General features: G+C 72.3%; 34 protein-coding genes (1 of these 34 only partly in view). 28 read left to right on the top strand and 6 right to left on the bottom strand.

What is annotated here, in order from left to right; genetic code table 11:
* The 6 genes from A6A29_RS08920 to A6A29_RS08950 all read left to right on the top strand — a co-directional run.
* Window positions 1–1108, top strand: the 3' portion of a protein-coding gene (locus A6A29_RS08920) for an acyl-CoA carboxylase subunit beta (RefSeq protein ID WP_073719462.1). The gene continues 440 nt to the left of window position 1, outside the view; the window shows 1108 of its 1548 coding nt (coding positions 441–1548); the start codon falls outside the window, past its left edge; its stop codon occupies window positions 1106–1108.
* Window positions 1105–1311: an acyl-CoA carboxylase epsilon subunit gene (locus tag A6A29_RS08925; RefSeq protein ID WP_073719463.1), complete on the top strand. Its 207-nt coding sequence runs from the start codon at window positions 1105–1107 to the stop codon at window positions 1309–1311. The genes A6A29_RS08920 and A6A29_RS08925 overlap by 4 nt, the downstream gene beginning before the upstream one ends.
* A 124-nt stretch (window positions 1312–1435) precedes the next feature.
* Entirely contained in the window at window positions 1436–3595 is a 2160-nt protein-coding gene (locus tag A6A29_RS08930) for an MMPL family transporter (RefSeq protein WP_073719464.1), read from the top strand.
* Between the two features lie 254 nt (window positions 3596–3849).
* Window positions 3850–4170: a LysR family transcriptional regulator gene (locus A6A29_RS08935; RefSeq protein WP_073719465.1), complete on the top strand. Its 321-nt coding sequence runs from the start codon at window positions 3850–3852 to the stop codon at window positions 4168–4170.
* 262 nt (window positions 4171–4432) lie between these two features.
* Window positions 4433–4651, top strand: coding sequence for an MbtH family protein (locus tag A6A29_RS08945; protein WP_073719651.1), 219 nt, complete (start codon window positions 4433–4435; stop codon window positions 4649–4651).
* 23 nt (window positions 4652–4674) lie between these two features.
* Window positions 4675–5436: a thioesterase II family protein gene (locus tag A6A29_RS08950; protein ID WP_073719466.1), complete on the top strand. Its 762-nt coding sequence runs from the start codon at window positions 4675–4677 to the stop codon at window positions 5434–5436.
* Window positions 5437–5550: 114 nt separating this feature from the next.
* Here the strand turns inward: A6A29_RS08950 and A6A29_RS08955 are convergent, their stop codons facing one another.
* The 3 genes from A6A29_RS08955 to A6A29_RS08965 form a co-directional block, all read right to left on the bottom strand.
* Window positions 5551–6423, bottom strand: coding sequence for a hypothetical protein (locus A6A29_RS08955; RefSeq protein WP_198953029.1), 873 nt, complete (start codon window positions 6421–6423; stop codon window positions 5551–5553).
* Window positions 6424–6562: 139 nt separating this feature from the next.
* Complete coding sequence (locus A6A29_RS08960; RefSeq protein WP_073719468.1) at window positions 6563–7576, bottom strand: beta-ketoacyl synthase N-terminal-like domain-containing protein; 1014 nt, start codon at window positions 7574–7576, stop codon at window positions 6563–6565.
* Window positions 7573–8736 (bottom strand): beta-ketoacyl-[acyl-carrier-protein] synthase family protein, encoded by a 1164-nt coding sequence (locus A6A29_RS08965; protein ID WP_073719469.1) that lies wholly within the window; start codon window positions 8734–8736, stop codon window positions 7573–7575. The genes A6A29_RS08960 and A6A29_RS08965 overlap by 4 nt, the downstream gene beginning before the upstream one ends.
* A gap of 238 nt (window positions 8737–8974) precedes the next feature.
* Here A6A29_RS08965 and A6A29_RS08970 point away from each other — a divergent pair, with 238 nt between their 5' ends.
* The 5 genes from A6A29_RS08970 to A6A29_RS42960 are packed head-to-tail and all read left to right on the top strand — an operon-like array spanning window position 8975 to window position 11391.
* Window positions 8975–9226: an acyl carrier protein gene (locus A6A29_RS08970; protein WP_241838396.1), complete on the top strand. Its 252-nt coding sequence runs from the start codon at window positions 8975–8977 to the stop codon at window positions 9224–9226.
* Window positions 9223–9594: a hypothetical protein gene (locus A6A29_RS08975; protein WP_385730781.1), complete on the top strand. Its 372-nt coding sequence runs from the start codon at window positions 9223–9225 to the stop codon at window positions 9592–9594. Before A6A29_RS08970 ends, A6A29_RS08975 begins: the two co-directional genes overlap by 4 nt.
* The gene (locus tag A6A29_RS08980) at window positions 9594–10007 is read left to right on the top strand and encodes a hypothetical protein (RefSeq protein ID WP_143196965.1); all 414 of its coding nucleotides are present in this window, start codon (window positions 9594–9596) and stop codon (window positions 10005–10007) included. The genes A6A29_RS08975 and A6A29_RS08980 overlap by 1 nt, the downstream gene beginning before the upstream one ends.
* The gene (locus A6A29_RS08985; protein ID WP_073719471.1) at window positions 10007–10420 is read left to right on the top strand and encodes a hypothetical protein; all 414 of its coding nucleotides are present in this window, start codon (window positions 10007–10009) and stop codon (window positions 10418–10420) included. Before A6A29_RS08980 ends, A6A29_RS08985 begins: the two co-directional genes overlap by 1 nt.
* Window positions 10417–11391, top strand: coding sequence for a 3-hydroxyacyl-ACP dehydratase FabZ family protein (locus tag A6A29_RS42960; RefSeq protein WP_079182659.1), 975 nt, complete (start codon window positions 10417–10419; stop codon window positions 11389–11391). Before A6A29_RS08985 ends, A6A29_RS42960 begins: the two co-directional genes overlap by 4 nt.
* A gap of 275 nt (window positions 11392–11666) precedes the next feature.
* On the opposite strand, the gene A6A29_RS09000 is transcribed toward A6A29_RS42960, so the two are convergent.
* The 3 genes from A6A29_RS09000 to A6A29_RS09010 form a co-directional block, all read right to left on the bottom strand.
* Window positions 11667–12464, bottom strand: coding sequence for a hypothetical protein (locus A6A29_RS09000; protein ID WP_073719472.1), 798 nt, complete (start codon window positions 12462–12464; stop codon window positions 11667–11669).
* A gap of 98 nt (window positions 12465–12562) precedes the next feature.
* Window positions 12563–12772, bottom strand: coding sequence for a ferredoxin (locus tag A6A29_RS09005; protein WP_385730776.1), 210 nt, complete (start codon window positions 12770–12772; stop codon window positions 12563–12565).
* Window positions 12769–13992: a cytochrome P450 gene (locus A6A29_RS09010; protein ID WP_158074377.1), complete on the bottom strand. Its 1224-nt coding sequence runs from the start codon at window positions 13990–13992 to the stop codon at window positions 12769–12771. The genes A6A29_RS09005 and A6A29_RS09010 overlap by 4 nt, the downstream gene beginning before the upstream one ends.
* Window positions 13993–14394: 402 nt before the next feature.
* Between A6A29_RS09010 and A6A29_RS09015 the strand changes: the two genes are divergently transcribed.
* The 17 genes from A6A29_RS09015 (at window position 14395) to A6A29_RS09095 (ending at window position 56598) form a co-directional block, all read left to right on the top strand.
* Entirely contained in the window at window positions 14395–22176 is a 7782-nt protein-coding gene (locus A6A29_RS09015) for a non-ribosomal peptide synthetase (RefSeq protein ID WP_073719474.1), read from the top strand.
* Complete coding sequence (locus tag A6A29_RS09020; protein ID WP_073719475.1) at window positions 22173–29972, top strand: non-ribosomal peptide synthetase; 7800 nt, start codon at window positions 22173–22175, stop codon at window positions 29970–29972. Before A6A29_RS09015 ends, A6A29_RS09020 begins: the two co-directional genes overlap by 4 nt.
* Window positions 29969–38851, top strand: a complete 8883-nt coding sequence (locus A6A29_RS09025; protein WP_143196966.1) for a non-ribosomal peptide synthetase — start codon at window positions 29969–29971, stop codon at window positions 38849–38851. Before A6A29_RS09020 ends, A6A29_RS09025 begins: the two co-directional genes overlap by 4 nt.
* Window positions 38852–38909: 58 nt before the next feature.
* The gene (locus A6A29_RS09030) at window positions 38910–39611 is read left to right on the top strand and encodes a thioesterase II family protein (RefSeq protein ID WP_073719477.1); all 702 of its coding nucleotides are present in this window, start codon (window positions 38910–38912) and stop codon (window positions 39609–39611) included.
* A 47-nt stretch (window positions 39612–39658) separates the two neighbouring features.
* On the top strand, window positions 39659–40483 hold the full coding sequence (locus A6A29_RS09035) for a mycofactocin-coupled SDR family oxidoreductase (RefSeq protein WP_073719478.1): 825 nt from the start codon (window positions 39659–39661) through the stop codon (window positions 40481–40483).
* A gap of 30 nt (window positions 40484–40513) precedes the next feature.
* Complete coding sequence (locus tag A6A29_RS09040; RefSeq protein ID WP_338012862.1) at window positions 40514–43678, top strand: amino acid adenylation domain-containing protein; 3165 nt, start codon at window positions 40514–40516, stop codon at window positions 43676–43678.
* Window positions 43679–43725: 47 nt separating this feature from the next.
* Window positions 43726–45561 carry a non-ribosomal peptide synthetase gene (locus tag A6A29_RS09045; RefSeq protein WP_073719479.1) on the top strand — a complete coding sequence of 612 codons (1836 nt, stop codon included), beginning with the start codon at window positions 43726–43728 and terminating at the stop codon, window positions 45559–45561.
* The gene (locus tag A6A29_RS09050) at window positions 45558–46760 is read left to right on the top strand and encodes an NAD(P)/FAD-dependent oxidoreductase (protein WP_073719480.1); all 1203 of its coding nucleotides are present in this window, start codon (window positions 45558–45560) and stop codon (window positions 46758–46760) included. The genes A6A29_RS09045 and A6A29_RS09050 overlap by 4 nt, the downstream gene beginning before the upstream one ends.
* A 333-nt stretch (window positions 46761–47093) precedes the next feature.
* Window positions 47094–47921 carry an alpha/beta fold hydrolase gene (locus A6A29_RS09055; protein WP_073719481.1) on the top strand — a complete coding sequence of 276 codons (828 nt, stop codon included), beginning with the start codon at window positions 47094–47096 and terminating at the stop codon, window positions 47919–47921.
* A gap of 15 nt (window positions 47922–47936) precedes the next feature.
* Window positions 47937–48938, top strand: coding sequence for a hypothetical protein (locus A6A29_RS09060; RefSeq protein ID WP_073719482.1), 1002 nt, complete (start codon window positions 47937–47939; stop codon window positions 48936–48938).
* Window positions 48939–48969: 31 nt separating this feature from the next.
* Complete coding sequence (locus tag A6A29_RS09065; RefSeq protein WP_073719483.1) at window positions 48970–49689, top strand: 2-hydroxychromene-2-carboxylate isomerase; 720 nt, start codon at window positions 48970–48972, stop codon at window positions 49687–49689.
* Window positions 49690–49847: 158 nt separating this feature from the next.
* Window positions 49848–51605 (top strand): phytoene desaturase family protein, encoded by a 1758-nt coding sequence (locus tag A6A29_RS09070; protein ID WP_079182664.1) that lies wholly within the window; start codon window positions 49848–49850, stop codon window positions 51603–51605.
* 87 nt (window positions 51606–51692) lie between these two features.
* Window positions 51693–51950 (top strand): acyl carrier protein, encoded by a 258-nt coding sequence (locus A6A29_RS09075; RefSeq protein WP_073719484.1) that lies wholly within the window; start codon window positions 51693–51695, stop codon window positions 51948–51950.
* A gap of 150 nt (window positions 51951–52100) precedes the next feature.
* Window positions 52101–53357: a beta-ketoacyl-[acyl-carrier-protein] synthase family protein gene (locus A6A29_RS09080; protein WP_079182665.1), complete on the top strand. Its 1257-nt coding sequence runs from the start codon at window positions 52101–52103 to the stop codon at window positions 53355–53357.
* Window positions 53354–54490, top strand: a complete 1137-nt coding sequence (locus A6A29_RS09085) for a beta-ketoacyl-[acyl-carrier-protein] synthase family protein (protein ID WP_073719486.1) — start codon at window positions 53354–53356, stop codon at window positions 54488–54490. Before A6A29_RS09080 ends, A6A29_RS09085 begins: the two co-directional genes overlap by 4 nt.
* Window positions 54487–55425, top strand: coding sequence for a beta-ketoacyl synthase N-terminal-like domain-containing protein (locus A6A29_RS09090; protein WP_073719487.1), 939 nt, complete (start codon window positions 54487–54489; stop codon window positions 55423–55425). The genes A6A29_RS09085 and A6A29_RS09090 overlap by 4 nt, the downstream gene beginning before the upstream one ends.
* 57 nt (window positions 55426–55482) lie before the next feature.
* A complete protein-coding gene (locus tag A6A29_RS09095) occupies window positions 55483–56598 on the top strand; it encodes a beta-ketoacyl synthase N-terminal-like domain-containing protein (RefSeq protein WP_073719488.1) in 1116 nt (371 codons plus the stop codon).
* Window positions 56599–56678: the final 80 nt, after the last annotated feature.

Here is a 56678-nt window from a genome sequence, read left to right on the forward strand (position 1 = left end):
CTTCCAGCGGAACACGCGGGCGTCGGGGGTGATCCCGCAGATCAGTGTGATGCTCGGTCCGTGTGCGGGCGGTGCGGCCTACAGTCCGGCGCTGACGGACTTCGTGTTCATGGTGCGTGAGACGTCGCAGATGTTCATCACGGGTCCGGACGTGGTGAAGGCGGTGACGGGCGAGGAGATCTCGCAGAACGGTCTGGGCGGTGCGGATGTGCACGCCGAGACGTCGGGCGTGGCGCATTTCGCGTACGACGACGAGGAGACCTGTATCGCGGAGGTCCGGTATCTGATCGGGATGCTGCCCTCGAACAACCGGGAGAACCCGCCGACGGTGGCGAGCGACGACCCGGCCGACCGGCGCGGTGACGTCCTGCTGGACCTGGTCCCCGCCGACGGCAACCGCCCGTACGACATGCACAAGGTCATCGAGGAGCTCGTCGACGACGGCGACTACCTGGAGATCCACGAACGCTGGGCCACCAACATCATCTGCGCGATGGCCCGGCTCGACGGCCATGTCGTGGGCGTCGTGGCCAGCCAGCCCCTGTCGTACGCCGGGGTGCTGGACATCCACTCCTCCGAGAAGGCCGCCCGCTTCGTACAGTTCTGCGACGCGTTCAACATCCCGCTGGTGACCCTGGTCGACGTACCCGGCTTCCTGCCCGGTGTCGATCAGGAGCACGGTGGGATCATCCGGCACGGCGCGAAGCTCCTGTACGCGTACTGCAACGCCACCGTGCCGAGGATCTCGCTGATCCTGCGCAAGGCCTACGGAGGCGCCTACATCGTCATGGACAGCCAGTCCATCGGCGCGGACCTCTGTTACGCCTGGCCCACCAACGAGATCGCGGTCATGGGCGCGGAGGGTGCGGCGAACGTCATCTTCCGTCGCCGGATCGCCGAGTCCGACGACCCCGAGGGGGTGCGCGGCCAGCTGGTCAAGGAGTACAAGGCCGAGCTGATGCACCCCTACTACGCGGCCGAACGCGGCCTGGTGGACGACGTCATCGACCCCGCCCAGACGCGGCACCTGCTGATCCGCTCGCTGGAGATGCTCCGTTCCAAGCACGCCGATCTGCCGTCGCGCAAGCACGGCAACCAGCCCGCGTGAGTACCGCGTCGGGCCCGGACGGGTCCCTGCTGCGAGTGGTCCACGGGTCGCCGACCCCGGAGGAGCTGGCGGCGGCGGTCGCGGTGGTGCTCACCGCCCTCCAGCACCGCGGTGCGGCCGGACCGCACGGACCGACGCCCGCCCCGTGGCGCCGGGCGGAGTCGCCCGCCTCCCCACGGGTCTCCTGGCGGGGTGGTCGCTGAGGGCTGAATGCAGGTAACTGCACGGCGCCTTGCCGACGTTCACCGCCTTGCGGAACGTGGCGGTCCAAGTACAGGTACCCGGCGGTGGGCCCAAGCCGCAGCTCAAATTCGTGGAGGAATTCCCATGTTCCAAGGAATCGGGCGGTTCTCGGTGAACCGCCCATGGCTGGTCATCGCTCTCTGGCTGGTGGCCACCGCTGCTCTGATCGCGCTGGCACCGCAGTTGAAGCCGACGAACGACCAGGCGGAATTCCTCCCGTCGAGCTACGAGTCGGTGCAGGCCGCGAAGATCCAGCAGAACTCCTTTCCGCAGAGCCGTCAGCCGATGGCCATCGGCGTCGTCCAGCGCGCGGACGGCGGCGAGCTGACCGACGCCGACAAGAAGACCGTCGGTGAGGTCGCGGCCGGACTGCAGGGCAAGAAGTTCGACAGGATCAGCGAGGTGGTGGCGGACCCGAAGGCGGTCTCGCCGGACGGCAGGATCAGCCTCATCCATGTGTTCGCCTCGACGAAGACGCCGCAGGACGAGAAGCTGGTCGAGTCCGTCGGGAAGCTGCGGACCGAGGCCGCCGACCGGCTCCCGGGCAAGGACCTGAAGCTGGGCTTCACGGGGCCGTCCGCCACGGTGCTGGACTCGCAGGAGGCATCGGACAGCACCGACGCCATGGTCATGATGTCCACCCTGCTGCTCATCATCGTGCTGCTGCTGGTCATCTTCCGCAGCCCCGTCATCGCGTTGATGCCGGTGCTGATCATCGGGCTCGTGTTCATGGTGACCATGGGGGTCATCGCGTTCGCCAGCGAGATGGCCGGACTTGAGGCACCTGCCTCCATCTCCGCCATCCTCATCGTGGTGCTCTTCGGCGTCGGCACCGACTACACGCTCTTCCTGCTGTTCCGCTACCGCGAGTACCTGCGGGACGGCCAACAGCCCAAGGAGGCGCTGGCCCTGGCCGCCGGGCGGGTCGGCGAGACCATCGCGTCCGCCGCGGGTGTCGTCATCGCCGCGTTCCTCTCGCTGCTGCTGTCCTCCATGGGCATGCTCAGCAGCATGGGCATGTCGCTCGCGATCGCCGTCGCCGTCACGCTGATCGCCGCGCTGACGCTCGTTCCCGCGGTCTTCTCCCTGCTGGGCACCAAGGCGTTCTGGCCGTCCAAGGCCTGGCGCAAGCAGCCCAAGAACGTGATCGCGGGCCGCGTGGGCGGCTTCGCCTCCCGCAAGCCGGCTCTCATCACCCTCGTGTCCGGCGGTGTGCTGGCGGCACTGGCCGTGGGCGTGTTCGGCTTCACGGCGGAGTACGACACCGAGAGCTCGCTCCCGGACAACCTGGAGTCCGTCCAGGCGATGGAGCACCTCCAGCGCGGCTTCTCGGCCGGGCAGTCCGACCCGACGTCCGTCTATGTGAAGGCCGACGGCGGGGCGGCGCTCGACAAGGATGCGCTGGCCGCGTACGGCAAGGAGCTGGCGGGGGTCAAGGGCGTGGACACGGTGTCCCCGGCCCTGGTCAACCCGAAGGGCGACGTCGCGCAGTACAGCGTCGTGCTCGACTTCCGCCCGAGCGGCGACGAGGCCCTGAGCCTGGTCGGCGGTGAGCTGCGGGACACGGTCCACCGGGCCGCGCCGAAGGGCACCGAGCAGTACGTCGGCGGCAGCACGGCCGTGCTCGCGGACGTCCGTACCGCCGTCAACCGCGACTACAAGCTGGTGTTCCCGGTGGCCGCGGTGGCGATCATGGTCATCCTGGGCCTGATGCTGCGCAGCTTCATCGCCCCGGTGTACCTGATGATCTCGGTCGGTCTCGGATTCGGCGGCACGCTCGGCGCCACCGTCTGGATCTTCCAGGACGGCTCGAACGGGCTGCTGTTCATGCTCCCGGTCATCGTCTATCTCTTCGTGGTGGCCATCGGGACGGACTACAACATCCTGATGGTGGCCCGGCTGCGCGAGGAGATCCGGAGCGGCAAGGAGCCGCGTGAGGCCGTCCGGCTGGCCGTCACCCAGTCCGCTCCCACCATCGGCGCCGCCGCGGTCATCCTCGCGGGCACCTTCGGGGTGCTGATGCTCGCCGACAACTCCATGCTGAAGCAGATGGGCTTCGCGGTCGCGTTCGGGATCATGCTGAGCGCGTCCCTGATGGCGATTCTCCTGGTCCCGGCGGTCACCATGCTGGTGGGGCCGCGCGCCTGGTGGCCGGGCAACCGGCACGACCGGTCCGGCGACGGCGATCAGGAGCCGGTGCGCGAGCCCGATGCCGATGCGCTCGTCACCACACCGAGCCGCTAGCCCGGCAGGCGCTTGAGAGCTGTCCCACGGCCGCCGGTCGTCCCCCTGGTCCGAGAGCGGCCCGGGGGACGACCGGCGGCTGCCTTTTTCCCGCGGTGGCAACACCCGTGAACGGCATGCCCCTTGGACCTCCGGAACCCTGTGCAGCTTCCTGAAAGCGGAGGGGAGCCGCGTGCGGCCTATCGGTAACCTGCTGATACGGCGTCCTTGGTCATCAGGATTTCTGCCGTGGTGCCGGCCAGATATGAGGTGTGATGCACGAGCGCGAGTTCAGAGCTTTCGTTTCGATCGCGGAAACCGGACGAATGGATGCCGCGGCCCGACAACTCGGTTATTCCCAGCCGGCGATCACCTATCAGATCAAGTGTCTGGAACGGTCCCTCGGCTTCAAGCTGTTCACCCGGCACCCCAGCGGTGCGCGGCTGACCCGTGACGGGCGGATGGTCCTGTCCTCGGCGCAGGCCGTACTCATGCTGATCGACAACATCCGCAACATGCGCGGGGGCGAGGACGCCGAGGCCACCGGGCCGTCCGTGCGGGCCGCCGTCCCGGTGGGCGGGCAGAACCCCGCCTGAGGCGGACGCCGTACGGCGCCGACAGACGCGGGCGGGAGACTCCGCACTTCGGGCGGGAGACTCCGCACTTCGGGCGGGAGACTCCGCGCTTCGGGCGGGAGACTCCGCACTTCGGGCGGGAGACTCCGCGCTTCGGGCGGGAGACTCCGCACTTCGGGCGGGAGACTCCGTACGGAGAGTCCTTCCTCGCTTCATGGACACCCGGCCGGCGATTCCGGCCGGGTTGATAATGACGAATGCCGAGCACGTGGGAGAGAAGACGATGAGCACCAATCCCTTCGAGGACAACGACGCCAGCTATTACGTACTGGCCAATGAGGAGGGCCAGCACTCGCTGTGGCCCGCGTTCGCCGAGATTCCCGCGGGCTGGACGGTGAAGCACGGCCAGGACAGCCGTCAGGCATGCCTGGACTACGTCAACGAGAACTGGACCGACATGCGCCCGCTGAGCCTGGTGCGCCAGATGGAAGCCGCCAAGTAGTCCGGCGGCCGGAGAGGACGACCATGCAGACGGGTTCCCGCGCCGCGATATACCGGCCCAGGCCGCGCCCGAGGGCCGACCGGGTGCTGGTGTGCCTGAGTTACTGCGGCGGAGGCACCGCCCCGTTCCGGCGGTGGGCCGAAACCGTGCCGGACGACGTGGAGTTGGCGCTCGTCTGCTATCCGGGCCGGGAGGCGCGCTTCAACACGCCGTTCGCCCGTGACTGGGTCGCCCTGCGCGACGACGTGGTGCACGCGGTCCGGGGTCTCGTGGACCGGCCCTACACACTGTTCGGCCACAGCATGGGGTCCTGGGTGGCGTTCGAGACCGCGGCGCAGCTCGACCGCCTCGGCGTCACCCCGCCCTCGGCGCTCGTCGTTTCCGGCGGGGTGGCTCCGCACAAGCGGGAGTCGCGCACCGATGTACCCCGCTCGGCCGACAGCGACGACGCACTCGTCACCTGGATGCGCGAGTTCGGGCAGATGAGCGCGGTGGTCGCCAACGAACCGGATCTGCGCAAACTCGCGGTGGAACTGCTCCGTGCGGACCTGGAGGTCACGGAGTCCTACCGCTTCGTGCCGGGCACCCGGGCGACGGCGCCGCTGCGGGTCCTCTACGGCACCGAGGACACCGGCGCCTTCAGCGAGGTGGAGCGCGACTGGAAGTCCCTGGCGGACGGCGGCTTCGAGGCGCTGGAGCTGCCGGGCGGGCACTTCTACGAGGCGGACGTATGGGCCGGTCTGCCGCGGTGGTGCACCGAAGCCGCCCCGGACGCGGGGCGTTGAAGGGCTGCCCGGCACACCGCGGTCCCTTCCCGCGTGCCGGGCAGTCATCAGCAGTGAGGAACGCCGCGTCGACGAGGTCGGCGCGGCGTTCCTCACTGGGTCGCGGGTGTGGGTTCAGGCCGCCTCGCGCAGAGCGCGCCTGCGGTCGTGCAGGACCAGCAGGAGGACCATGCCCATGGTCACTCCCAGGACGGTGCCGGCCTGTCCGGCCAGCAGGAGCGACAGCTCGTACTCGGGGGAGGGGCGCTTCGTGCCGACGCTCGTGAGAAGGCTGTAGACGCTGTACGAGAAGAGCATGCCCGACGCGATCCAGGTCGCCGCCATGGGCGGCAGGAACCTCCGCGATCCCCGGCGGTTGGTCAGCACCAGGATGCCCCAGGCCCCCACGAAGGCCCAGACGCCGGTGCTCGCCGACAGCAGGTGCCACCACATGTCACGGTGCACCAGCTTGACCGGGTCGAGGCCGAGGGTGCCGCCGACCGCCCAGAACAGCTTGACGGCGCCGAGCCCGGCGCAGCCCACGGCGAGCAGCCGGGCCGCGGTGGTCTGCAACGTCCGGCTGTTTCCGGGGGTGTCCGCGTGGTCGGTCGGCCCGCCCAGGGCCTCCGGCCACCGGCTCCTGGCGTAGCCCGCCAGGGCGAGCGGCAGGCCGATGCCGACGCCGACCAGCGAGATCATGACGAAGACCTGCTCGTAGACCCAGAAGTCGGTGGAGGAGTCCGCCTGTTCGTCGCGGGACATGGCGGCCGGGCCGAGCACCGGGGCCAGCACCAGCATGGGGACGAGCAGCCCGGTGCCCACCCAGACGGGCAGGATGATCAGCCAGGAGGGGAGCCGTTCGCCCCAGGGCCGGATGAACGCCATCGCCAGCAGAATGCCCACCGCGGCGAGAACCGCGGTGGTCGCATTGATGGCGCGCCAATCGGCTTCGCCCATTTCCTCGGTCGGGAGGAAGAGGCCGAACGCCCAGGCGATTTTGATCAGCATGTACGGCATAACCGCAATGGCGGTGCCATAGCCGCAGATTCTGCGTATCTTGAGCAATCGTGAGGTCGGTTGCGCCGCCATTACTGTCATGTGGGCACAATATCCGAGCCGTCATTGGGGGTCAAAGTTTTCTCCCCCCTTATACAGGTATGCGCTTTTCGGTGGTTCTGTGAAATCCGGGTCGGGCGGGGCCGGTAAGTGCTATGGCGGTGAGATGGCCGGATTCCGCTACGGACACCAGCAGCGCGGGCTCCGCCGCACGGGCCAGGGCGATCAGTTCCAGCAGGCCGGACACCGCGCAGTGCCGGGCCTCGGCCATCGCCGCGGCGGGGTCGCGCAGCGAGCCTCCCCCGGCGCCGAGCGCCGCCGCGACGGCGTCGCGGACCGCGCCGCCGAAGGGCGCGGCACCGGCCGGACCGCTGACGACGAGCCGCAGGCCGTTCGTGCCGTCGGCCAGGGCGGCGATCCGCCGTCCGGCCGCCGCGAGCGCCGCCGGGTCCCAGGCACCGTCGGCGCCCCGGGCGACGAACCGGGAGAGCCCGCCGGTGAGCGTGGCGAGCGCACCGGTCCGGTCGGCCGGGTCCGGTGCCGACAGGACGACGGCGGCGGCACCGTCGTACTGACCACCGCCGCTCCCCGTGCCGTCCCCGTCGGGCGCCCGGTCGGTCGCCGCGGCCACCACCCGGTCGGCACGGCCGGTACGCAGCGCGGTCATCGCGAAGTGCACCGCCTCCAGGCCCGCGGTGACGGGGTTGGTCAGCGTGACCGAGAAGGCGCGGGCGCCCACCGTGATGGCCAGCTGGCTGCCGGGGGTGCTCATCGAGAACGCGGGCACCTCGGCCGGGCTGATACCCCGGACGCCCTCGGTGCGCAGGATGTCGTCCATCCGCCGGTGCGCGCGGTCGATCGCGTACTGGGTGCCGGTGACCACACCGAGGCGGCTGCTCGGCCCGCCGGTGAGGGGTGGGTCGTCATGGCGTCTGCCGAGCGCCAGGTGTCCGGCCGCGAGCAGATAGCGGGTGGCCGGGCTGTAGTACTTCCACCCGCGCCGGCCGAGATGCCCGGCCGGGTCGAACCAGGCGGCGTCACCCGGCTCCCCGGCCGTCCGGGGCTCCTGCGCGACCGCGCCGGCGCTCGTGATCAGGACGTTCATCCGGTGGCCTCCCAGGCGAGCACCGCGTTGTTGCCGCCGAAACCGGTGCCGCTCACCAGCACCGACGGCCGGGACAGGGGGACCGGCCCGCCCAGGGGCACATCCATCGGACAGGTGGGATCGACGCTCGTCACATGGGCGTTCGGCGGAACCAGACCGTGCCGCAGGATGCGGGCCGCTATCACGCAGCCGAAGACACCCGCGGCGCCCGCGGTGTGGCCCATCACCGCCTTCGGCGCGTACCCGGCGACCTCGGCGGCGTCGCCGCCCGCGGCCGTCACGGCCCCGCTGACCGCGGTGCTCTCCACGGAGTCGTTGAGCGCCACCCCGGCCCGGTGCAGCACCACGGCACCGGGGGGCCCGGAGGTGGTGGCGAGGGCCTGGGCGACCGACCGGCCCAGCTGTTCGCCGGACGGCTCCGGGGCCATCGGGTGGTGGGCGTCGCAGCTCCAGCCCTGCCCGGCGAGCACCGCCTGCGCGCTCACACCCCGGCGCCGGGCGGACTCGGCCGACTCCAGCACCACGGCCGCCGCGCCCTCGCCGGTGACCATGCCCGCACGGCCGGTGTCGAAGGGGCGGCAGCACAGCGGGTCCAGCAGCCCGAACCGGTGCAGTGTGCCGACCGCGACCCGTGAGAAGGCGTCGCCGCCGCAGGCGATGACGACATCGGCCTGCCCGGTCTCGATCAGCTCGGCGGCCCAGCCCACCGCGTACGTCCCGGCGGAGCAGGCGGTGGACAGGGTGTGGCCGGGCCCGCCGATCCCGAACCGGCCGGCGACCACGGCGGCCACCCGGTGGGTGGCGGCCGGCCGGCCCGGCGCCTCGGGCCCCTCCGCCAGGTCGATGTCACCGAGCGACGTGCCGACGGTCAGCCCCGCGTCGAGCAGGTCCTCGCGCGTCAGCCCGGCCTCGGCGACCGCCTCCGCGACCGCCGAGAGCAGCAGCGCGCCGGTTCGCCCGGCACCTTCGCCGTCGGCGGCCGGGGACCCCGGCGCCGCCGGGTCCGGATCGGCCGCGTACAGAGGGGGGTGCTCCGGCAGCCCGCAGGCGTCCGGGGCGGGCACCGGCAGCCGGTCGGCACGCAGCAGACCGTCCCACAGCGCGTCGACTCCGGCGCCGAAGCAGGTCACCGCTCCCAGCCCCGTGACCACGACCGTCACCGGCGCACCTCACTCCTGTGGACCGTACAAAACAATTCTCGATACCGACCAGAGTGCCTTCGGTAAAGAGCCGCGGCCGTCGCGCCTGCAAGTACCTGCAGTATTCCCGTGCGCGTCTCCTCGCCCGTAAGACCCCTGCAATACCATCGGCGGCGATCAACGCGGCTCCGTACGGTCCGGAAAAGTGGGACCCGGAATGACGTGAAGCCGAATGAATGGCCAAAGGAAAGGGAATCCGGTGAGTGCCGAAATCACGCTGAATACGTCGGAACTCCGGGAGCTGGTGGCGGACACCCTGGATGTCGAATCCTCGGCGCTGACCGACGACGCGCTCTTCATCGAGGAGCTGGGGGTCGACTCGGTGGTGGCTCTGGAACTCGCGGTCACCCTGGAACAGCGTTACGGGATCAGGATTCCCGAGGAGGAGCTGGTCGAGCTCCGCACGTTTCCCGACATCCGCGACCTGCTCAGCCGGAAGCTGGGCGGTTGACGGGCGTGCGGCCGGCCGGTTCACCGGACACCGGCGGGAGTGCCGCCTCCTATTTCCTGATCGAGAGCAAGGGGAACTGGGCGGGCCCCAACGCGGGCACCTTTCTCCTGGACGCCGCGGCGCTCGCCGGAGCCGGCCACCGGGTGCGGGTCTATCTCGTCGAGGACGGGGTGCTCAGCGCCGTGGGCACCGAGGTGCCGGAGATCGAGCGCCTCGCCGGGGCCGGGGTCGAGATCCTCGTGGACGACTTCTCGGCGGCGCAGCGCGCGCTCGGCGCCATGACGCTGTCGCCGCACGTGAGACTCGCCGGGATGGAGACCGTCGCGGCGGCGCTGGCCGAGGACGACTGCAGAGGTGTGTGGCACTGATGGGTACCCCCATGAAGCGCCGGATGTGGGACCTGCTGCTCATCCTGACGGCGGCCCCGCACTCCAGCGATGTGGTGACCTCCGCGCTGCGGCTCTCGCACGCGGTGCTCGACAACGGCGGCTCGGTACGGATCTGGGCGTGCGGTTACGCCAACATGCTCACCCAGAACACGTTCGGTGACACCAAGCTGCCCAACACCCGTGACCCGGACGGGCATTACCCCTCGTCGTCGGCGATCGTGGCCCGGCTGACGGCCGACAGCGGTGGCCGCTTCGGCTGGATCACCTGCACTGCGTGCGCCGAGGAGCGCGGCGCGACCCACCACATCCCGCAGGTGCGGCACCGCTCGCCGCTCCGGCTGGCGGGGACCATGGCCGCGGCCAGGCAGACGCTCTACCTCGGGGGAGCCTGATGACCACCACCTCACAGGAACGGCCGCGTCAGCGGGTGCTCTGCGTGCTCGACCGCGCCTACCGGGGCGCCGTGGAGGTGCAGTTCTTCCACCCGCTGTACGGACTGCTCGACCTGCACGACCAGTTCGAGCAGGTGGATCTGGCGCTGCGCGGTGCGACGGTGACGATGGCCGTCGAGGAGAACGACTACGTACCGACCGTGCGGATCGGCTCGACGGTGCTGGACACGCTGCCCGACTACCGGGGTGCCGTGCGGGACCTGCTCGCCGAGGGGTTCAGCGTCTTCGTGGACGCGAGCGCCCTGGCCGGACTCGGCGTCACCCCGGAGCAGCTGGTGCCGGGTGTGACCACTCTCGCCCCGGCCGAACTGGCGGTCCGCTGGCCGGAGTACGACCAGGTGTGGTTCGTATGACCGGCGGCATTCCGCCCCGGTCCGGGGAGCGGGCAGAGGCGCGGCGCACGTTCGCGACCCCGTTGTGCGCGGTCGACCGGCTGGAGCCGGACGCGGGCGGACCGGACCTCCGGTTCCGCGCGTTCAAGACGGTCAGCGCCGACGACCCGTACATGGAGGGGCACTTCCCCGGACTCACGCTGCTGCCCGCCGTGTTCGTCCTCGAAGCGCTCCGGCAGGCGCTGTCCACCCTGGTGGGCGGCGACGAACCGCTGAACCTGGTGGAGGTCGTCTCCGGCCGGTGGCGGGCGCCCATGCGCGGCGGTGACGAGATCCGGCTGGACGTCACGGCGAGGAAGGACGACGGCGGGCGATGGCGGGTCACCGCCGACGGGGTGCGGCAGGACGGTACCCCGGTCGTGGCCGCGAAGGTGGTGCTCGGCGACCGGGACACCGCCCCGGCCGGCGGACCGCTCGTCCCCGCGGGCGCGCCGCCCCTCCCGGCCGCCACCGCGTGCGGACCGGACTACACCGCGATCCTGGACCGGCTGCCGGTACGGCACCCCATGCTCCTGGTGGACCGGGTGGAATCCTTCGACCCCGGCCGGGAGATCACGACCGTGAAGGCCGTCTCCGGCTCCGAGCCCTGCTACCGGTCGATGGCGGACGGGCTCCCGCTGTCGCGGTACATGTACCCCAGGGCGCTGATGCTGGAGTCCTTCGGACAGTCCTCGGTGCTCCTGTGGCTGTCCAGCGGCACCACCGAAGGCGTACAGGTCGCCGCCGCCTTCCGTGACTGCCGCTTCGCCGGGGAGGTGCGGCCGGGTGCCGTACTGCGCCATGTGGCCCGGATCGACCGGCTGATGGCCGACAACGTCTTCGTGTCCGGGGAGACCTGGGACGGAGACCGGTGCGTCATGACGGTCGGCGCACTCATCGGTGCGAACCGGCCGCGCGAGCAGATGGACGGGGCGATGAACACGGCGCCCTGAGGCGCGCGGGCGTGACGACGAACGCGGCCCCAATCCCAGCCCGTCCGGCGCTTGAGGGCATCCCTTCCCCGACCCCGGGGGCCGCCGCCCCCAACCCCAGGTCCGGCAACCCAGCCCGTCCGGCGTTTGAGGACAGCCCGACCCCGGGGGCCGGCGACCCCACTCCCAGCCCCTCCGGCGTTTGAGGAGCGGGGCCCGGGGCAGCGCCCCGGTTTCGGGAAGGGGCGGGTAGGGGACCAGCCCGCCGCAGGCGCCCCACCCGCACAGCCGCCCGTTCAGGACGCCGCGTAGCTACCGATGATCTCGCTGACGACCTCCGCCGTCCGAGCGCTGCGCAGGATGTCCACGTGGTCGACCGGGACCTCCACGGTCCGCGCCGCCAGCAGGGCCCCCTCGGTCGGCTGCCGGGAACTCACCGCGGTGGCGGTGCGCCAGGCGGCGGCCGGGTCGATCTGCCGGGCCGCGTCCAGGTACGACACGAACGACCGGAACACCGCCGCGAACTCCTCCAGCAGTTCCGTGTCGAGCTCCTCGCGTGCGAACGCCGCGCCCGCCTGCTCCCGGAAGATCCGGACCAGCTCGGCGCCGAAGGCGGCGAAGTCCGGGGCGCCCGCCCGCGCCGCCTGTGCGGCCTGCCGGGCGGCGGACACCTCGTCGGCGGACAGCACCGAGGCGAACTGGTTCATCATCGCGGCGAAGTCCCGGTCCAGACCGGCCGGGGACGGCACCTCCGGGTCGAACATCACGAACCGGGGCGGCCGTGCCTGCCACCCGGCGACCCGGGCGGCGATCTCACCGGCGAAGACGCTGCCCGCGCAGTAGCCGAGCACCGCCCGGACCGTACGGCCACTGTCCTCGGCCTCGCGGACCCACAGTTCGATGTAGTCCCGCGCGGACATGCCGTCGCCCGTGTCGGGCTGGCGGGTCTCCCACACGGCGAGGTGCGGGTCGAGCCGGGGGACGAGGTCGGTGAAACTGGAGTCGGAACGACCCGTGGTGGCGAAGTCGACGGCGAGTACGAGGTCGGTGCCCCGCCCCTCGTTGAGGACTTTCCATCCGGTGAGCCTGGTCATGTGTGCTGTCCACTCTGGTCGGCGCTGTGCGGGGAATGCGGGGCGGGCGGGCGTCGGGCCCGTCACCGCGCGGGCGGTGACGGGCCCCGGGCCGCCGCTCAGCCCTCGGTGATCCGGATGGCCTTCGACGGGCAGATGTGCTCGACGAGCTTGCGCGTGTGCGCGGCGTCGGCGTCCGAGGGGCTGTCGTCCAGCAGGATCACCAGGCCGTCGTCCTCACCCTGATCGAAGATGGCGGGGGCGCTCATCACGCACAGCCCGGCGCCGATACAGCGGTCGCGGTCCACATGCACCTTCACCGCGCTCACCAGCCGACCACGAGCTTGTGCACCGGCGGCAGCCCGTCGATGAGCTCGATCGGCTCGTCGGACTCGACCACGTGCAGGTCCGGGAACCGGGTGAACAGCGAGGTGAAGCACAGCTCCATCATCAGCCGGGCCACATGCTGGCCGAGGCACTGGTGGACGCCGTAGCCGAAGGCGAGGTGGTCCCGGGCGTCGCGGTGGATGTCGAAGGCGTCGGGGTCCGTGTACTTGGCCGGGTCGCGGTCGCCGAGACCCTTCAGTACGAGGATGCCCTCGCCCTCCTTGATGGTCACGCCGTCGATCTCCACGTCGGCGAGCGCCACCCGGGCCAGGACCTCGTCGACGAGGCTGAAGTAGCGCAGCACCTCGTTCACGGCCTTCGGCATGAGCCCCGCCGGGTCGCCCTGGAGCGCCTTGAGCTGTCCGGGGTGGTCCAGGAGCGTCTGGGTGCCGAGCGCGATGCGGTTCACGATGAACTCGTAACCCGCGAGCAGCAGCATCTTCGTCATCAGCGTCAGACCGTGGTGGTCGAACTCGTCGGTCCGGCCCGCCCGGGTGATGAAGCTGCCGAGCATGTCGTCGGCGGGGTTCTCCTGCTTCTCGGTGACGAGGGTGGCGAAGTACGTCATCAACTCGTTGTTGGCGGCCATCTTCTCGTCCATGGTGTACGAGTGCCGCGTACCCACCATGATCGCGGCGTTGCGCGTGAACACGTCGCGCTCGGCCTCGGGGATGCCGGCCAGTTCGCAGATCACCTGGGCCGGCAGCGGCAGGGCCAGCGCCTGGACGAGGTCGGTGGGGCCGCCGGCCGCCTCCATCCCGTCGAGGTAGTGGTCGATCAGCTCCTGCACCTTCGGGCGCAGCTTCTCGACGGCCTTGATGGTGAAGTCCGGCAGCGCCATCTGACGGACGCGGGTGTGCCGGGGCGGGTCCATGGTCACCAGCAGGTTCTTGGAGTCCCTGGCGATCATGTCCAGCAGTTCCTGCGGCGCGGGGAACCTGATGGGGAACGTGGGGTGCGGCTGCACGCTGAACCGGTCGTCCGCCAGCAGCCGTTGGATGTGGTCGTGCTGCGAGACCAGCCACGCCTTGCTGCCCGACGGCATGGTCACCTGGGTCAGCGGACGTCCCTCCGGCACCTGGTCGTACTCAGGCAGAAGGGGGTTGGGCCAGCCGCGTGGGGCGACGGGGCAGGTGGCCTGCTTCTCCATGGCGTCGGTCATAGGGGTATTCCCTGTCTTTGTCGTGGTCATGGGTCTGCTCGCCGTGATGCTACGGACGGAATTCCCGCCCGCCGGAGGCCCTTGCCACTTGCTGCAACAGGACCCGGTTCAAAGAATCTGAATTCCGTGCGCCCGGCCAGAAGATCCGTTTCCGGTAATTGCAGCGGCCTGCGACAGAGCTTGTCGGTACGTGTATTCGTTTACCGAACGTCGATTGACCGCCGTCAGCGGATCCGGTGCACGGACGAAGGGCGCTGCCGCGCCCGCCCCAGGGCTGTTCCGGCCCGGGGCCGCCTCGAACACGGCGCTGACAGCAGGCCCGCCGGAGCCGCCCGTGGCTGCCGACCCGTTGGATCACCGACCGACTCGCAGGTCGGCCTGGCCCGAAGAAACAGAGGACAGATGTCTGACTCGTCAGCCACGGTTCTGCCGCTGACCGCCGGCCAGGCCGGAATCTGGTACGCGCAAAGCCTCAGCGGTCCGAACGCGACGTTCAACGCGGCCCTCTACCTGGACATAGCGGGGGCCGTCGATCCCGTGCTGTTCGCCACCGCGATGCGCCGGATCGTCGTGGAGACCGAGGCGCTGCGTGCCCGGTTCACCGACGGGGGGTCCGGTCCGGCACAGGTGATCGAGCCGGTCACCGACTGGTCGGCGCAGCCGGTGCACGTCCTGGACTTCGCCGCCGAGGACCGGCCGGACGAGAAGGCCGACGCGTGGATGTGGGCGGACGCGAACACCCCGGTCGAGGTGATCGGGGGCACGCTGTACCGCTTCGCGCTCATCAAGGTCGCCGAGGACCGGTTCCTCTTCTACTACCGCTACCACCACCTGGTGATGGACAGCTTCGGCGCCAGCCTCATCGCCTCCCGTCTGGCCGACGTCTACACCCGGCTCACCGAGGGGCGGGACCCGGCCGACGGGGCGTTCCCGCCGCTGCGCGAGCTGATCGAGGACGAGCTGGTCTACCAGCGGTCCGCCGAGTTCGCCGAGGACCAGTCCTTCTGGACGGGGGAGTTCGCCGACAGGCCGGCCGCCGTGAGCCTCGGTGACCGTCCGACGGCGCTGCCCACCGGCCTGTTCCGGGACACCGCGTACGTATCGGCCGCGCAGGGCAACGAGATCCGCGACGCGGCCCGTGCCGGACGGGTCGGCTGGCCCGCCGCGGTGCTGGCGGCGCTCGCCGCGTACACCAGCCGGATCACCGGCAGCAGCGACGTGGTGATCGCCCTGTCCGTCGCCGCCCGCACCACGGCCGCGGGCCGCACCGTGCCCGGCATGGTGTCCAACGTGGTCGGCGTACGGATGACGGTGCGCCCCGACATGACGGCGACGGAACTCGTCCGCCACGCCCACCAGCGCATGCGCGCCGTCTCCCGGCACAAGCGCTACCGCTACGAGGACCTGCGGCGCGACCTCAGACTCCTGGGCTCCGACGGCCGGTTGCTCGGGCCGAGGCTCAACCTCCACGTCGTCGCCCCGGCCCTGCGCATCGCGGGTCTGCCTACGACCCTGCACCCCCTGATGGCCGGACACGACGACGACCTCTCGCTGATCGTGGTCGGCCGCCAGGACGGCGGCCTCCAGCTCGACCTCTCCGCCAACCCGGACGTCTACAGCCCCGACGCGGCGCGGCAGCACCACCGCCTGATCATCCGGCTGCTCGGCGAGCTGGCCGCGCATCCCGACCGCCCGATCGGCGCCCTGGACATCGTGGAGCCCGAGACGCTGGAGCGGTTGGTCGGCGAGTGGGGCGGCGCCGCCCGGACACCCGCGGCGGCCGAACGCGCCACCCTGACCGAGCGGTTCGCCGACACCGTGGCGGCCCATCCGGACCGCACGGCGGTGGTCTGCCCCGACGGCGCGGACCACCGGGCCCTGACCTACCGGGAACTGGACGAGCGGTCCAACCGGCTGGCCCGGCTGCTGATCGACCGCGGGGTGCGGCGCGGTCAGCTCGTCGCACTGGCGATGCCGCGCTCGGTGGACCTGCCCGTGGCGCTGCTGGCGACGCTGAAGGCCGGCGCGGCGTATCTCCCGGTCGACCCCGAGTACCCCGCGGACCGGGTCGCCTACATGCTGGCCGACGCCCGGCCCGCCGCCGTGATCACCGCACGGCGCGACACCTTCGCCCAACCGGTGGTGGACACACCGGAGATCGCGCTCGACCACCCGGACACGGCGGCCGAACTGGCCGCGCTGGCGCACACCCCGGTCCGGGACGCCGAGCGCGGCGGACCGGTCCTGCCCGACCAGGCCGCCTACGTCATCTACACCTCGGGGTCGACCGGCCGGCCCAAGGGCGTCGTGGTCGCCCACCGCAATGTGCTCCGGCTCTTCGAGTCGACCGCGTCCTGGTCCGGCTTCGGGCCGGACGACGTGTGGTCGCTGTTCCACTCCTACGCCTTCGACTTCTCGGTGTGGGAGATCTGGGGCGCCCTGCTGCACGGCGGGAAGCTCGTGGTGGTGCCGTTCGCGGTGAGCCGCTCGCCGGAGGAGTTCCTGCGGCTGCTGGTACGGGAGCGGGTCACCGTCCTCAACCAGACACCGTCGGCGTTCTACCAGCTGGTCCAGGCCGACCGGGACGACCCGGAGACCGGGAGCGCGCTCGCCCTGCGCCGGGTGATCTTCGGCGGTGCGGCGCTGGAGTTCGGCAGGCTGGCCGAGTGGTACGAGCGGCACGCCGAGGACGCCCCGCGGCTGGTCAACATGTACGGCATCACCGAGACCACCGTGCACACCACGGAGCTGATGCTCGACGCGTCCGTGGCGTCGGCCGGTACCGGCAGCATGATCGGCCGGGGCCTGGACGACCTGCGCGTCTACGTCCTGGACACCGCGCTGCGCCCGGTACCGCCCGGGGTGGCCGGTGAGCTGTACGTCGGCGGCCCCGCGGTGGCCGACGGCTATCTGGGGCGGCCGGACCTGAGCTGTACCCGGTTCGTCGCGGACCCCTTCGGCCCGGCGGGACAGCGTATGTACCGGTCCGGCGACCTGGCCCGCTGGGCCGCGGACGGCGGCGCGAACCTGGAGTACCTGGGGCGCGCCGACCAGCAGGTCAAGATCCGCGGCTTCCGGATCGAGCCGGGCGAGATCGAGGCCGCGGTCCTGCGGCACCCCGATGTCCGGCAGGCGGCCGTCGTCGTCCGTGAGGACACCCCCGACGACCAGCGGCTGGTGGCCTACGTCATCGGCGGCCACGGCGCCGGGGGCCGGGTCGCCCTGGACACCACCGACCTGCGCAAGCACACGGCCGCCGCCCTGCCCGAGCACATGGTGCCGAGCTGGTTCGTGCAGCTGGACGCGCTGCCCCTGACCGGGAACGGGAAGCTCGACACCGGGGCCCTGCCCGCCCCGGACCTGGCGGGCCTCGCCGGCGGCCGGCCGGCCCGTACCCCGGAGGAGGAGATCTTCTGCGGTCTCTTCGCGGAGATCCTGGGCGTGCCGTCGGTCTCCATGGACGACAACTTCTTCGATCTGGGCGGGCATTCGCTGCTCGCCACCAGGCTGGTCAGCCGGGTGCGCGCGGCGTTCGGCGTCGAACTCACCATCCGTACCGTCTTCGAGGCACCGTCCCCGGCCGAGCTGATCGCCTGGCTCGCGGGCAACGGTGACGTACCGAGCGCCCGGCGCCCGCTGACCCCCATGGACAAGCCGGAGGAGATCCCGCTCTCCTTCGCCCAGCTGCGGCTGTGGTTCATCGACAAGATCGACGGCGGCTCCGGCACCTACAACATCCCGCTCGTCGTGCGGCTGAACGGCGATCTGGACCGTACGGCGCTTCAGGCCGCGATCGGCGATGTCGTCGCCCGGCACGAGAGCCTGCGCACCGTCTTCCCCGACCGCGACGGCACCCCGCGCCAGCACATTCTGTCCGCCGAGGAGGCGACGCCGGTCATGGGCGTCACCGGCATCACCGCCGACCGGCTGGCCGAGGCGCTGACCGAGCGCGCCGCCGTCGGCTTCGACCTGGCCACCGAGGCGCCCATCCGCGCGCATCTGTTCGCCCTGTCGGACCGGGAACACGCGCTGCTCCTGCCGGTGCACCACATCGCGGGCGACGGCTGGTCCCTGGTGCCGCTCACCCGCGACCTCCAGACCGCCTATACCGCCCGCTGCCGGGGCGACCTCCCGGAGTGGCAGCCGCTGCCCGTCAGCTACGCGGACTACACCCTGTGGCAGCGCGAGATCCTGGGCGACGAGGACACCCCGGGCTCGGCGATCTCCGGCCAGCTCTCCTTCTGGACGGAGTACCTGCGGGGACTGCCCGAGGAAGTCACCCTGCCCACCGACCGGCCCCGGCCCGCCGTCGCCTCCTACCGGGGCGAGACGCTGCGCTTCGATCTGCCGGCCGCGCTGCACCGGCAGCTGACGCGGTGCTCGCGCGAGCACGACGTGAGCCCGTTCATGGTGGTGCAGACCGCGCTGGCGGTGCTGCTGAGCAAGCTCGGCGCCGGTGAGGACGTCCCGCTCGGCATCTCGATCGCGGGACGGACCGACGAGGCGCTGGACGACCTGGTCGGTTTCCTCGTCAACACCCTGGTGATGCGCACCGACCTCACCGGGGACCCCAGCTTCGCCGACCTGCTGGGCCGGGCCCGCACGGACGGCCTGGCCGCCTTCGCCAACCAGGACCTGCCCTTCGAGCGGCTGGTCGAGGCCGTCAACCCGGAGCGCTCGGCCGGCCGGCACCCGCTGGTCCAGATCGGCCTGGGCTTCCAGAACAACGCGGCACCGGGGCTGGACCTGCCCGGCCTCGACGCCTGGATCGAACCCGCCGTCACCCACACCGCCAAGCTGGACCTGCTCTTCGACTTCCGCGAGGTGCGGGGCGAGGGGGGCGACCCGGACCACACGACCTGTGCCGTCGAGTACGCCACCGACCTGTACGACGAGGCCACCGTCGAGCTGCTCATCAGCAGGCTGACGCGTCTGCTGGACCGGGCGACCGGACGGCCGCAGAGCCGGCTGAGCGAGCTGGAGGTGCTGGACGCCGACGAGCGCGAGCGCATCCTCGTCGAGTGGAACGACACCGCGTGCGAGGTCGCCGCGGGCACCCTGCCCGAGCTGTTCGCCGCACAGGTGCGGCGCACCCCCGGTGCCCTCGCGGTGGTGGCCGGTGAGCAGGAGCTGCGCTACGCGGAGCTGGGCGAGCGGGTCAACCGGCTCGCCCGGCATCTGATCGCACGCGGGATCGGCACCGAGGACCGTGTCCTGCTGGTGATGCCGAAGTCGCTGGACCTCCTCGTGGCGCAGCTCGCCGTGGTCACGGCGGGTGCCGCGTTCGTGCCGGTCGACCCCGGCTATCCGCGCGAGCGGGTCGCCTTCATGGCCGACGACGCCGCGCCCGCGCTGCTGCTGACCCTCAGGTCGGTGGCCCCGCAGGCCGATGAGGTGATCCCGGACCTGCCCAGGATCGTGCTCGACGGCCCGGGGACGGCCATCGTGGTCGCGGCACAGCCCGCCACCCCGCTGTCGGACGCGGAGCGGCGGGTGCCCGTCGCGCTCGACCAGGCCGCCTACGTCATCTACACCTCCGGCTCGACCGGCCGGCCCAAGGGCGTCGTGGTGACCCACCGGGGCATCGGCAACCTGGCCGCCGCGCAGGGCGAGCGGTTCGCGGTCCGGCCGGACAGCCGGGTCGTCCAGTACGCGGCACCGAGCTTCGACGCCGCGGTGTCCGAGACCTGCGTCGCCCTGCTCGGCGGCGCCACGCTGGTGCTCCCGGTCGAACAGGGCCTGCTGCTCGGTGACGAACTGGCCCGGTTCCTGACGGGCCGGCGGATCAGCCATGCGACGATCCCGCCGATCGCGCTGACCGGGCTCGACCCGGCCGCCGTGCCGGCCGGGATGGTGCTGACGGTCGCCGGTGAGCCGTGCTCGGCGGAGCTGGCCGGGACCTGGTCGGCCGGGCGCCGCATGATCAACGCGTACGGCCCGACGGAGACGACGGTGTGCGCCACGATGAGCGCGCCGCTGTCCGGGGCGCTCACCCCGCCGATCGGCACCCCGATCGCCAACGCCCGGGTGTACGTGCTCGACGCGAGGCTCAGCCCGGTCGCCCCCGGCGTCCTCGGCGAGCTGTACGTGTCCGGGGTCAACCTGGCCCGCGGCTACCTCGGCCGGCCGGGGCTCACCTCGGAACGCTTCGTCGCCTCCCCGTTCGGCACGGCCGGGGAGCGGATGTACCGCACCGGCGACGTGGTGCGCTGGCGGGCCGGGGGCGTGCTGGAGTTCGCGGGCCGGGCGGACGACCAGGTGAAGCTGCGCGGCTTCCGGGTGGAGCTGGGCGAGGTCACGAGCGCGCTGACCGATCAGCCGCAGGTGGAGACGGCCGCCGTCGTGGTCCGGGAGGACCGGCCCGGTGAGCGCAGGCTGGTCGGCTATGTGGTGCCCACCGGACGGGACGCCGGTTCCCGTGACACCGGGCTGGAGACCGATCAGGTCGGCAAGTGGCAGGTCATCAACGACGAGGTGTACGGCGCCCCGGACCGGGAAGACCCGCCGCTCGGCGAGAACTTCAGCGGCTGGCACAGCAGTTACGACGGATCCGAGCTGCCCGAGGCGGAGATGCGTGCCTGGCGGGCGGCGACCGTCGACCGGATTCTGGAGCTGCGGCCGCGCCGGGTGCTGGAGATCGGCGTCGGCGCCGGGCTGATCATGGCGCCGGTCGCGCCCCATGTGGAGCTGTACTGGGGCACCGACCTGTCCGGCGAGGTGATCGCCACCCTGCGCCGGCAGACCGCGCGGGATCCGGAACTGGCGGCACGCACCCGGTTCACCGCGACCCCGGCACACGCCCTGGACGACCTGCCCGCAGGAACGTTCGACACCGTCGTGATCAACTCGGTGGCGCAGTACTTCCCGAGCGTGGACTATCTGACCGACGTCATCGCGAAGGCGTTCGCGCTGCTCGGCGACACCGGCGCGGTCTTCCTCGGCGACATCCGCGACCTGCGGCTGCTGCGCTGCATGAGGACGGCCATCCACCGCCTGGCGGGCCCCGGCGACGGCGAGGACGCCACCCGGTACGCGGTGGACCGGGCCGTCGAGCGCGAGACCGAACTGCTGGTGGATCCCGCCCTGTTCGACAGTCTCTCCGGAGTGCTGGACGGCTTCGGCGGCGCGGACATCCGTATCAAGCGCGGGGAGTACGCCAACGAGCTCAGCCGCTACCGCTACGACGTGGTTCTGCACAAGCGGCCGACCGCCCCGGTCTCCCTCGCGGCGGTGCCCGCCGTCGCCTGGGAGCACGTCGGCGGTCTCGACGTACTGGCCGCCCGGCTGCGCGAGGCGCACCCGGCCGGACTGCGGGTCACCGGCATCCCCAACGGCAGGCTCGGCGCGGACCTGGCCGCGGTGGCCGGGACCGACGGCCCCGTGTCGGCGGACGTCGATGTCACGGAGCTGCACGAGGTGGGCTCGCCCTTCGGCTACCGGGCGCTGGTCACCTGGACGGCGGGGGCGGACGACGGCCGGCTGGACGCCGTGTTCGTACCGGAGCCCGCTGCGGACGGCACGGACGGCACGAGCAGCAGGGGCGGCGGGGGCGGCACGGACGGCCCCAACGGCGCTGCCAGCGAAGGCGGTTCGGATGGTGTCGCGGTGCTCGCCTACCGGGATCTGTACCTCCCGGGCGCGGCCCCGGCACGGTACGCGAACGACCCGCTCGTGGGCCGCAGGAGCGGCGCCCTGGTGGCCGAGCTGCGGGACGCGCTGGCCGAGCGGCTGCCCGACCACATGGTGCCCGCCGCGCTGGTCCTGCTGGACGCCCTGCCCGTCACGCTGAACGGCAAGCTCGACCACAAGGCGCTGCCCGCGCCCGACGCGGCGGAGCCCGCCTCCGGCGCCGCGCCCGTCACCCCCGGGGAGAAGACCCTCGCCCGGCTCTTCGCCGAGGTCCTGGGGATCTCCCGCGCCGGGGTGGACGACGACTTCTTCCGCCGGGGCGGCGACAGCATCGTCTCGATCCAACTCGTCAGCCGGGCCCGCGCCGAGGGGCTCCGGTTCACCCCGCAGGACGTGTTCGCCCACCGCACCGTGCGGGCCATCGCCGCGATCGCCGCGCCGGAGTCCGCCGAGGCCGCCACTCCGGGCCCGGCCGCCGGCAGCGAGTGGGACATGGACCTGGTCTCGCAGGACGAACTCGATCAGTTCGAGTCGAAATGGAGCGTTTCGGAATGAGCACGAAGGACAAGTCGTCGCTGGAAGCCGTACTGCCGCTCACCCCGCTGCAGGAGGGTCTGCTCTTCCACGCGCAGTACGACGACCGGTCGGGCCCGGACGTCTACGTCATGCAGCTCGGCATGGACATCGACGGCCCGCTCGACGTGCCGGCCCTGCGCTCCGCCGCGCACGCCCTGCTGGAACGGCACGGCAACCTGCGCGCCGGATTCCGGCACGACGGCCCGCGTGCGCTGCAGTTCATCCCGAAGGCGGTCGAACTGCCCTGGCACGAGAGGGATGTGTCCGGGCTGCCCGAGCAGGAGCGGGAAGCGGCCCTGCGCGAGATCACCGAACGCGACCGCGCGGCCCGCTTCGACCTGCGCACGCCCCCGCTGCTGCGGTTCACCGTGATCCGGGTCGCGGACGGCCGGCACCGGCTGCTGGTGACCAACCACCACATCCTGCTGGACGGCTGGTCGGCCCCGGTCCTGGTTCGCGAGCTCTTCGAGCTGTACGCCGCGGGCGGCGACGCCACCGCGCTGCCCGTGGTCACCCCGTACCGCTACCACCTGGCGTGGCTCGCCAAGCAGGACCGCGAGGGCGCCGTCAGCGCCTGGCGCGGGGCGCTGGACGGGCTCGCCGAGCCGACCCTGCTGGCCGCGATGCCCGACGACCGCTCCACATCGGTGCTGCCCAGCAGGGTCCGTCACCTGCTCCCGCCGGAGACGGCACGGCGGCTCACCGAGCGGGCCCGTGAGCACGGCATCACCCTCAACACCGTGGTCCAGGCCGCGTGGGGGCTGCTGCTGGGCAGGCTGACCGACCGCCGGGACGTCACCTTCGGCATGACGCTGGCCGGACGCTCGCCGGAGATCCCCGGTGTGCACACCATGGTCGGGCTCTTCCTCAACACCGTGCCCGTACGGGTCCGGATCCGGCGCGAGGAGTCGCTGCTCGCGCTCTGCGGGCGGCTCCAGGACGAGCAGCGGACGCTGATGGCCCACCAGCACCTCGGTCTGGCGGAGATCCAGCGGGCGGCCGGGCACGGCGACCTGTTCGACACCCTCACCGTGCTGGAGAACTTCCCGGTCGACCCGGCGACGCTCACCCTGCCCGGCGGGCTGTCGGTCGCGGACTTCTTCTCCACGGACGGCGCGCACTACCCGCTCGCCCTCATGGTCATCCCCGGCCCGTCCCTCGAACTGCGCTTCACCTACCGGTCCGACGCCTTCGGGGAGACCGAGATCGAGGGCTTCGCCACACGGCTGGCCGCCCTGCTCACGGCCTTCGCCGACGAGCCCTCCGCGCGGGCCGGCGCGGTCGAGCTGCTGGACGCCGACGAGCGGACACGGCTGCTCGACGGATGGAACCCGGCCCCCGTCCCGGCACCGGCGCGCACGGTGCCGGAACTGCTCGCGCTGCGCACCGCCGAGAACCCGGACCGGCAGGCGGTGGTCCGCGGCGACCGGTCGCTGACGTACGCGGAGCTGACCGCCCGGGTGGAGGAGATCGCCGCCTGGCTGCTGGAGCGCGGTGTGCGCCCCGAGGAGCCGGTCGGCATCGCCATGGACCGCTCCGTCGACTTCGTGCTGGCCGTGCTCGGTGTGCTCCGCGCGGGCGCCGTGTACGTACCCATCGACCACCGCTGGCCGCGCTCCCGGCGCGCGGACGTGCTGAGCGACAGCGGGACCTCGCTGGTCCTGGAGCAGGGCGACCTGCCCGCGAGCTACCCGGTCCCCGAGGGCGGCGTACCGATGCCGCCCGGCCCGGAGCGGATCGCCTACGTCATGTACACCTCCGGCTCGACGGGCCGGCCGAAGGGGGTCGCCGTCACCCATCGCGGCATCGGGGACCTGGTCGCCGACAGCCGGTTCGCGGGCGGCGCGCAGGAGCGGGTGCTGATGCACTCGGCCCACGCGTTCGACGCGTCGACGTACGAGATGTGGACCCCCCTGCTGAACGGCGGCACCCTGGTCATCGGCCCGCCCGGTGAGCTGGACATGGCCACCATCGCCAGGACCCTCACCGAGGGCCGGGTCACCGCGGCCCTGTTCACCACCGGCCTGTTCCGGCTGATCGCCGCCGAGGCACCGGAGACGTTCCGGCCGCTGCGCGAGGTGTGGGCGGGCGGTGAGGCGGTGCCCGCCGCGTCGGTGCGCCAGGTCCTGGAAGCCTGCCCGGACATCACGGTCGTGGACGCGTACGGACCGACCGAGGTTACCGTCATCGCCGCCGCGCACCCGCTGACCGCCGGGCGGCCCGTGCCGGACCCGGTGCCGATCGGCCGCCCCTTCGACGGCAAGCAGGTCTACGTCCTCGACGGCGACCTGCGGCTCTGCCCGGTGGGGGTGCCGGGGGAGCTGTACGTGTCCGGGGTGGGGCTGGCCCGCGGTTATCTGGGGCGTGCGGGGCTGACCTCGGAGCGGTTCGTGGCGAACCCGTTCGGCGCTGCGGGCACCCGGCTGTACCGCACCGGTGATGTGGTGCGGTGGCGCACCGACGGGGAGCTGGAGTTCGTCGGCCGCCGGGACAACCAGGTGAAGCTGCGGGGCTTCCGCATCGAGCTGGGCGAGATCGAATCCGTACTCGCGGGCCACGAGGCGGTCGGCCAGGTCGCCGTCATGGTCCGCGAGGACCGGCCCGGTGTCCGGCAGCTCGTCGGCTACGCGGTGCCCGCCGCGGGCACCCCGCTCGACCCGGACGAACTGCGCGCCTGGGCGGGCGAGCGGCTCCCGGAGTACATGGTCCCGCGCCCCGTCGTCGTCCTGGACGCGCTGCCGCTGACCACCAACGGAAAGCTCGACACGAAGGCGCTGCCGGTTCCCGAGCACACCGCGGAGGACACCCGCGGACCGCGGACCCCGCACGAGGAGCTGCTGTGCGGGCTGTTCGAGGAGGTGCTCGGGCTGCCCGCCGTGTCCGTCCACGACAACTTCTTCGAGCTGGGCGGCCACTCGCTGCTCGCCACCCGGCTCGTCAGCCGGGTGCGGGCGGTCCTGGGCGTCGAGCTGTCGATCCGGCGGGTCTTCGAGGAACCGACCGTGGCCCGGCTCGCCGTCCGGCTGACGGACACCCCGTCGACGGCCCGGCCGCCGTTGCGCCCGGCCGAGCGGCCGGAGCGGGTGCCGCTGTCGTTCGCCCAGCGCAGGCTGTGGTTCCTCAACCGGATGGAGGGGCCGAGCGCCACGTACAACATCCCGTTCGCCGTCCGGCTCTCCGGAGAGCTGCGGGTCGATGCGCTGAGAGCCGCGTTCGGCGATGTGCTGGGCCGGCACGAGGCGCTGCGCACCGTGTTCCCGGACATCGACGGTGAGCCGTGGCAGCGGGTCGTCCCGGCCGGATCGGCGACGGTGGCCATCGAGGTCTGCGACCTGCCCGAGGCGGAGCTGTCCGCCGCGCTGGACGCGGCCGGTGCGGTCGGCTTCGACCTCGCGCACGACCTGCCGGTACGGGCCCGGCTCTTCCGGACCGCCCCGGACGAGCATGTGCTGTGCGTCGTCGTCCATCACATCGCCGGGGACGGCTGGTCGCAGGCCCCGCTCGCCCGCGACCTCGGTGAGGCGTACCGGGCCCGGCTGGACGGCGCCGCACCGGACTGGCAGCCGCTGCCGGTGCAGTACGCGGACTACACGCTGTGGCAGCAGCGGCTGCTGGGCGACGAGCGGGACGAGAACAGCCTGGCCGCCTCGCAGCGGGCCTACTGGGCCGAACAACTCCTCGGCTCCCCGCAGGAACTGGAACTCCCGGCCGACCGGCCGCGCCCGCCGGTGGCCACCCACCGGGGCGCCGTCGTGCCGGTGACCATCGACCCCGGACTGGGCGCCGGTCTGCGCAAGCTCGCCGCCGGGACCGACACCACCCCCTTCATGGTCTTCCAGGCCGCGCTGGCCGCACTGCTGTCCCGCCTCGGGGCCGGAACGGACATCCCCATCGGTACGCCGGTCGCGGGCCGGACGGACGCGGCGACCGACGACCTCATCGGGTTCTTCGTCAACACGCTGGTCCTGCGCACCGATGTGTCCGGCGACCCCGGCTTCGTCGCGCTGCTGCGCCGGGCCCGCACCACCGCACTGGGCGCCTACGCGCACCAGGACCTGCCCTTCGAGCGGCTGGTCGACCTCGTCGGCGCCGACCGCTCGCTGTCGCACAACCCGCTGTTCCAGGTGCTGCTGGCCTATCAGAACAACACCTCGGGGGAGCTGGAGCTCCCCGGCCTGCGGGTCACCGGCCAGGACCTGCTGCTGCCGGTCGCCAAGGTGGACCTGGAACTCAGCCTGGCCGAGGACGCCGGGGGCGGGATCTCCGGCATCCTCGGCTACAGCACGGACCTGTTCGACCGGGCGAGCGCGGAGCGCGTCGTCGGCCATCTGATCGCGCTGCTGCGCGCCGTCGTCGCGGACCCGGTCCGGCCGGTGCGGCTGCTGGACATTCTGCCGCCGGCACAGCGCGAGGACCTGCTCGTCGGCTGGAACGACAGCGACCGGCCGGTGCCCGCCGGTACCGTCCCGGACCTGTTCGCCCGGCAGGCCACCGCCGTCCCCACCCGGCCCGCGGTGTCCGGTGACGGCGTCACCGTGGCCTACGCCACGCTGGCCGCACGTGCCGCGCGGCTCGCCAGGCTGCTGATCGCACGCGGTGTCGGACCGGAGGACCGGGTCGCCCTGGTCCTGCCCCGGTCGGTCGAACTCACCACCGCGCTGCTCGCGGTGATGACCGGCGGCGGGGCCTACGTACCGGTCGATCCGAACCATCCGGCCGACCGGATCGCGTACATGATCGAGGACAGCGAACCCACGCTCGTGGTCACCGTCTCCGGCCTGACCGCCCGGCTCCCGGAGGACATCACCGATCCGCTCGTCCTCGACAGCCCCGAGGTCGTCGAGGCGCTCGCGGCGCTGTCCGGGGCCGAGGTCACCGACGCCGACCGGCGTACCCCGCTGTCGGCCGACCACCCCGCGTACGTGATCTACACCTCCGGGTCCACCGGGCAGCCCAAGGGCGTCTCGGTCACGCACCGGGGACTGGGCAGCCTCGCCGCCTGGCACGCCGACCGGCTCGGGGTGAACAGCGCCAGCAGGATCGGGCAGTTCGCCGCCCCCAGCTTCGACGCGTCCGCCTGGGAAACGGTCATGGCCCTGCTCAACGGCGCCGCTCTGGTCCTCACCCCGTCCGACGGTCCGGTGCTGGGTACCGACCTCACCGACTTCCTGACCGCCGAGCGGATCACGCACGCCACCCTCACCCCGACGGCGCTGTCCGGAGCCGAGCCCCAGGCGGCACCCGCCGGGCTGACCCTGGTGACCGCCGGGGAGGCGTGCCCCCGCGAGCTGGCCGCCCGGTGGTCGCCCGGCCGCCGGGTGATCAACGCCTACGGGCCGACCGAGACCACCGTGTGCGCCACGGCGAGCGACCCGGTGGACGGCACGGTCACCCCGCCCATCGGCGGGCCGATCGCCAACACCCGGGTTTATGTTCTGGACGCCGCGCTGAACCTCTGCCCGGTGGGTGTGCCGGGGGAGCTGTACGTGTCCGGGGTGGGGCTGGCCCGCGGCTATCTGGGGCGTTCCGCGCTGACCTCGGAGCGGTTCGTGGCTAACCCGTTCGGCGCTCCGGGTACCCGGCTGTACCGCACCGGTGATGTGGTGCGGTGGCGCGCCGAGGGAGTGCTGGAGTTCGTCGGCCGCCGGGACAGCCAGGTGAAGCTGCGGGGCTTCCGCATCGAGCTGGGCGAGATCGAATCCGTACTGGCGGGCTGTGCCGGGGTCGACGGCGCGGCCGTCGTCATCCGTGAGGACCGGCCCGGTGTCCGGCAGCTCGTCGGCTATGTGGTGCCCGAGGAGGGCACGGGCCCGGACATCGCCGCCGTGCGCGCGTGGGCGGCCGGGCGGCTGCCGGAGTACATGGTGCCGCAGGCGTTCGTGGTCGTGGACGGTCTGCCCCTGACGGTCAACGGGAAGCTGGACCACGCGGCGCTGCCCGCACCCGGGCCCGCCCGTTCCGGCGGCGAGGGCCAGGGGCCGGCCACGGAGGCGGAGAAGGTGCTCGCCGAGGCGTTCGGCGCGGTGCTCTCGCTGCCCGAGGTGGGCGCCGACGACAACTTCTTCGAGCTGGGCGGCGACAGCATCGTCTCCATCAAACTGGTCAGCGAGGTGCGCAAGGGCGGGCTGGTCATCACCCCCCGGGACGTGTTCGCGCACAAGACGGTCGCCGGACTCGCGGCGGTCGCCCGCTCCGTCGACGAACTGGCCCCGCAGGACCCCGACGCCGGTATCGGCGAGGTGCCGCTCACCCCGATGACGCACTGGCTGCGTGACCACGGCGGCCGTATCGAGCGGTTCCACCAGTCGGTGCTGCTGCGGGTGCCCGCCGAGGTCACCCTGGACACGCTGACCTCCGCGGTCGGTACCGTGCTCGACCACCACGACGCGCTGCGGCTGCGGCTGACCGTGCGCGCGGGGGAGTGGTCCTACGCGGTCCGCCCGCGCGGCGCGGTGGACCCGTCCGACTGTGTGAGCCGGGTCGACATCGCCGGGGCGGACGGCGAGAAGGTACGGGCCGTCATCGCCGAACAGGCGGAGCGGGCGGTGTCGCGCCTGTCCCCGGCCGAGGGCGCGATCGTCCGGGTCGTCTGGTTCGACGCCGGTCCCCACGAGCCGGGCCGGCTGCTGGTCCTCGGCCACCACCTGGCCGTCGACGGGGTGTCGTGGCGGATTCTCGTACCCGACCTCGCCGAGGCGTGGCAGGCGGCGTACGAGTCCCGGGATGCCACGCTCCAGCCGGTCGGCACCTCGTGGCGCCGGTGGGCGCAGTGGCTCACCGGGACGGCCGCCGAACCCGCGCGCGAGGACCGGGTCTCCTGGTGGGCCGACCAGCTCACCCCCGAGGACATCCCGGTGACGGCGGAGCCGCGGGACCCTGCCGTCGACACCATGGGCACCCAGGACGCGCTCGTACTGACCCTGCCGGAACCGGTCACCGAACCGCTCCTGACGAAGGTGCCCGCCGCGATGCGCGGCGGTGTCGAGGACGTGCTGCTGACGGCGTTCACCCTGGCGGTCGCCGACTGGCGGCGGCGGCGCGGGCTGGGCGCGGGCACCGCGGTGCTGGTCGACGTCGAGCGCCACGGCCGGCAGATCCCGGAGGGGGCCGACCTCGACATCTCCCGTACGGTCGGCTGGTTCACCAGCCTCGCGCCGGTACGGCTGGATCTCGGGCCGGTGTCGTGGGGCAGGGTCCTCACCGACCCCGCCGCCCTGCACAAGGCCCTCAACCGGGTCAAGGAGACGCTGCGGGAGATGCCGGAGGAGGGCGTGGGCTTCGGCCTGCTGCGCCACCTCAACCCGCGCACCCGCGAGGAGCTGGCCCCCCTCGGCACACCGCAGTTCGGCTTCAACTACCTGGGCCGGGCGCAAGTCGCCGGGGCCGGGGCCGCCGGGGAGGGAGCCGCCTCCGGTGACCGGTCGGTACCGAACGCCGGTGCCGACGGCTGGATCATGTCCGCGGACGGCGAGGTGCTCCGGGAGCTCGGCGGCGACCCCGGTATGCCCGCCACGCACTCCGTATCGCTCAACGTGCTCGTCCAGGACGATGTGAACGGCCCCCGGCTGGTGGCCAATTGGACCTGGCCGCGACGCCTGCTGAGCCATGACGACGTACACGCGCTGGCCGAGGGATGGTTCCGCGCGCTCACCGCCCTCTCGGAGCACGCCGCCGAGGGGGAGCCGGCCGGGCTCGCCCTGTCGGACCTGTCACTGATCGACCTCGAACTCGACGATCTCGGGGTACTGGAAGCTGAGTGGAGGAAGACCCGGTGACCCGCAAGGATCTTTTTGAGGACATCCTGCCGCTCGCGCCGTTGCAGGAGGGGATGTTCTTCCACGCGACCTACGACGAGGGCGCGCTGGACGTCTACACCGTCCGGCTGGCCGTCGACTTCGAGGGGCCGTTCGACCTGGACGTGTTCCGCGACGCCGTACGGGCCCTGCTGATCCGCCGGAACAACCTGCGGGCCGGCTTCCTGTCGGAGAACCTGAGCAAGCCGGTCCAGGTGGTGCCGCGCGAGTTCGCGACCCCGGTCGTCGTGCACGATCTGTCCGCGCTGGACGAGGGCGAGCGCGAGAGGCGTCTGGCCGAGCTGTCCGCGGCCGAGGAGGCCGTGCGCTTCGACCTCTCCGACCCGCCGCTGCTGCGGTTCACGATGGTCCGCCTGACCGGGCGCGCCTGGCGGCTGATGTTCAGCTGCCACCACATCCTGCTGGACGGCTGGTCCATGCCGCTCGTCCTCGGAGAGCTGTTCGCGCTCTACCAGCGCGGCGGCGACGTGGCGGGACTGCCGCCCGCGACACCGTTCAAGCTGTACCTCGCCTGGCTGCGCCGACAGGACAAGCAGGCCGGACTGGCGGCGTGGCGGGACGCGTTCGACGGCCTCGGCGGGCCCACCCTGGTGGCCCCGCAGGCCGACGACACCGTCTCCCGGCTGCCCGGCCGGCTCACCCTCGATCTGTCGGAGGAGCAGAGCGGGCGGCTGGCCGCGCTGGCCCGCAGGCTCGGCATCACCGTCAACACCATGGTGCAGGTGGCGTGGGGTCTCCAACTGGCCCGGCTCACCGGCACCGACGACATCGTGTTCGGCGCGACCGTGTCCGGCCGCCCGCCGGAGATCGAGGGCGTCGAGGGCATCGTCGGTCTCTTCATCAACACCGTGCCGGTACGCATCCGGCTGGACGCGGCCGAGTCGCTGCGGGCGCTGCTGCTGCGGGTCCAGGACGAGCAGTCGGCCCTGCTCGACCACCACTACATCGGGCTGACCGAGATCCAGCGCGCCGCAGGACACGGTGAACTCTTCGACAGCCTGGTCGCCTTCGAGAGCTACCCGGTGGATGCCGAGAGCCTGCGGGGCTCGCTCGGTGACCTCACGATCACCGGGACCTCCGGGTCCGACGCCACGCACTACCCGCTGACGCTCATCGCGGTCCCCGGCCGACGCCTCCAACTGCGCCTGGGATTCCGGAACGGCCTGTTCACCGAGGACACCGTCGGCAGCCTCCTCGACCGTCTGGAGACGGTCCTGCGGACCATCTCCGAGGACGGCACCCGGCCGGTCGCCGAGGTGCTGGAGTCGGTCGCCCTGCCTGCGGGCTGGGAGGTCCCCCGCCCTGACCCGATCACCGGCGGCGCCTCGTCGGTGTCGGACCTGAGCGCCGCCCCCTCCGGGGGCCGGGCGCCGCGGACCCCGCACGAGGAGATGCTGTGCGGGCTGTTCGCCGAGGTCCTGGGCGTTCCGTCGGTGTCGATCGACGACAACTTCTTCGACCTGGGCGGGCATTCGCTGCTGGCCACCCGTCTGGTGAGCCGGATCAGGAGCGTCTTCGAGATCGAGCTGCCGGTACGCGCCCTGTTCGACGCGCAGACGGTGGTGGCGTTGGCGGAGCGGGTGGTGGGTTCGTCGTCGGGTGGTCGTGCGGCGTTGGTGCCGATGGTGCGTCCGGTGCGGGTGCCGTTGTCGTTCGCGCAGCGTCGGTTGTGGTTCCTGAACCGGATGGAGGGTCCGAGCGGGACGTACAACATTCCGCTGGGTGTGCGGTTGTCGGGTGCCCTGGATGTGGCTGCCCTGCGCGCGGCGCTGGTGGATGTGGTGGGCCGTCATGAGTCGCTGCGGACGGTGTTCCCCGATGTGGGCGGTGAGCCGTGGCAGCAGGTGGTCACGGCGGAGGACATGACCGTGCCGTTCGAGGTGCGGGACGTCGCGGTGCACGAGCTGGACGCGGCACTGGCTTCGGCGGCGTCCATGGGCTTCGACCTGTCGGCCGAACTGCCGGTGCGGGTGACGTTGTTCCGGGTGTCGGCCGATGAGCATGTGCTGTGTGTGGTGGTGCACCACATCGCCGGGGACGGCTGGTCGCAGGCGCCGCTGGCGCGCGACCTGGGGGTGGCGTACCGGGCACGGGTCGCGGGGGAGGCTCCGCGGTGGGAGCCGTTGCCGGTGCAGTACGCGGACTACGCGCTGTGGCAGCGCGAGGTCCTGGGCGGCGAGGACGACGAGGAGTCGCCGATCGCCGGGCAACTGACCTACTGGCGTGAGGCGTTGGATGGACTGCCGGACGAGCTGAGACTTCCGGTGGACCGGGCGCGCCCTGCGGTGTCGAGCTACCGCGGCGGTCTGGTCCCGGTGGAGCTGGGCGCGCGGCTGCACCGGGATCTGGTGGGCCTGGCGCGGTCGTCGCGGTCGAGCTTGTTCATGGTGTTGCAGGCGGGTGTGTCGGGACTGTTGTCGCGGTTGGGCGGCGGGTCGGACATTCCGCTGGGGACGGCGATCGCGGGTCGTACGGACGCGGCGCTGGATGACCTGGTCGGGTTCTTCGTCAATACGCTGGTGCTGCGGGCCGATGTGTCCGGCGACCCGGGGTTCGGAGAGCTGGTCGAACGGGTCCGGGTGGCGGATCTGGCGGCGTACGCGCATCAGGATCTGCCGTTCGAGCAGTTGGTGCACGCGTTGCAGCCGTCGCGGTCGATGGCGCGGCACCCCTTGTTCCAGGTGATGATCGTGCTTCAGAACAACGCGGTCGCCTCGCTGGACCTGCCGGGTCTCGTGGCGCGTCCCGTCGACGGTGCGGGCGGTGCGGCCAAGTTCGACCTCGGGTTCAACTTCGTCGAGCGCACCGACCTGGACGGTGCCCCGGCCGGTATCGACGTCACGGTGGAGTACAGCGCTGACCTCTTCGACGAGGCCACGGTGACGGACCTGGGACGACGGCTGGTACGCATGCTGTCCCTGGGCGCCGCCGACCCGTCCATGCCCATCAGTCAGCTCGATCTGCTCGAATCGCGCGAGTGGCAGCAGGTGCTGACCGGGGGGAACGACACCGGCCGGGTACCTGAGCTGCCCTCGGCGTCGGCGTCGGGTTCCGAGCCGGAGACGATCACCGGACTCTTCGCCGCCCAGGTGCAGAAGACCCCGGACGGGCTCGCGCTGGTGGCCGGGGACACCCGGCTCAGCTACGCGGAACTGGACGCGCGGTCCGCGAGGCCGGCCGCGCTGCTGGTGGCCTGCGGAGTGCGCCGGGGCGACACCGTCGCCGTCGCCGTGCCCCGCTCCGCCGCACTGACCGTCGCGCACCTCGCGGTACTGCGGGCGGGTGCGGTGTGCCTGCCCATCGAGCCGGACCACCCCGCCGCGCGCATACGCGGCCTGCTGGCCGATGCCGCACCCGCCGCGGTCATCACCACACGGGACTGCCGGTCCCTGTTCCAGGAGCCGGACTCCTCGGTCGTCGTGCTGGACGACCCGGGTACCGAAGAGGCCCTGGCCGCCCTGCCGGCCACCGCCGCGCTGCCGGGACCGCTGCCGGACTCCCCGGCGTACCTGATCCACACCGCCGACCCGGAGGGCGTGCCCCGCGGGGTCGTCCTGCCGCACCGGGCCATCGTGAACCGGCTGCTGTGGATGCGGGACGCCCACGGGCTCGGTGCGGACGACCGCGTCCTGCACCAGGCGCCCGCGGACCTGGACGCATCGGTCTGGGAGCTGCTGGCACCGCTGGTGACCGGCGCCGCCCAGGTCGTCGCCCCGCCCGGTGGCCACCGCGACATGGTCGGGCTGGCCCGGCTGATCCGGAGCGAAGGGGTGACCACCGCCCACTTCGCGCCGGCCCTGCTGGAGGCGTTCCTCGCCGGGCCCGAGGCGGCCCGCTGCACCGGACTGCGCCAGGTGCTGTGCAGCGGTGAGCCGCTGCCGGCCGGACTGCGCGACCGGTTGGGGCAGGTCGTGCCCGGCGCGGAACTGCATGTCCTGCACGGTCCGCCGGAGGCGTCGTCCGGCGTCACCGCGTGGTCCGGCGCCACCGGGACCGAGGGGGCGTACCCACCGGCCGGGCGACCGGTCCGCAACAGCCGCGCCTTCGTGCTCGACGCCCACCTCACCCCGCTGCCCCCGGGCAGCGCGGGGGAGCTCTACGTCGGCGGCGTCCAACTGGCGCACGGCTACCACGGACGGGCCGGTCTGACGGCCGAGCGCTTCGTGGCCGACCCCTACGGCCCGCCCGGCTCCCGGCTCGCCCGCACCGGTGACCTGGCCCGGATCACCCGCGACGGAACGATCGAGCTGCTGGGCCGCACCGACGACCGGCTCACGGTCGACGGCCGGAGCATCGAACCCGGCGAGGTCGAAGGCGTCCTCGCCGGGCACGCCGACGTCGCCGCCGCGGCCGTGACCGCACGGCCGGGCCCCTCGGGCGACATCGCGCTGGTGGCGTACCACGTCCCCGCCGACCCGATGGCTCCGGCGGACACCGCGACCCTGCGGGCGCACGCCGCCGCCGCGCTCCCGCACCACGCGATACCCGCGCACTACGTGGAGCTCGACGCGCTCCCGTACACCGCTGACGGGCGGATCGACCTCGCGGCGCTGCCCGACCCGCAGCACAGCGAGGCCCGCGCGCCGCGCGACGATGTCGAGCGGACGCTCTGCGAGCTGTTCGCCGAGCTGCTCGGTGTCCCATCGGTGTCGATCGACGACAGCTTCTTCGACCTGGGCGGGCATTCGCTGCTGGCCACCCGTCTGGTGAGCCGCGTCCGTTCGCTGTTCGGCATCGAGCTGCCCTTCCGGGACATCTTCGACGCGCAGACGGTGGTGGCGTTGGCGGAGCGGGTGGTGGGTTCGTCGTCGGGTGGTCGTGCGGCGTTGGTGCCGATGGTGCGTCCGGTGCGGGTGCCGTTGTCGTTCGCGCAGCGTCGGTTGTGGTTCCTGAACCGGATGGAGGGTCCGAGCGGGACGTACAACATTCCGCTGGGTGTGCGGTTGTCGGGGGCGCTGGACGTGGCTGCCCTGCGCGCGGCGCTGGTGGATGTGGTGGGGCGTCATGAGTCGCTGCGGACGGTGTTCCCCGATGTGGGCGGTGAGCCGTGGCAGCAGGTGGTCACGGCCGAGGACATGACCGTGCCGTTCGAGGTGCGGGACGTCGCGGCGCACGAGCTGGACGCGGCGCTGCTTCGGGTCGCCTCGGTGGGCTTCGATCTCTCGGCCGAACTGCCGGTGCGGGTGACGTTGTTCCGGGTGTCGGCCGATGAGCATGTGCTGTGTGTGGTGGTGCACCACATCGCCGGGGACGGCTGGTCACAGGCGCCGCTGGCGCGCGACCTCGGCGTGGCGTACCGGGCACGGGCGACAGGCAGTGTTCCCGGCTGGGAGCCGCTGCCGGTGCAGTACGCGGACTACGCGCTGTGGCAGCGCGAGGTCATGGGGAACGAGGACGACGAGGAATCACCGATCTCGCAGCAACTCTCCTATTGGCGGACGGCGTTGAGCGGTCTTCCGGACGAGGTGAGCCTGCCGGTGGACCGGCCGCGCCCCGCGGTGTCGAGCTACCGCGGCGGGACCGTGGCACTGGAGCTCGACGCACGGCTGCACCGGAACCTGGCCGGGCTGGCACGGTCGTCGCGGTCGAGCTTGTTCATGGTGTTGCAGGCGGGTGTGTCGGGGCTGTTGTCGCGGTTGGGCGGCGGGTCGGACATTCCGTTGGGGACGGCGATCGCGGGTCGTACGGATGCGGCGCTGGATGACCTGGTCGGGTTCTTCGTCAATACGCTGGTGCTGCGGGCCGATGTGTCCGGGGACCCGGGGTTCGGAGAGCTGGTCGAACGGGTCCGGGTGGCGGATCTGGCGGCGTACGCGCATCAGGATCTGCCGTTCGAGCAGTTGGTGCACGCGTTGCAGCCGTCGCGGTCGATGGCGCGGCACCCCTTGTTCCAGGTGATGATCGTGCTTCAGAACAACGCGGTCGCCTCGCTGGACCTGCCGGGTCTCGTGGCGCGTCCCGTCGACGGTGCGGGCGGTGCGGCCAAGTTCGACCTCGGGTTCAACTTCGTCGAGCGCACCGACCTGGACGGTGCCCCGGCCGGTATCGAGGTCACGGTGGACTACAGCGCCGACCTCTTCGACGAGAGCACGGTCCGGCACATCGGTGAACGGCTGGTCCGGCTCCTCGCCGCGGGCACCGCCGACCCGCTGACGCCGCTCGGCCGGATCGACATCCTCGATGCCGCCGAGCGCGAGCAGCTGCTGACCGGGTGGAACGACACCGCGCGGGTGCTGGAGCTGCCGACGGCGACGGCGTCGGGTCCCGAGCCGGAGACGATCGCCGGACTCTTCGCCGCCCAGGTCGCGAGGACCCCGCAAGCACCGGCGCTGGTGGCCGGTGACATGCGCCTCAGCTACGCGGAACTGGATGCGCGGTCCGCGAGACTGGCCGCCCTCCTCATCGCCCGCGGAGTGCGCCGGGGCGACACCGTCGCCGTCGCCGTACCCCGCTCCGCCGCGCTGACCGTCGCCCTCCTGGCCACGATCAGGGCGGGCGCGGCCTATCTGCCGGTCGAGCTGGACTACCCGGCCGAGCGGATCGCGTACATGCTGGACGACGCCGCTCCGGCCGTCGTGATCACCACGCGCGAAGGGCGGGACGGCCTCCCCGGGAGTGGAGCGGGCACCGCCCGGAAGCTGCTCGTGCTCGATGTCCCCGGCACCGAGGCGGAGCTGGCAGCCCTGCCCGCCACCGTGGCACTGCCGGGACCGCTGCCGGACTCCCCGGCGTACCTGATCTACACCTCCGGCTCGACCGGCCGCCCGAAGGGCGTCGTCGTGCCGCACCGGGGCATCGTGAACCGGCTGCTGTGGATGCAGGACGCCTACCCGCTCGGTCCGGACGACCGGGTGCTGCAGAAGACCCCCTCCGGCTTCGACGTGTCGGTCTGGGAGTTCTTCTGGCCGCTGGTGACCGGTGCGGTGCAGGTGTCCGCCAAGCCCGGCGGCCACCGGGACCCGGAGTACCTGGCACGGCTGATCCAGGACGAGGGCGTGACCACCGCGCACTTCGTCCCGTCCATGCTGGAGGTGTTCCTCGCCGGTCCCGAGGCGGCCCGCTGCACCGGGCTGCGCCGCGTGCTGTGCAGCGGTGAGGCGCTGCCGGCCGGACTGCGCGACCGGTTCCGTGCCCTGCTGCCGGCCGGGCTGCACAACCTGTACGGGCCCACCGAGGCGTCCGTGGACGTGACGGCGTGGGACTGCGCCGCGGACTCCGACGCCGTGGTGGTCCCCATCGGCAGGCCGGTCTGGAACACCAGAACCTATGTACTGGATGCCGCGCTCGCCCCGGCCCCGGTCGGCAGCGGCGGTGAACTGTATCTGGGCGGCGTGCAGTTGGCGCACGGCTACCGCGGGCGGCCGGGTCTGACGGCGGAGCGGTTCGTGGCGGACCCCTACGGCCCGCCCGGCTCCCGGCTCTACCGCACCGGCGACCTGGCCCGGATCACCCGGACCGGGGTGATCGAATTCCTCGGCCGCACCGACGACCAGGTGAAGATCCGCGGCCAGCGCGTGGAGTTGGGCGAGATCGAGCACGCGCTCGCGCGGCACGCCCTGGTGGGCAGCGCCGTCGTGACGGTGTACCCGGCACCCGCGGGCGACACCCGCCTCGCCGCGTACATCACGTCCGCCGACCCGGGGACGCCCCCCGACCCGGCGGCGCTGCGCGATCACCTGGCCACCGTGCTGCCCGCCCACATGGTGCCCGCCCACTACACGGTGATCGACGCCGTACCGGTCACCCCCAACGGGAAGGTCGACAAGAAGGCGCTGCCCGCGCCGCACCTGCTGGAACGCCCGCCGGGCCGCACGCCCCGCGACGGGACCGAGACGGCGCTCTGCGAGATCTTCGCCGAACTGCTCGGCCACGACACGGTCGGGATCGACGACAACTTCTTCGAACTCGGCGGCCACTCCCTGCTCGCCACCCGGCTCATCAGCCGGGTCCGGGACCGGCTGGGCGCCGAGATGTCGGTGGTGGCGATCTTCGAGGCGCCCACGGTGGCGGCGCTGGCGGTCCGGCTCGCACGGGCCGACGGGGCGGGACCCCTGAGCCGGCTGCTGCCGCTGCGCTCCGGCGGCACCGGGGCGCCGGTCTTCTGTGTGCACCCGCTGGGCGGGCTCAGCTGGCCCTACGCCGGTCTCGCGGAGCATCTGCCCGCGGAGGTCGACCTGTACGGCCTCCAGTCGGCCGGGCTCGGTGACGACGAGCCGCTGCCGGACTCCGTCGAGGAGATGGCGGCCGACTACGTGGCCCGTATCCGTACCGTGCAGCCCGAAGGCCCCTACCGGCTGCTCGGCTGGTCGCTCGGCGGCCGGGTCGCGCACGCCATGGCCGGGCAACTGGAGTCCGCCGGGCAGGAGGTGGAACTGCTCGCCCTGCTGGACGCCTACCCGCGTACGGAGGAGGAGCCCGCCGCTTCCTTCTCCGAGGGCGAGTTCCTCGAAGGCATCCTGGTGGCGATCGGCATGGAGGCGTCGGACCTCGACGGTCCGCCGGAGTTCGGCCGGGTGATGGCCGCGATGCGGTCCTCCGGCAAGGAGCTCGCCGGTCTGTCGGAGGAGCAGCTGCGCCGGCTCCAGCGGGTGATGGCCAACAGCTTCCGGGTCGAGGCGGGTTCCGTCACCGGACGCTGCCGGGCGGACGCCGTGATGTTCGCGGCGACGGTCGACCCGGCGGGCGACCCCGCCGACTGGCTGCGCCACCTCGACGGCGGTCTGGAGATCCACCGGGTGGCCGTCGCCCACAACGACCTGATGCGGCCGCAGCCGCTCGCCGAGATGGGAGCGGTGCTGGCGAAGAAGCTGGCCCCGGCCGCTCGTACCGATCGTGCGTGAGGCTCCGGGCCGGACACGGCCCGACGGCGCTCACCCGACAGCAGAAAGAGGAGTGAACATGCCCCGAACGACGGTTCTCTGTGTTCCGTTCGCCGGTGCGGGAGCCTCGGTCTTCCGCCCCTGGCTCCCGCTCTGCGAGGACCGCTTCGACCTCGCGGCCGTCCAGCTGCCGGGCCGCGAGCAGCGCTTCGCCGAGGAGCCCTACCAGGAGGTGGCGGTCGCGGTCGAAGGGCTGATGCCCGAGGTGCTGGAGCGGGTCTCCGGCGGGGGGCCGGTCGTCCTCTTCGGGCACAGCCTCGGCGCGGTGCTGTCCTACGAGATCGCCCACCGGCTGGCCGCGACCGACGGGGTCGAGCTGGCCGCGCTGGTGGTCAGCGGTTCGCCCGGTCCGTGGACCCGCCGGGAGAACGGCGCGAGCGGCCTGGACGACGATCAGTTCCTGGAGCGGGTCAAGGAGTTCGCCGGGTACCGGCACGAAGCCCTTGAGGACCCCGAGATGCGCGAGCTGCTGCTGCCCTCGCTGCGGGCGGACGTCGAGATGCACGAGAGCTACGTCGCCCTGTCGGACAACCCGCTGCCGGTCCCGATCACCTCGGTGCGCGGCAGCACCGACACCCTCGTGACCCCCGACCAGGCCATGGAGTGGGGCAAGGCCACCGGCAGGGAGTTCGACTTCGTGGAGGTCGAGGGTGGTCACATGTATCTGGTCGACAATGCCGAGGGCCTGATCCGGGTACTCGCGGACGTCTGCCCCGGATGAGTGGAGCGGGCGAGTCCGCCGACCGCCCCCAACGTGAAGGAGTCCTGGTGCGCCTGCAAGGAAAGACCGTCATCGTGACGGGAGCCGCGCGCGGTGTCGGCCGTGCCTGTGCGCTGGCGTTCGCCCGGGAGGGCGCCGATCTGGCGCTGCTCGACGTGTGCGGCGACATCGACGGCGTTCCGTACCCGCTCGGCACCACGAGCCAGCTCGCGCACACCGCCGGGCTGTGCCGCGAACAGGGGGCGGCCGTCCTCACTGCGGAGGCCGACATCCGTGACCGCGACGCGCTGCGCGCGGCCGTGGACCGGACGGTCGAGCGGTTCGGCCGCGTCGACGTGCTCGTCAACAACGCCGGGATCGCGGCGCCTTCGGGAAAGCCGGCCCATGAGGTCACCGAGGACGAGTGGCAGGTGATGATCGACATCAACCTGACCGGCGCCTGGCGGATGACCTCGGTGGTGGGCCCGCTGATGCTCGCGCAGCGCTCGGGCAGCGTGATCAACGTGGCCTCCACCGCCGGTCTGGTCGGCTACCGCAACTTCGCCGGATACGCGGCGTCCAAACACGGGCTGATCGGCCTGACCAAGGCGACCGCGCTCGACTACGCGCCGCTGAAGGTACGGGTCAACGCCCTGTGCCCCGGCTCGATCCGGGACGACAGCCGGGCCGAGGGCCGGATGCTCGCCGAGATCGCGAGGTCGCTCGATCTCCCGGTCGCCGAGCACGAGGAGACCTTCGTCCAGTCGCAGCCGATGAACGCGCTGATCGAGCCTGAGGACGTGGCCGGGGCGGCCCTCTGGCTGGCCTCGGACGAGTCCCGGCAGGTGACCGGCTCCGTGCTCACCGTCGACGGGGGCTTCACCGCTCGGTGAGGCACCGCAACCATGCCAAGGGAACCAGTCGTGTCGATCTCTGAACAGGACGCCGTCGCCGCTCTCACACCGGCGCGGCGCACCGTCGTCCCTCCCCGTGACCGGGTCCGCGAGAGCGGCCCCGAAGCCCCCGGCGCGGTGTGCCACGCGCTGTGCGTACGGTTCACCGGCACCGGGCGCGCGGACGCGCCGGACGCACCGGACGGGCTGTCCCAGCGGTTCGCCGCCCTCGCCGCCGCGCTGCCGCCCGCCACCGCGACGGCGGCGGTCTTCCCGGCCGCCGCCCGGCTGTGGCGGCAGCCGGTGCCCTGCCGCTCCGACGCGCCCGACGCCGAGCGGTGGCGGACGCGGGAGCTCGCCCGGCCGCTGGTCGCCCACCGGGACGCGGCGGTGCGCGCGGTGCTGCTGACGTACGCCGACGAGGTGGCCGAGCTGGTCGTGGTCGCGCACCGCGCGGTGCTCGGCGCCGGAGCGCTGCGCGACTTCACCGCGGAGCTGCTGGGCCGTACGCCGGTCCCCGGTGCCGCCGGGGCGAGCGGCCACGGCCGGACCGCCGACCCCGCCGGGCAGGCCGCCGAACTGGCGGGCGGCCGGTTCGACGCCCGCCCGGACTGGGGGCTCGGCCGCCCGTCCGGCCCGGACACGACGGCGACCCGCGTACGGACGGCCCCCGCCGGAGCCCCGGCGGGCGACACCGGGAGCTGGAGCGCCGCACTCGGCATCGTCCTCGCCCGCTACGAGGGCCTCACCCGGCCCGTCCTCCGGGCGCTGGTCACCGACCCCTTCGACGCGTACGGCGCCGAGGGCATCGCTCTCCTGGCGGTGGACGCCGACCCGGCGCATACGCTCGGCACCGTGGACAAGCGGGTCCGCGCGGGCCTGGCGGGCGGTCCGGCCTGGCACACCGAGGACCTCCGGCGGGAACTGGCGTCCGTGCTCGGTGACCCGGCGACCACGCCGGCCGTGGGGATCGTCGTCCACGACGACGGCCCGGCGGACTTCCCCGGCGCGGACCCGGTCGCGTACCGGCCGTTCCAGTGCGCCCCGTTCCCGGTGACCCTCTCGGTGACCTACGACGCCGCGGGCCACCGGGAACTGCGCTGCGACTTCTCGACGCGGACCCTGCACACGGACATCGCCGATCAGCTTCTGCGGCACGTCTGCCGGGTGCACCGGACGCTCGTCGAGTCGCCGGACACCCCGGTCGCGGGCGTGGAACTGCTGGACGAGGACGAGCTGGACAGGACGGCGGCGCCGGACCGGCACGACCCGGACCGGGCCGCCCGGCGGACGCCGTTCGAGCCCGGGCGGATCGACGCGGCGATAGCCGCCCTCGCGGCGTCCCGCCCGGACGCCGTCGCGGTGTCCTTCGAGGGCTCCCGGCTCAGCTACGGCGAGCTCGACGGACGGGCCGACCGGCTCGCCCACGCCCTTCGCCGGCTCGGCGTGGCCGACGGCGACCGGGTCGGGGTGTGCCTGGAGCGATCGGCCGAGCTGATCGTCACCCTGCTCGCCGTGCTCAAGGCGGGCGCCACCTATGTGCCGATGGACCCCGCCTACCCGCGCGACCGGCTGTCCTACACCGCCACCGACGCCGAACTCGTCATGGTCGTGACCGACCTCGCGGACTTCCCCGGCGGTGACGGCGACGGCCGTGGCGGTGACGACCGTGGCGGTGACGGCGGTGTCCGCGTGATCGGTACCGCCGCGCTCGCGGAACTGGCTCCTGAGGTGTGGGACGGACCGCCGCCCTCGGCGACCGGCCCGCAGGACCCGGCGTATGTCATCTACACCTCCGGGTCGACCGGGCGTCCGAAGGGCGTCGTCGTTCCGCATGTGAACGTGCTCGCCCTGATGGCCGCCACGACGGAGGACTTCGGCCTCGGCACGGACGACACCTGGACGCTGTTCCACTCCAGCGCCTTCGACTTCTCGGTGTGGGAGATCTGGGGCTGCCTGCTCACCGGCGGCCGTCTGGTCGTGGTGCCCTACTGGGTGTCGCGCTCGCCGGAGGAGTTCCACCGGCTGCTCGTCCAGGAACGGGTCTCGGTGCTCAGCCAGACCCCGTCGGCCTTCGCCCATCTGCTGGACGTCGAACGGGACGGCGCGGAGCCCGCCCCCGTACGCCTGGTGGTCTTCGGTGGTGAGGGGCTCGAACCGCGCATGCTCCTGCCGTGGTTCGACCGGCATCCGGAGACCGTGTGCCGGGTCGTCAACATGTACGGCATCACCGAGACGACGGTGCATGTGACCGCGCAGACCGTCACCAGGGCCGAGGCGCTCACCAGATCGAAGTCGGTCGGACACGCACTGCCCGGCTGGTGGGTGCGGATCGTCGACCCTGACGGCAGGCCCCTGCCGGCCGGGGTCGCCGGGGAGATCCAGGTCGGCGGAGCCGGGCTCGCCGCGCACTATCTGAACAAGCCGGACCTCACCGGGCAGCGCTTCCTGAACGACCCGCGCACCGGGGAGCGGCTGTACCGCAGCGGCGACAAGGGCAGGCTGCTGCCCGACGGCCGGCTGGAGCACCTGGGCCGGCTGGACAACCAGGTCAAGCTGCGCGGCTTCCGCATCGAACTGGACGAGATCCGCGCGGTGCTGCTGGATGATCCACTGGTCGGCGCCGCCGCCGTCGTGCTCAACAGGACCGACCCGGAGGACCGGGCGACCGCGCAGCTCGACGCGTTCGTGGTGCTGGAGGGGGAGGACACCGCGGCCGTGCGGCAGCGGGCCGCCAGATATCTGCCCGAGTACATGGTGCCGTCGACGGTCACCGTGCTTGACCGGATGCCGCTGACCACCAACGGCAAACTCGACGCGGCCAGGCTGCCCCGGCCCGCCCCGGCGCCCCGCCCCGCCCGGCCGGACACCATGCCCGCCCCCGCTTCCGCCGTCGCCGCTTCCGCCGTCGCCGTGGAGGCGCCGGACACCGCGGACGGAACCGCGGACGGGGCCGGGGACATCTCCCCCGCCGCCCCGGAGGACGCGTTCGCGGCCGTGCTCCTCGATGTCTGGCAGGACGTGCTCGGCGTCCCCGTCGGCCCGGACGACAACTTCTTCGACCTGGGCGGCAATTCACTGCTGGCCATGCGGGTCGGCGCGGCGCTGCGCCGGCGCGGTGGCTCCACGGTCTCCATGCGCGACCTGTACATGTTCCCGACGATCCGCCGGCTGGCGGCCGGACGTGCCGGGTGAACCACCTGCCCATGAACACGAGGCGTCCCGTGAAGAGGGAAGACCCGATGGCTGCATCGCTCCTGCCCGATCTCTTTCAGCTACAGGTGGCGCGCACCCCGCACGCCGTCGCCGTCCGCTCCGGCGGGCGGAAGCTGACCTATGCCCAACTGAACGCTCACGCGAACCGGTTGGCGCACCATCTGATCGCCCGCGGCGTCGGCCCGGAACACCTGGTCGGGGTACGGCTGCCCAGGTCGGCCGACCTCGTGGTGGCGCTGCTCGGCGTCCTCAAGTCCGGTGCGGCGTACGTCCCGATGGACAGCGACGCCCCGGCCGAGCGGCTCGCGTTCATCGTCGAGGACACCGGGCTGGACCTGGTGCTGGACGAGGCTGCCGCTCCGCGCGGGGCGGGCGGTGGCCCGGAGACGCTGACGGTCGCGGGGGCCCTCGCCGCCGCCGGGGCGGACGGGCCGGCGGACCACGACCCCACCGATGCCGACCGGGCGGCGCCGCTCACCGCGGACAACCTGGCGTACGTCATCCACACCTCCGGATCGACCGGCCGCCCCAAGGGCGTCACCGTGCAGCACGACACCCTCGCGCGCTATCTCGACTTCGCGTGCGCGGAGTACCCGGGGCTGGCGGACGGGGCGCTGCTGCACTCCCCGGTGGCCTTCGACCTCACCGTCACCGCGCTGTACGGTCCGCTGCTCCTGGGCGGCTGCCTGCGGGTCGCGGAGCTGGACCGCGAACCGGCGGACGGCACGGCGGACGGACGGCCGGGCTTCGTCAAGGCGACCCCGTCGCACCTTCCCCTGCTGACCGCGCTGCCGAGTTCGCTCTCGCCCACGCGTGATCTGGTGGTGGGCGGCGAGATGCTGCTCGGCGATGTCGTCGAGCGGTGGCGCGACACCCATCCGGGCGCGGCGGTGATCAATGAGTACGGTCCCACCGAGGCGACCGTCGGGTGCTGCACGTTCCGGATCGAGCCGGGGGACGCGATAGCGCCGGGCGCCACCCCCATCGGCGTACCGACGCCGGGCACCGAGCTGTATGTGCTGGATGAGCGGCTCGCGCCGGTCGGGGCCGGTACGGCGGGCGAGCTGTACATCGCGGGCGGCCAGGTCGCCCGCGGCTACCTCGGCCGGCCCGGCCTCACCGCGGAACGGTTCGTGGCCGACCCCTTCGGCGGTGGGCGGATGTACCGTACCGGCGACATCGCCAGGGCGCGGCCCGACGGGGTGCTGGAGTACCTGGGCCGCACCGACGACCAGGTCAAGATCCGCGGCTACCGGATCGAGCTGGGCGAGGTCACCTCGGTGCTCGGCTCGCAGCCGGGGGTGCGGCTGGCCGCCGTGGTCGTGCGTGAGGACCGCTCCGGCGACCGGTATCTGGCGGGTTACGCCGTCCCAGCGGACGGGGCAGGGGTGGATCCGGCCGCGCTGCGCGAGGCGCTCGCGCGGGTGCTCCCCGCCTATATGGTGCCCGCGCGGATCATGGTGACCGGTGATCTCCCGCTGACCGCCAACGGGAAGCTCGACCAGGCCGCGCTGCCCGAACCGCCGGGCGCGGACGGGGCGCCGGGCGCGGAGCCGGAGACGGAGGCCCAGGCGCGGATGTGCGCCCTGTTCGCCGAGATCCTCGATGTGCCCGCCACCTACCTCGACGACGACTTCTTCGGCCGGGGCGGCGACAGCCTGCGGGCGGTCCGCCTGGCGTCCAAGGCCCGCAAGGACGGCTGGACCTTCGGCCTGCGCGATGTGCTGGAGCTGCGCACGCCGCGCGCTCTGGCCGCCGAGGTCCGGGGCGCCGAGGACCGGGGCGCCGAGGTCCGGGCCGCCGAGCACCGGGGCGCCGAGCACCGGGCCGCCGAGCCCGTCACCGGCGGAGCGGTGTCATGAGCGTCGGACGTGTGGTGATCGTCGGCGCCTCGGTCGGCGGCAGCCGGGTCGCGACGGGCCTGCGGGGGGCGGGCTACACGGGGGCGATCGCGCTCGTGGACCCGGACCCGGACGCGCCCTACGACCGGCCCCCGCTGTCCAAGCAGATCCTCGCCGGTGACTGGACCCCCGACCGCGCGTCGCTGGGGGACCCCGTGCGGTGGCAGGCGGAACGGCATGTCGCCGCCGCCGGTTCCCTGGACCCGGCGAACCGGGTGCTGCGGCTGGCCTCCGGCGTCGCACTGCCCTACGACAGGCTGGTGCTGGCCTGCGGAGCCGCGCCCCGGTCGCTGCCCGGAATGCCGCTGCCGGGGGTGCACCTGCTGCGGACGCTGGCGGACTCCCTGGAGCTGCGGGACCGTCTGGACCGCATCGGGTCCGGCCGTCTGGTGATCGTCGGCGGCGGTTTCGTCGGCGCGGAGGTGGCCTCCACCGCCCGCGCGCGCGGGATCGACGTGACCGTCGTGGAGGCGCTGCCCGCGCCGCTGTCCGGGCTGCTCGGCGAGGAGGTGGCCGCCGAACTGGCCCTGCTGCACGCGGACAACGGCGTGCGGCTGATGTGCGGCACCTCGGTCGCCGCTCTGGTGGGTGAACGGGAGGTCACCGGCGTGGAGTTGACCGACGGGACGACGCTGCCCGCGGACGCCGTCGTGGTGGGCGTCGGGGTGCGGCCCGGCACGGACTGGCTGGCCGGCTCCGGCATCCCGCTGGACGCCGACGGCGGGGTGCTGTGCGACGAGTACTGCGCGGTCGACGCCGACCGGACGGTGTACGCGATCGGTGACGTCGCCCGGTGCCGTGATCCGCTGCTGGACCGGCACCCGCGGGTCGAGCACTGGACCAACGCGGTGGAGCAGGCGGACGTCGTCGTACGCAACATCCTCGAACCGGAGCCGACGGCGCACCGGCACGAGTTCTTCGTCTGGTCCGACCAGTACGGCGGCAAGATCGCGCTGCTCGGCCGTCCGGAACCGGGCGACGAGGCGGCCGTGGTGCGCGCCGACGGCCCGCGCCGGAGGTTCGCCGTCGCCTACCTCCGGGGCGGCCGGCCGCGCGCCGCGCTGACCGTGAACTGGCCGAAGGCCCTGTTGGCCGCCCGTCGGTCGCTGGGCGCACCGGGCGGCTGTGACGACGTCGTCGCCGCTTGGAAGAATTTGTAGTCGCAGCTTGCTGAAAAGGCCCTGTCCGTACGCCGTGATTCTCCGGCACGATCGGACCAGCGCCGAGGGCAACCGGGGACCGCTTTTCCCATGAAGCCACCCGCCGGTCACCACAGGTGCTGAATCGCTGCCTCTTCGTGAAGGGGTGCGCCCGCATTCTTCTCGACGCGGGCGTGGCACTTCCACTTTCTTGAATCAGCCGCTCCTGAAGGCCCGTTCGACCCTCATTCATGGTTTCCATGTCTGCGGGCGATTGCCGGGCCCGAAGGGCGCTCCGGCTTTTCCTCCCCCGTTTCCCGCTTGCTGTTCCCATTCCCTCGGAAGGGTTTTCCGGTGTTCCGAAACAGCGTTGTCGAGCCGCTCGTGGTCCGACAGCGAGGCGTTCCCGCGCAAGCGGGCCACCGCGCTCTGCTGTTGCACGGCCTCGGCAGCAGCGAGAGCTGCTGGGACTCCTTCCTCGCCCACCGGCCGCCGGGGCTCGACGTGTGGACGGCCGGTCTGCCGTGGCGGGCCGGCGGCCCGTACGCGGTGTCCGAGCGGGACGACTCGGCATGGATCGGTGAAGCGGTCGCCCGGGTCCCCGGCGGTGTCGACGTGGTGATCGCGCACTCCTACGCGACGCTCCTGCTGCTCGCTCTGCTCGCCGACACGGCGTCCGCGGGCGCGGACCCGTGCGAGGCGCTGGGCATCCGGGCCGTGGTGCTGGTCTCGCCGTTCTTCCGGCAGGACCCGAAGGAGTTCACCTGGGCCCAGCTGCCGGCGACCCTCGACGCGATGCGCCGCAGCGCGGACGAGAACATCCGGCTGATGTCCCGCAGCGGCCTGGACGCGGGTGTGCGGGCCGACATGGCCGAACTCGCGTGCGCACGGCTCGGGCCCCACTGGGCGGTCCGGTACCTCGACGCCTATCTGCGCACCCCCTTCCTGGCGGCCGGCCGGATCGGTCTGCCCGTCCATGTCGTCGTCGGGGACCGCGACACGATCGCGTCGCCCGCCGAGGGCGAGACCCTGGCCGGCGCGCTCGGCCACGCCTCGATCGAGCGGATCGAGGACTGCGGGCACGCACCGATGGCCGAGCGGCCGGAGCGGTTCTCGCACGCTGTCCAGCAATTCCTCGCCACCCTGTCCGCCGGGCACACACCCCCGGCGACGGTCAACTGAGTACGGGAGCACACGATGACCACCCTGTCCGACGTCGCGCTCAAGAAGCTGCTGAACGAACCGAGTTCGGTGACGATGAGGCCCCCCTACGAGGGCGGCAACATCAACACCGCGATCGGGTTCAAGTGCGTCAACTACCTGCTTGAGGCCGCGGTCCTCGACCACTTCCGGGCCGTCGGCCTCGGCGCCACCGAGCTGTACCTCGTGCACGGCCTCAACTTCGATGTGACGGGCCTCGAAACCCGGCTGCACACGGTGCTCACGCTGGATGACGACGTCCTGCTGGAGGTGACGCCCAAGACGAAGGACAAGGACAACACCCTGGTCTTCGGGGTCACGGCGACCGTCCAGCGCGACGGTGCGCCGAAGAAGGCCGTCAGCTCCAAGCTGCGGGTGCTGCTGCGCCGTGACACCCAGGTGGACGCCGCGGCCCCGCTGCCCGAGGAACTCCGGCGCTTCGTCGTGGACCGGCTGGCCACCGCGGAGCCCACCGCGCTCGCCGCCACCCCCGTGGACGACTTCGCCGGTGCCGTCCACCGCGGTGAGAGCGGCGACACCGACCCGGTGCTCGCCGAGATCATCGGCGACGGCAACGCGGTCGGCTGGAAGTGGAAGGTCCCGTACTACTACTGCCACTTCACCGAGCGCATGCAGATGTCGGGCTACCTGCGCCAGATGGAGGAGGCGAAGCACGTCTTCGTCGCCTCGCGCGGCATCAGCATCAAGCGGATGCTCAACGAGCGCGGCTGGATACCCGTCGTGACGCAGTGCAAGATCCAGTTCACCGACGAGACGATCATGGAGGAGAACCTCTACACCGTGTACACGGTGGAGTCCGTCTTCAAGGACATGCTCTACACCTCCCGCGTGGACTTCTACGTCGTGCGGGACGGCGCACTCGTCCAGACCGCCACCGGCTCGATCACCCATGGCTACTGCCACAAGGAGTCGCCGGAGGCCGAGTGGCAGATGACCGTCTTCGACGACGAGGTCCTGCGCGCACTGCGCGGCGAGTGACCCACCCGACGTCCACAGTCCCGGAGGACCCATGGCTTCCAAGCGTCGGCCGCGCTGGTACTTCTCGCTGCGCAGCCCGTATTCCTGGTTCGCTTACCGCGATCTGATGACCACCCACCCCGAGGTGCTCGACGCCATCGACTGGCTGCCGTTCTGGGAGCCTGACGAGGGGACCGCGAAGCTGCTGGCGGAGGAGGGGGTCACCCTTCCGATCGTCGCGATGAGCCGGGCGAAGAACTTCTACATCCTGCAGGACACGCGCAGGCTCGCGACCGACCGCGGTCTGACGGAGATCAGCTGGCCCATCGACCGTGCCCCCTGCTGGGAGGTCGCCCACCTCGCGTGGCTCGCGGCCGAGGACGAGGGACGCGGCAAGGACTTCGTCGCGGCGGCCTACCAGGCCCGCTGGCAGGACGGCAAGAACATCTCGGAGCCCGAGGTGATCGCGGAGATCGCGGTCGGGCTCGGTCTGGACGCCCAGCGGCTGTCCACGGCCGCGCAGGACGCGGAACTGCGCAAGCGGGGCGCCGCCCTGCTCGCCGAGTCGGCCCACGACGGCCTGTTCGGTGTGCCGTTCTTCATCAACGGCCGTGACAAGTACTGGGGACTGGACCGGGTCGAGCCCTTCGTCCGGGCCGTCCTGGGCACCGAGCGGCCCGCCCCGCCGGTCACCGCCGTACCGGACCCGGCCACCCATGCCGAACTGCTGCCGGCCGGTGGCGACCAGGGGCACGCCGGCGGCTGCGGCTGAGACTGCCGGTGGCCGCGGCACGGAACGCGGCCACCGGCCCTGCGCGGCACCGAAGAGCGCAGAGGCACACGAGGCACCAGCAGCGCGGAAGCCAAGCAGCGCGGAAGCCGAACAGCGCGGAAGCGAAGAAGCACGCGGCAAGCGACGAGGAGACCACTGTGGACAGCAATCCCGACGGCACCGGGCACGGCTCCGGGCGCGGCGCCGGGCGACGGCCGGCGGGCGGCGGCCACTGGGACGCCGTCGTGGTCGGTGCCGGTCTGGGCGGGCTGACGGCCGCCGCGTACCTGGCCGCGGCGGGTCGGCGCGTTCTGGTGCTGGAGCAGTTCTCGGTGGTGGGCGGCAACAGCCATGTCTTCCGCAGGCGCCGCAGTTACGAGTTCGACGTCGGCGTCCACTACCTCGGCGACTGCGCGCCCGGCGGCGTCATCCCGTCCATCCTGAGCGGCGTCGGGCTCCGTGACCGGGTCGAGTTCCTGGAGATGGACCGGAACGGGTTCGACCTGATCAGGGTGCCCGGGGTCTCCGTGGACATGCCCACCGGCTGGTCGGCGTACCGCGAGCGGCTCATCGACGCGATGCCGGGCCAGGCGGAGGGGCTGCGCACCTTCACCGACATCTGCTCGGCCGTCGGTGAGGAGCAGCGGGCCGCCCTGTTCGAGTCCCACACCTGGTCGGCGCAGGACATCGCGGCCGGCACCGTCGCCGTACGCGAGTGGGGCAGGCGGACGCTGGACGACCTGTTCCGCCACTGCGGGCTGTCGTCGCAGGCGCGTACCGTGCTCGCGGCGCAGGCACCGAACTACGGGCTGACCCCGCGCCAGGCCACCGTCGCCCGGCACACCAGCGTCACCGACCACTACCTGCGCGGGGCGTACTACCCCGCCGGGGGCGGCCAGACGCTCGCGGCGGGCCTGGTCGAGGTGATCGAGTCGCACGGCGGCGAGGTCCGCACCCGCAGCAGGGTGCGGCGCATCCTGGTGGAGGACCGCAAGGTCAAGGGTGTCGGCCTGGACGGCGGAGAGACGGTCACCGCCGATCTGGTGGTGTCCAACGCGGACTACCGGCGTACGGTGCTCGACCTGGTCGGCGCCGAGCACTTCTCCACGTCGCTGGTGAACCGGACCCGGAACGCCCGGATGGGTATGCCGTGGCTGGTGCTCTACCTCGGCCTCGATATCGACCTGCGGGACCGGCCGAACGCCAACCTGTGGTGGTACGACACCGATGACCTCGACGGCTACTTCGACCAGGCCCGCGCGGGCGACGTGGACGAGGTGCCCTTCCTCTTCTGCTCGTTCGCCTCGCTCAAGGACCCGGGCAACAGCGCCCTGTGCCCGCCGGGCCACGCCAACCTCCAGGTGATGACGCTCTGCCCGCCCGACTACGAGTGGTGGGGCGTCAAGGACGGGCTGGAGGACGACGGCGGCTCGTACCGGCGCAACGCCCAGTACCTGCGCCGCAAGCAGGAGTTGACCGAGTCCACGCTGCGTGCGGCGGAGCGGGCCATCGGCCCGCTGCGGGAGCACATCACGTACCTGGAGGCGGCGACCCCGCTGACCCACGAGCGGTACACCCTGTCCTCGGGCGGCACCCCGTTCGGCATGGCCGAGTGGGGCGGCACCGCCCGTCCGGGCACGACGACCCACATCGACGGGCTGCATGTGGTCGGCGCCAGCACACAGGCGGGCAACGGTGTCGCGGGCGTCATGCTCGGCGGCATCTCGTGCGCCTCCCAGATCCTCGGCGAGCCCCTGCTCGCCCGCGCCCGGCAGGGAGCGGTCTCCGGTGATCCGGACCTGCTCCCCGACCGCCCGGACGGCTGGGACCCGAGGGACGTCTGCCGGGGCCTCTCCCGGCGGACCCGCTCGGGCTCCCCGGCAGCGGTCCGGGACCCGGCCGGCACCTCCGGCTGAGTACGGGCGGTCCGCGACTCACACCGGGGACCGCCGCGCAGTGACCGACGTACCCACGCACCACGAGACGAACAGAGAGTGATTCACATGAGCTCGACCATCACCGCTGAGCACCAGGCCCGGATCAAGGAGATCGTCTGCGACATCCTCGAACTGGAGGAGGACGAGGTGACCGGCGGCGGCCTCTTCAAGGAGGAGTACGGCGCGGACTCGCTGCGGGCCATCGAGATCCTGGCCGGTCTGGAGAAGGAGTTCAAGGTGACCATCGACCAGTCCGAGCTGGAGCGCATGGTCAACCTCGACGGCGTCTACGCCGTGGTCCAGGAGTCCATCGACGCCAAGTAGGCGCACTTCCGGCTGGATGCGAGTACGCGGAGAGCCGGCGGCACCGCCGCCGGCTCTCCGGCCCGGCGGCAGCCCCGGCCCCTTCGGCCGGCGTCCCGTCCCGACCCCCCCCCCTTTCCGTGGTGAACCAGGCCGTACCGAGGGAGATTGATGTCTGAGAGCCTTTCTGACGCGATGCGCGACGACGCGGCGTCCCGGGTGGTGCTGACCGGGTTCGGCGTGTTCTCCAGCATCGGTGTGGGTGCCGATGAGTTCGCCGAGGGTCTGCGCGCGGGCCGCAGCGGCGCGAAGCCGATCACGGTGTTCGACACCGAGGGTTTCGCGCACGCCAACGGCTGCGAGATCGACGGTTCCGAGCCGGAGCGCTGGATCCACAACCTGCCCGTGGAGACGCTGGGCCGGGCGACGAAGTTCTCGGTCGCCGCGGCCCGCATGGCCGTCGAGGCCGCCGGTGTCGAGCTCGACTCGCTGCGCGCGAAGCGCGGCATGATCTCCATCGGCACCACCGACGGCGAGTCCTACGATCTCGACCATCTGGTGGAGACCGAGATCAACTCCGGTCCCGAGGCGATGGATCCGACCGTGGCACGGCGGATCTCGCCGAACCGGCTGTCCATCGCCGCCGCCCAGGAACTGGGGCTGTCCAACGTCGACGCGGTGACCATCGCCACCGCCTGCTCGGCCGGCAACTACGCGATCGGACAGGGCTTCGACGCCATCCGCTCCGGCGCGGTCGACTACGCGCTCTGCGGCGGCGCGGACGCGATGTGCCGCAAGACGTTCACCGGTTTCTACCGGCTCGGCACCATCGCCCCCGATGTCTGCCGCCCCTTCGACTCCGAGCGCAAGGGCATCCTGACCGGTGAGGGCGCGGGCGTGCTGATGCTGGAGAGCCTCGCCTCCGCGCGGGCCCGCGGCGCCCGGATCTACGCCGAGGTGCTCGGCTACGGCATGAACTGCGACGCGTACCACCAGGTCGCCCCGAACCAGGCGAGTGTCGCCCGGTGCATGGAGATCGCCCTGGAGAACGCAGGGGTGAAGGCGGAGGAGGTCGATCTGGTCTCCGCCCACGGCACCGGGACCAAGGCCAATGACGTGACCGAGGCGCGGGCGATCCACGACGTGTACGGGGACAACCCGCCGCGCACCGTCTCGCTGAAGTCGATGCTCGGCCACACGATGGGCGCCGCCAGCGCGCTCGCCGCCATCGCCTGCGCACTGTCGGCCTACCACGGCTTCATACCGCCGACCATCAACCACCGCGAGACCGATCCCGAGTGCGAGATCGACTGCGTGCCCAACCACTCCGTCGAGGCGGACCTGCGCATCGTGCAGAACAACGGGCTCGCCTTCGGCGGCAACAACGCGATCGTGATCCTCGGCAAGTACCAGGACGGTGAGCGGTGAGGCTGCCCATCACCGGCGTCGGCGCGGTCGCGAGCATCGGCCGGGACGCGGACGAGATCTTCGAGAGCCTCTGCGCCGGGCGCGGCGGGCTGGGTCCCATGCGTGGTTTCGACCACGGTAGGTACGGCGGGACGCAGCTGTTCGAGATCGACAACCGGCCGGAGCCGGGCGTGGACCGCACGCTGCGTGCGACCGGCTTCCTGCTGGAGGCCGTGGGCCAGGCGGCCGGGGCCGCCGGTCTCGGCGAGGACCTGTCGGACTGCCCGGTGCTCGTGGGTACGGGGCTGCGTGAGCTGCGTTCGGCCGAGCTGTGGTGGCGCGACGGTGCGCCGTTCGGCGCGGAGCGGCTGCACTTCGGCACCGCGCTGCGGGAGCGGTTCGGCACCGCCGACACACACACCTTCTCCAACGCGTGCTCCGCGTCGCTGTACACCCTGGCGCTGGGCGCGGACATGCTGGCGCTCGGCGAGGCGGACACCGTGATCGTCGCGGGCGTCGACTCGATCACCGAGAGCATGTTCGGCCTGGCCGACCGGGTCCAGCCGGAGCCGCCCCCCGCGCTGCGGACCCTGGACGTCAACCGCAAGGGCACGATCCTCGGCGACGGGGCCGCCGCCGTCGTCCTGCGCCGCGAGGACATCGAGCCGGGCGGCCGGCTGTGGGGCAGGCTGCGCGGGGTCGGGATGACCTGCGACGCCAAGCACCCCACCGCTCCCGACCAGAAGCAGGTCGCCGAGGCGATACGGCAGGCGCACCGGCACGCGGGCACCCGGCCGGCCGACATCGATCTGCTGATGCTGCACGGCACCGGGACACCGCTCAACGACCTGGTCGAGGCATCGGCGTACGGCGAGGTCTTCGGCGAGGACGCGGGCGTGCCGGTGGTGACCGGCATCAAGCCGATGACCGGGCACACCAGCGGCTCGGCCGGGCTGCTGAGCCTGGTCGTCGCCCTTCAGGTGATGGCGACGGGCAAGGTCCCGCCGCTGATCGGGCTGGACGAGCCGATCGAGCAGGCCGCGGGTCTGCGTCTGGTACGCGACCGGGAGGCCGAGCACAAGGTTTCGCTCGCGCAGGTACACGGGTTCGGATTCGGCGGGATCAACGCCGTGGCGATTGTCGAGGCACCATGAGGATCTTCGTGACCGGCGTCGGCGTCGCACTGCCGGGTGCCGACTCCACGGCCGCACTGGCGGCGGCCCGGCAGCCGGAGGGCGCGGTCGAACCGGCTGCCGTCCTGGGGAAGAAGGGATTGCGCTACAAGGACCGCGCCACCCAGCTCGGGCTGGTCGCCGGGTACCGGGTGCTGACGGACGCGGGGCTGCTGAAGGACGGTGAACTGACCGCCGACAGCAGCCGGGTGGCGGTGCTGGTCAGCTCCAACCTGGGCAACGTGGACACGGTGTGCCGGGTGGCGAAGACCATCGCCGACGAGGGCAGCACCCGCGGGCTGAGCCCGATGGACACCCCGAACGCCTCCAGCAACATCATCGCCTCCGAGATCGCCATCAGGTTCGGCCTGCACGGCCCCAACCTGATGGTGTGCAACGGGCCGACCTCCGGCCTCGACGCGGTGCGCTGGGGTGCGGCCCTGCTGCGCTCGGGCCGCGCCGACCAGGCGGTCGTGGTCGGGGTGGAGCCGGACAACGAGATCGTCCGCGAGCTCGTCGGCGGCCCGGTCGCCGACGGCGGTGCGGCGCTGGTGCTGGAGCGGGCCGAGGTCGCCGAGGCCCGTGGCGCCACGGTGCACGCGGAGATCGGCGGCCATGTCCGGGGAGCGGGGGTGGCCCGGAACTTCGCGCGGCTCGCCGCCGAGGAACCCGCCGCCCTCGTCGGCTGGTTCGCCCCGGGCGGTGCCGCCGGGTCCCTGCCGGCCGAGCTGCCCGGCCACGACCTGGCCGCCATCTGGGGCGAGTTGTCCGGGGCGCTCGGGGTCGTGCAGTGCGCGGCGGCGATCGGTGGCTTCGGCAGCCGTATCGACGGACCCGTGTGCCTGGTCGCGGGCAGCGACGAAGACGACGGCAGTGCCGCGCTGGTGCTGCGGCCACCCGCCCCGACGGCCTCCTAGCCGGTCGCGGTCCGACGAACCATCGACTTCGAGTACTGAGCAGGACGGATTGTGACCATGACCCTTTCGGCGAGCGCGTCAGCGACCCTGAACCGGCCGGTGATCACCGCGTGGTCCGCGGTGTCGCCGTACGGCATCGGCAAGGACGAGTTTGTGACCGGCATGCTGGCCGGGAAGAGTACGGCGTCCGAGCTGGACGACGAGGAGTGGGCGGTTCCGGACAACCGCGCCTGTGTGGTGCCCGGTTTCGCGCTCCGTGAGGTCCTCGGCAAGAAGGGCACCCGGTCCATGGACCGGGTGACCGGGCTGGCCGTCACCGCGGTCCGCGATCTGCTGCGGGACTGCGAGGACAGCCGCCGGGGCGGTGACGAGGAGACCGCCCTGGTGCTGGGGACGACCACCGGCAGCGCGCAGAGCATGATGGACTTCACCCGCGCCTCGCTGGTCGGTGAACGCCCCTTCTACGTGGACCCGTCGCTGATGCCGAACGCGGTGATGAACTGCGCCGCCGGTCAGTGCGCCATCTGGCACCGGCTGAAGGGCCCGAACACCACGATCGCCGGAGGCCGGGTCGCCGGACTGTCCGCGCTGAGTTACGCGGGCGGGCTGCTGGGTTCCGGCCGCGCCGAGACCGTGCTGTGCGGTGCCGTCGAGGAGTTCTCCAACGCGCGGGCCTGGCTGGACCACCACCGGCGGCGTGAGGACGCCACGGGCGCGCTGCTCGGCGAGGGATGCGCCATGTTCATGCTGGAGTCCGCGTCCGTGGCCCGGCAGAGCGGCCCGGTCCTGGCCGAGGTGCTGGCCGTGGAGTCACGGGTGTACTTCGGCACCGAGCTGCGCCCGGTGCTCGACGCCTGCCTCGACGGGGTCCTGAAGCGCGGCGGGCTGCACACGAGCGACGTGTGGGCGGTCTCGGCATCCGACCTGGCGGGCAGCGCCGGTGAGCAGGAACGTGAGGTGCTCACGGCCCGCTTCGGGGCTCCGGCACTGGACCGGGCACCGTCGCTGAGCGCCATCGGGGACACCTCGGGGGCCTCCGCGGCCTTCCAGATCGGGTCCCTGCTGAGCATCGCCGCGCAGGGAGAGGTGCCCGCGGGCAGCGTCGCCGTCATCTCCTCGGTGGACGACGACGGCATCGTCGCCTGCGCCGCGCTGCGCCTGCTCGCGGACTGACCGGCCGCCTTTGACCGACCGGCCGTTTTTCGGGTGAACAGGAAGGAAGACCATGCCAATCGACGCGGTGGCCCGGCTCG

The sequence above is a fragment of the Streptomyces sp. TSRI0281 genome, from assembly GCF_001905125.1.
Classification (GTDB): Bacteria; Actinomycetota; Actinomycetes; order Streptomycetales; family Streptomycetaceae; genus Streptomyces.

Coding starts and splice junctions, on each gene's coding strand:
- A6A29_RS09095 (WP_073719488.1), top strand. CDS start 55,483: ATGACCCTTTCGGCGAGCGCGTCAGCGACCCTGAACCGGCCGGTGATC.
- A6A29_RS08935 (WP_073719465.1), top strand. CDS start 3,850: ATGCACGAGCGCGAGTTCAGAGCTTTCGTTTCGATCGCGGAAACCGGA.
- A6A29_RS08955 (WP_198953029.1), bottom strand. CDS start 6,423: ATGCTGATCAAAATCGCCTGGGCGTTCGGCCTCTTCCTCCCGACCGAG.
- A6A29_RS09020 (WP_073719475.1), top strand. CDS start 22,173: ATGAGCACGAAGGACAAGTCGTCGCTGGAAGCCGTACTGCCGCTCACC.
- A6A29_RS09010 (WP_158074377.1), bottom strand. CDS start 13,992: ATGACCGACGCCATGGAGAAGCAGGCCACCTGCCCCGTCGCCCCACGC.
- A6A29_RS09090 (WP_073719487.1), top strand. CDS start 54,487: ATGAGGATCTTCGTGACCGGCGTCGGCGTCGCACTGCCGGGTGCCGAC.
- A6A29_RS08980 (WP_143196965.1), top strand. CDS start 9,594: ATGGGTACCCCCATGAAGCGCCGGATGTGGGACCTGCTGCTCATCCTG.
- A6A29_RS09050 (WP_073719480.1), top strand. CDS start 45,558: ATGAGCGTCGGACGTGTGGTGATCGTCGGCGCCTCGGTCGGCGGCAGC.
- A6A29_RS09045 (WP_073719479.1), top strand. CDS start 43,726: ATGGCTGCATCGCTCCTGCCCGATCTCTTTCAGCTACAGGTGGCGCGC.
- A6A29_RS08960 (WP_073719468.1), bottom strand. CDS start 7,576: ATGAACGTCCTGATCACGAGCGCCGGCGCGGTCGCGCAGGAGCCCCGG.
- A6A29_RS42960 (WP_079182659.1), top strand. CDS start 10,417: ATGACCGGCGGCATTCCGCCCCGGTCCGGGGAGCGGGCAGAGGCGCGG.
- A6A29_RS09030 (WP_073719477.1), top strand. CDS start 38,910: ATGCCCCGAACGACGGTTCTCTGTGTTCCGTTCGCCGGTGCGGGAGCC.
- A6A29_RS09080 (WP_079182665.1), top strand. CDS start 52,101: ATGTCTGAGAGCCTTTCTGACGCGATGCGCGACGACGCGGCGTCCCGG.
- A6A29_RS09060 (WP_073719482.1), top strand. CDS start 47,937: ATGACCACCCTGTCCGACGTCGCGCTCAAGAAGCTGCTGAACGAACCG.
- A6A29_RS09015 (WP_073719474.1), top strand. CDS start 14,395: ATGTCTGACTCGTCAGCCACGGTTCTGCCGCTGACCGCCGGCCAGGCC.
- A6A29_RS09065 (WP_073719483.1), top strand. CDS start 48,970: ATGGCTTCCAAGCGTCGGCCGCGCTGGTACTTCTCGCTGCGCAGCCCG.
- A6A29_RS08950 (WP_073719466.1), top strand. CDS start 4,675: ATGCAGACGGGTTCCCGCGCCGCGATATACCGGCCCAGGCCGCGCCCG.
- A6A29_RS08930 (WP_073719464.1), top strand. CDS start 1,436: ATGTTCCAAGGAATCGGGCGGTTCTCGGTGAACCGCCCATGGCTGGTC.
- A6A29_RS09000 (WP_073719472.1), bottom strand. CDS start 12,464: ATGACCAGGCTCACCGGATGGAAAGTCCTCAACGAGGGGCGGGGCACC.
- A6A29_RS09075 (WP_073719484.1), top strand. CDS start 51,693: ATGAGCTCGACCATCACCGCTGAGCACCAGGCCCGGATCAAGGAGATC.
- A6A29_RS08945 (WP_073719651.1), top strand. CDS start 4,433: ATGAGCACCAATCCCTTCGAGGACAACGACGCCAGCTATTACGTACTG.
- A6A29_RS08985 (WP_073719471.1), top strand. CDS start 10,007: ATGACCACCACCTCACAGGAACGGCCGCGTCAGCGGGTGCTCTGCGTG.